The sequence below is a fragment of the Vibrio sp. JCM 18905 genome, from assembly GCF_055393305.1.
In genome coordinates this window covers 1614660-1672330 of sequence record NZ_AP043879.1, presented here as the reverse complement: position 1 = coordinate 1672330, position 57671 = coordinate 1614660, and the positions used below count along the sequence as shown (strand labels likewise).

Here is a 57671-nt window from a genome sequence, read left to right as displayed (position 1 = left end):
TTGTAGCTCAACAGGGCTTTGCGCTTCCTCGCCCGCATGTCTATATACCAATGATGGAGTTAACACACAGCTTTGGATTTAGTTTTCCAAGTTTGCCTATTGCCGTTTGGTTTTGTGTTTTAACCTTTTTATTTCAGAGAACGCATTATTTCGGTTTGAATGGTACGACCGCTGTCATGATGCTCGTCACGCTTACTATTATGTTATGTAAGTTTTTCCTTGGTAGCGCCTTTTTCTTAGATATGTTGTTTGGTGCGCTGTTAGGAAGCTTGGTGGCCTGGCATGTTCTGCGATTGGAAACAAATCAAGACGTGAATGTTGATCAAGTGCTGAGCTCAAAAGGCGTCTGGTTCATTATGACTGCGGTAACGGCGGTCATCTCTGTTATCTGGCCATTACCTGTGTTTGGCCGCTGGTTAGCTATTTTAATTACGGCATCAGCGTTGGTTATGACGTTTAGAGAGTCAAAAGTGCATTTGGATTCTCGTCAGATGATTTTTGTAACGCTTGCGTTGGTATTCGTTGAGCAACTTTATTTATACTCAAGCTCTGTTGTCTCGTTTAGTGGTTTGTGGTCATTGGTATTGTCGACGTTGCATTATCCATTGTTGATGTTGCTGTTTATCTTGCTTGCAAGAAAGCTGATTCATGAAAAACAACAGAGAGAAACAGTGCTAGATTGATGGTTGTATGCTTTCTTTCTCAGGCATACGAGTAAAAAAAAAGCCTTGCTTTACAGCAAGGCTTTTTTGTACGTTGAGTAGCTCAACAATGTGGCTTTGCGTATCTCTGACGCCATTGCGGCGGAGGAATTAAGCGTTAAGGACGAATTTTTCAATCGCTTTAGCTACACCGTGTTCATCATTACTTGCCGTAATGTAATCAGCGATTTGTTTGGTCTCTTCCATTGCATTTGCCATCGCGATACCAAGGCCAGCGTACTTCAGCATGTGGTGGTCATTTTCAGCATCACCCATACAGATCACTTCTTCCGGTTGAATACCTAGATACTCAGCAATTGCAGCAACACCAATACCTTTGTTGCTCGCTGGGTTAAGAAACTCCAGGAAGAACGGAGCGCTTTGAACCACCGTAAACTCTTCACGCATTTCAGACGGCAGCGCAGCGATGACCTCAGTTAACTTACTTGGCTCGGCAACCATCATTGCTTTGATGATTGGATGATCATCTTCTAGCGATTCAAAATTAATCTCTGTTACATTTAAGCCATTAATGTTGGCTTCGATGTCAGTGTATGGGTTTTTCTCATTGGTGATCAAGCCATGTACTTGGCTGAATGCGTGCACATAAGCGCCTAATTCTTTCGCTTTACGAGCGACTAATTTTGCTGCCTTACCATCAATGATTTGCTGGTGGATGATTTCATTTGTTCCTACGTTCTTAACCATAGAGCCATTGTAGAAAAGGACAAAATCTTTATCGGAATGGATATTCAGTTCGTCGAGCTTACCTTGCATTCCTTCTAATGGGCGACCAGAAGCGAGAACGACAGTAACGCCTGCTTCTCGAGCCTTTGCGATCGCTTGTTTGTTTTCTTCAGAGATTGCTTTATCACTATTGAGCAGTGTGCCATCCATATCTAATGCGATCAGTTTATACATCATTTCTTACCTTAAAGTTTTTGGGAACTGTAAGTGAATAAGGTTTGGTATAACGCTAACCAGAAACCTACGCTCACCGCGACTATGAAACTACAAAATGGTCTATTTTAACAATTAATTTTTGGTTTAAATTGACCTAGACACGTGTGTCCATTAAGGTCTTCGCCTCGAAGTATTATGAGTTGAGTGAGTTCTACGTTGTATAAGCTAAATGAGATGTTTGAAACCATCCAAGGGGAAGGGGTTTTCACTGGAGTACCTGCTGTTTTTGTTCGCCTTCAAGAGTGTCCGGTTGGTTGCTCATGGTGCGATACCAAACAAACGTGGTATGCAGATGAGAATGACCAACGTCAAATTGGTGATATTTTGGTGAAGACGGAAGATTCTCCCACATGGTGCGTCGCATCTGCCGAGAACATCGTAGAGCAATATCAACTGCAAGGCTTTAATGCTAAACATATCGTGATTACTGGTGGTGAGCCTTGTATTTATGATCTACGCCCTTTAACAGAGGCGTTTGAGGATATGGGTTGCCAATGCCAAATTGAAACGAGTGGCACATCAGAAGTCATCACGTCAGAAAATACATGGGTGACCGTGTCACCAAAAGTGGCGATGAAGGGTAAACTGCCAGTTCTCAATAGCGCGTTAGAGCGTGCGAATGAGATTAAGCACCCAGTTGGTACGCAAAAAGACATCGACCACCTTGATGAGCTATTGGCAAATGCGAATGTCGCGGTTGAGACTGTCATTGCATTGCAGCCTATTAGCCAAAAGCCTCGTGCAACGCAATTGTGTATTGAAACGTGCATTGCTCGCAATTGGCGCTTGTCTGTTCAAACTCATAAATACCTAAGTATTGCTTAAGAGCGGAGAGAGAAATGAAAAAAGCCGTTGTTGTTTTTAGTGGTGGTCAGGATTCCACGACTTGTCTGGTTCAAGCACTTAAAGAGTTTGATGAAGTTCATGCCATTACTTTTGATTATGGTCAGCGCCACAAGTTAGAGATAGAAGTGGCACAAAAGATCGCAAAGGATCTTGGCGTCAAAGCGCATAAAGTGATGGATGTTGGCCTTTTAAACGAACTTGCGATTAGCTCTCTCACGCGCGATGACATCCCTGTCTCACACGAATTGCAAGAAAACGGCCTACCAAACTCTTTTGTTCCTGGCCGTAACATTCTATTTTTAACGCTCGCAGGAATCTACGCCTACCAAATTGGGGCTGAAACCGTAATTACTGGCGTGTGCGAAACTGACTTTAGTGGTTATCCAGATTGTCGTGACGATTTTGTGAAAGCAATGAACACGGCTTTGGTGCAAGGGATGGACCGTAACCTGACGATCAAAACACCGTTAATGTGGCTAAATAAAGCAGAAACGTGGGCGTTAGCTGATCAATATGACGCGTTGCAACTGGTTCGTGAAAATACGTTGACCTGCTACAACGGGGTCATTGGTGATGGCTGCGGTGATTGCCCATCGTGCGATTTGCGCAAAGCTGGCTTAGATGATTACTTAAACAATAAAGAGACCGTAATGCAGTCTCTTGTGAACAAGCAGGCTGCTGACGTTTAGTCGTGCCTTGTTTTACTGGCTAACATAGTCAGAACTTAGGCTAATTGGCTCATCGTATGCGTCTATAATGATGTTTTTTCCCTGCTTTTTAGCCTGGTATAAAGCTTGGTCGAGTATCGAATAAAGTTCATCAAAGTTGGTAAGCGGCATTGATGTTGATAGATAGGCCAAGCTAGCAGTTACACTCAGATCACTATTATTTACCGTGCGTACGCGCTTCTCTGAAATCGTTTTGTGTAGGCTTTGTACGCGGAAAGGAACGTCAATTTCATCGACGTTTTTCAATAATAAGATAAACTCTTCTCCACCCAAACGGCCGATATACTCTCCCTTATTGAGCTTAGCTTTAAGCACTTGGCAAACTTGCTGTAACACCAAGTCGCCAGTCGGATGACCGTATTGATCATTTATCGTCTTAAAGTCATCAAGGTCGATTAATGCTAAAACATAGCGGAAGTCTTCGTCCGCTTTGGAGGTTTGACCTTTGATGGTCTCTATAATTGCCGCTCTATTCAACGCACATGTTAGACTATCTATTTTGGCTTTTTGTCGTGTTTGTCGCTGAAGTATCAATGCCAGAATGAGCAAGACCAACAAACAGGAAACCACAAAATTATAAGTGCGCTTTTGATCGGTAAGCTTCTCAAATTGATGCTGATTTAAGCTTTTTTCATTATTCAACCGAGCGACTTGAAGATCATATTCGTACTCTTTCTTTGTGAGGTCTAATGCCTCTAATGCTTTAATATTGCTAGCGTCTCGGTTGGCCAATTCAATGGTTGAATAGGCTTCGTGGTGCTCTAATGCCAGTTTATAATCACCTTGGGCTTGGTATGCTTCGGAAAGGAGTAATTGAGCTTGTGCCTGTAATAATGGTCTAGAGTTATTGATCGCTAGTGTTAACGCGACTTTGCCATGTGCAATCGATTTTTCAGTAGCATGGTTTTTCAAATACGCGAACCCAGCAGCTAAATGCCCTTCCGTTTCGAGGTGCGTATTTTCATACGTTTCAGCAATGTCTAAAGCTTTTCTAATGTAATCTACTGCGGTATCCAGTTGCCCACTTTCGGCTAAAACCGCAGACAGCCCTAAGTAGCTTAACCCTTGACCATATGGGTAGTGGAGCTGGTTGAGTATTGTTAATGCATTTTGATAATGATTGATGGCTTTATCGAATTCTTTGGATTTCTTATACATTGCCCCAAGGCTATGTTCGACTTGGGCGACTTTGAGTGGTGTCCCTTCATCTTGACGAGCGAGTAGGGCTTGGATGAGATATTGTTCTGATTGTTCAAACTGCCCAAGCTCTGCAAGTAAATTTCCGACGTCATTGTAAATGCCAGAAGGATCGCTTTGAGCAGACATGTTCGCCAGCAGCTTTCTATAAAGACTCAGCGCTTTTTCATAGTCGCCACGATAGTTATAATTGTTCGCTACCACACGTAACGCGAGATCAATAGGGAAGTTTTCTTGGTGTTGTTGACTTAGATGGCTTTCTAACGACGAGCAATAAAAGTTTGCTTTGTGATAACGACCTTGTTGATTCAAGGTATAACAGAGCTGATAGTTCATCAAAGCTTTGCCTTCAGAATCTGAAGTCTGCTTCATTTTTTGTCGCAATGAAGAAAAGCTATTTACTGAGGCGTCATAACTACCATGCTTACGTTCATTTAAGGCAAGAATGTACTCTGACTCTAACTGAGCAAAGTTATTGTTGAGAACTTGGCTGCTTCCATAGTACGGCTGTTTTATGTTCGACATGTATTCATAAATCAGCCCGCTGACGTAGAGTTTTTCGTTGTGCGATTTCGCGGTGTGGTATCGATCTTGAAGCATGCTTAATGCTGAGTCAGGATTACTTCTCAATGTGGTTTGATAAACGGCGTGCCACTGCGTGATATTTTGTTCTGGCTCAATATCTTGAGTGTCACTAGCATATACCGGGGCGAGTAAGAGTGACGCAAGCAAAGGATAGAGCGTGCGCATATTTAAACGTGCCTTATGTTCTTTTGTTGCTTTGGAATTGGAGAATCATAGCGCTATTAATTGATCAGCGTTGTGATTGAGTTGGGTGTACGAAGAAAAAGAATAGGAAAACTATGCACTTGGTCGACATATCAAAAAAGAGCATAAAAAGAAAGACCCCAACATAAAGTTGAGGCCTAGAAGTCGTTACGCAATGTAAAGCTTAGCTAGATCTTGAGGCTCCATTTCTTTGCCTTCTAGCTGATCGTTCCAGTTAGTACCAACAAGAACACCATCTTCTGCAAGAGTTAAAAGCCAATCTTCAACAAAGATATCTAGTGGGATTTCTAGTACAGTGAAGTCAGCCCATTCTTCAACATTGTGCGCTTCTGCATCTTCTTTAGAAGACCAGAAAGGCATGACTTCACTGTTTTCGAATTCAGTTGAATCGCAAGATAGCCAACCTTCTTCATTGCGTAAACCCCAAACCAGTTGGTTTTCTTTTGTTTCTGCAACAAAAAGGTCAAGGTTTGCTTGGATATCTGATGTAAGTTTGCTCATTTCAAAACTCTCGTTGTTATGACGCCGCTAGGGTAACACTAAAGTGCCGATTCCTAAAGCATAATACGGTTATTGCAATGAGTAAAAATAAAGGAGCCGAAGCTCCTTTTCTTATGTCGTTCTAGGTTTATTAATGCTTGTTTGAACAAACATTAATACAGATATTTTTACCTTTCAGGGAGGGTAGTGAATATTGTCCACTCTTTTTTAATCTCGCCTTTATAACCAACGACAGAAGCAGTTACTCGGCGGTTTAAAGCGTGACTGACTTCATCGGTACCTTGTTGCGCTAGGTGAGTATCACCAAAGCCAACAATACGAACTCTGCTCGGTTCGATGTTGTAGCTCAATAGCGCCTCACGGACATTGCGTGCTCGTCTCTCTGATAGATCTTGGTTGTGCTGAGAGCCACCAACTTTACTCGCGTAGCCGTGCAGTTCGATCGACGTAGTAGGGTATTCTTTTAAAAAATCGGACAGTTCACGTACTTGTCTTCTGAACACGGGATTGATTTCATCAGAATCATTGGCAAAAAGTATTCTTACTTGCATGTTATCTGATGCTTTAATGTATTCGCCGCAACCGTCATTATCGACTTCTGAGCCTTCCGGTGTGCCAGGGCACATATCTCGAGCGTTGATGACGCCATCGTTATCTTCATCTTGAAGATCAGCAATTTGCTCTGCACTTGGTACAGGTCGATAGTCATACTCGTCTTCAGCAACAACCTGTTGAGTAACGGCGAGAAGGCTTAATACAAATAGAATGTTCATTGGTTTCATGATCAGTACTCCACCTTTTCATTCCATTCCGTAGGCACATCGACTCGCAAGGCATTTAACAATTGGCCGGTCGCATTCATTACACGGTATTTCGCGTATTGCTCTGAATATCGAGCATCCAAGTAGTTTTTTCTCGCTTCAAATAACTCGTTTTCAGTATTTAACAAATCCAAAAGGGTTCGTTTACCGATGCGATACTGTTTCTCGTAGGCGATAACAGTTTCAGACGCCGAATCTACGTGATCCGCCAGAAACTCTTTTTGCTGAAGCGTTAAATCTAACGCGCTCCATGATAGACGAAGCCCTTCTTCAACGCTGCGGTATGCGCGTTCTCGTAAATCTTTGGCTTTGTTTAGTTGATAGGCAAAGTTTTCAGCATTGGCGACATCACTACCACCATTAAAGAGGTTATAACGCATACGCAGCATCGCTGTCGTTTCATCACTGCTTCCTTCGATACCGCTTGCATCATCACGCCACGTTTGAGCCGCTTCTACAGATATCGTTGGATAGTAAGTTCCCTTAGATTGCTTATATTGGAACTTAGCTGAGTCTACATCTGCCATCGAAATTTTGATTACTGGATGCGATTCAAATGCCAAGTCAATTGCTTCATCTATGGTGTAGGGAATAAAGTTCTGGTCCGCTCGCGGAAAAATCAATCCTTGTGGGGACTGTCCGACAAGGCGTGTAAACGTGGTGTGGCTGTCATATAAGTTGTTCTGAGCCGCCACCAAGTTACCGTGAGCTTTTGCTAAACGAGCTTCTACTTGAGTTAGGTCAGCGGTAGACCCAAGTCCTGAGTTAACTCGCTTTTTAATGTCTTCGTAGATCTTCTTATGAACCTTCAAGTTGTTTTCTGAAAGTGTAAGAATTTCATAAGCTTTTACTGAATCTAAGTAAACCTTTGCCACTTCGAGTGCCGTGTCTTGAGCATCAGCGAGCAGTTGATAACGAACTGATTCTGAGTCAGCTGCTGTTCGATCCATATCGTTAAGTGTCGCAGAACCGTCCCATATCAACTGGGTTAGTGTCACGGTCGCTTCTTTTCTTGTCAGATCCGTTGAATCTCGCCCTGCTTCTGCTGGGTTAATGCCTTCATAACCGATACCGGCGTCTAAATCTACGGATGGGAGGTAAGCACCGCCAGATGCTTCATTCACATACTGCTTGCTAACGAATTCATTGAACGCACTTTTGATGTCAGGATTGGTTTTTAATGTGTTTTCAACCGCTTGCTCTAGTGTTTGCCCAAAAGCATGACTAGCTGCGAACACACCAATGCAAAAGGCGTTGGCACGAGTCCACTTCACTGTGATTCTCCTAGATAATAATAAAATTTCTCGAGGTGAGAGGGCTTATAAGTGGGATACCTATAAGGGCGTCAATAATTTAGCGCACAATAACATTAATACACGATGAAGTAACCTGTTGATTCATTGTTCATTTGTTTCATTCTTGATAAATCAATTCATTTGGTGGGTCTAAATTTTGAATAAGGATCCCGATTTTAAAGTGAAATTGATGTTTAACAAGAGTTGAGTGGCTTTTATTAAAACAAGACAAATATGCGCATAGATTCCTATTGATGTATGACACATAATTACTTAATTGAGCATCAAATTGCTGTTATTGCACTATATAATCAGGCAATATATAGCAAATTAGTATTGTTAGTCAAAAACTTGACAGTTATTTAGGGTTAAGATTTATATGGATCGTACAGCGTTAGTGTCACTCGGTAATCAAGTCGTCGTAATAGGTTTAGATGGGGAGCTGAGAGTCCTAACAGAAGGACAACAGCCCCTACCAGGTGAAGTGGTAGTGGCAACGACAGATGCTGCACCTCTAAATTTGAACATTCAACTAACTGAAGAGCAAGGCTCAAAAGATATTTCTGATGATGTGGCACGAATTATTGGTGCTATTGAGCAAGGTCAAGACCCTTCTATAGTTGATGAAGAACTCGCGCCAGCTGCGGGTGAAAACAGTGGTTCAAGTTTACAAAATAGTGCCACGATTGCACGGGATGGCACTGAAGTACTGGCCTCAACAAATTTTGAAACTATTGGCTTGGAATCCCTCGGTTTATCTGAAACACAAGCGTTGACCTTAAATGACTTTTTCGCAACAAATATAGAAACCAGTGGAGATGGCTCAAATAAACCACTTACTAATTCTCCAGTGACATTAAGCGCTATCGAAGAAGATAGCGATCCCATCACGATAACTACCGAAGAATTACTATCGAATGTCGATATTGACGATGCTGATACTCTTATCGTTACAAACGTCACTATTGAGAGTGGGAATGGCACTTTAATTGATAACAACGATGGATCTTGGACTTATATCCCAGAAGCTGATGATGATACTGAAGTGTCATTCTCCTATGACATCATTGATGACGATGGGGGTGTTATTAATGGCACTGCTAATTTAGATATTAAGCCTGTTAATGACGCGCCAATAGCGACTAACGATGCGATTCAAACTGACGAAGATTCCCAGGTTGTAATTGATGTGCTCGCTAATGACAGTGATATTGAAGGTGACGATTTATCCATTACTTCTGCTTCTGTATCAGAAGAGCAAGGTATCGTTGAGATTGTCGATGGTAAGCTTGTTTTCACTCCGGCTGAAAACTTCAATGGTAATGCAACTATTAGGTACACTATCTCAGATGGTGAGCTAGAGGATGAAGCTCAAGTCTCGGTAACAGTAAACTCAGTTAACGATGCGCCTATTGCCCTTAATGACGCAACAATTACAGAGGAAGATACCTCAGTAACGATTGATGTGTTGCCAAACGACACTGACATCGATGGCGATGCGTTAAGCATCGAATCGGCGTCTGTGCCGAGTGACCAAGGTCAAGTCGAGATTATTGACGGTAAACTGGTGTTCACGCCAGCCGAGAACTTCAATGGCGACGCTGAGATCACTTACACCGTCACCGATGGTGCGCTGACTGACGAAGCGACGGTCAAAGTTACGGTGAATGCCGTGAACGATACGCCAGTGGTTGAGAGTAGCATTGCAGACCAAACCTTGGCAGAAGACTTCACGCCATACACGATCGATCTGAATGCGGCCTTCAGCGATGTGGATAATGCCGATGGCGAGTTAACGTTTAGCGTATCTGGCAACAGCAACATTCAAGTAGCGATAGTCAATGGTATTGCCACGATCACTCCAACTGCGGACTGGAACGGCTCAGAAACACTGACCTTTACCGCCACCGATCCAAGCGGCGAGAGTGTTAGTCAAACCGTGAACTTCACAGTTGCCCCTGTGGCGGACATCGTGGCAGACAGCGCGACGGTTGTGGAAGACACGGCGACCATCATCAAGGTCTTAGATAACGACACGTTCGAAGGCGACGACAAAGTGGTGTCGCTTGATACCAATAACGGTCCAGCTAACGGCACGGTCTCGGTCAACCCGGACGGCAGCGTAACCTACACGCCGAACGACAACTACTACGGCTTAGACAGCTTCACCTACATCGTTACGTCTGGGGGTGTCAGTGAGTCCACTACGGTGAACGTCGATGTGACGCCAGTGAATGATGCGCCAGTGGCAAAAGATGACACGGCAACAACACGAGAAGGTACCGCTGTCACGATTGATGTCCTGCCAAACGACACCGACGTGGATGGCGATGTGTTAAGCATCGACTCTGCGTCTGTGCCGAAAGAGCAGGGCACGGTTGAAGTGGTGGATGGAAAACTAGTCTTCACACCGGCAGAAAACTTCAATGGTGACGCTGAAATCACCTATATCGTAACGGACGGTCAATTGACCGATGAAGCGAAGGTGACCGTTACCGTTAATCCAGTGAACGATGCACCAACCATCAAGGTTGATGCCGTAGAAAGCATCACTGAAAACGCAGTGAGCACCGATACGGTAGTGGCGACGTTGGAAGTTGCTGATTCTGATACGCCAGAAGACCAATTAACCGTTTCTTTAGAAAACAACTCAAACGGTTACTTCGTGTTGGTTGGCAATGAAGTCAAGCTAACTCAAGCGGGTGTTGACGCGGTTAACAACGATGAACTCAACCTTAAAGACCTGACTATCAGCGCGTCAGTATCGGATGGTGTTAATCCAACGGCTAGCGACAGTGATAGCTTGGTTGTGAATCGTGTTAACGATGCGCCAACAGTTGATAATGCCATTACAGATCAAGTGTTATCGGAAGATTTCGCGACCTACACGATTGATTTAAACGACGCATTTAAAGACAGCGACTCCGTGCTTAGCTTCTCAGTAGCCGGTAACAGCAACGTGTTGGTTTCGATTGAAAATGGCATCGCGACCATCTCACCAACCGCAGACTGGAACGGCTCAGAAATCCTAACGTTTACTGCTACCGATCCAAACGGCGAGAGCGTCAGTCAAACGGTGAACTTCACGGTAGCGCCTGTGGCGGACATCGTGGCAGACAAAGCGACGGTTGTGGAAGACACGCCAACCATCATTAACGTCTTAGGTAACGACACGTTTGACGGCGACGATAAAGTGGTGTCGCTTGATACCAGTAAAGGCCCAGCTAACGGTACAGTCTCCGTCAACCCTGATGGCAGCGTAACCTACACGCCAAACGACAACTACCACGGTACAGACAGCTTCACCTACATCGTTACGTCCGGTGGGGTATCGGAGTCCACCACGGTGAACGTCGATGTCACACCAGTGAACGATGCGCCAGTGGCAAAAGATGACGCGGCAACAACACAAGAAGATACCGCTGTCACGATTGATGTTCTGCCAAACGACACCGATATTGATGGCGATAAGCTGTCGATTGACTCGGCATCTGTGCCGAGTGACCAAGGTACAGTTGAAATTGTTGACGGCAAGTTGGTCTTCACACCGGCCGAGAACTTCAATGGTGACGCCGAAATTACTTACACCGTCACCGATGGTGCACTGACTGACCAAGCGACGGTCAACGTCACCGTGAATGCCGTAAACGACACGCCTGTGGTTGAAAGCAGCCTCGCAGACCAAACCTTGGCGGAAGACTTTACGCCATACAGCATCGATCTAAATACTGCCTTCAGTGATGTGGATAACGTGGATGGCGAGCTGAGCTTTAGCGTCTCTGGCAATAGCAACATTCAAGTGGCGATCGTCAATGGGATTGCTACGTTCACTCCAACTGCGGACTGGAACGGCTCTGAAGCGTTGACCTTTACTGCCACCGATCCAAGCGGTGAAAGCGTCAGCCAAGCGGTGAACTTCACAGTAGCGCCTGTGGCGGACATTGAGGCTGATAAAGCGACGGTTGTGGAAGACACGCCAACCATCATCAAGGTCTTAGATAACGATACGTTTGAAGGCGACGATAAAGTGGTGTCGCTGGATACCAACAACGGTCCAGCCAACGGCACGGTCTCGGTCAACCCTGACGGCAGCGTGACTTACACGCCAAACGACAACTACCACGGTACAGACAGCTTCACCTACATCGTTACGTCTGGTGGGGTATCGGAGTCCACCACGGTGAACGTCGATGTCACACCAGTGAACGATACGCCAGTGGCAAAAGATGACGCGGCAACAACACAAGAAGATACCGCTGTCACGATTGATGTTCTGCCAAACGATACTGATGTGGATGGCGATAAGCTGAGTATTGAATCAGCCTCTGTACCTAAAGAGCAGGGTACGGTTGAAGTGGTGGATGGAAAACTCGTCTTCACACCGGCAGAAAACTTCAATGGTGACGCTGAAATCACCTATATCGTAACGGACGGTCAATTGGCCGACGAAGCGAAGGTGACCGTTACCGTTAATCCAGTGAACGATGCGCCAACCATCAAGGTTGATGCCGTAGAAAGCATCACTGAAGACGCAGTGAGCACTGATACGGTAGTCGCAACCTTAACGGTTCGTGATACTGACACGCCAGAAGACCAATTAACCGTTTCTTTAGAAAACAACTCAAACGGTTACTTCGTGTTGGTTGGCAATGAAGTCAAGCTGACTCAAGCGGGCGTCGATGCGATTAACAACGATGAACTTAACCTTAAAGACCTGACTATCAGCGCGTCAGTGTCGGATGGTGTTAATCCAACGGTTAGCGACAGTGACAGTTTGATTGTGAATCGTGTTAATGATGCACCGATTGTTGAAAATGCCATTGCAGATCAAGTGTTATCGGAAGATTTCGCGACCTACACGATTGATTTAAACAACGCATTTAAAGACAGCGACTCTGTGCTTAGCTTCTCAGTGTCCGGCAACAGCAACGTGTTGGTTTCGATTGAAAATGGCATCGCGACCATTTCACCAACCGCAGACTGGAACGGCTCAGAAACCCTAACGTTTACTGCTACTGATCCAAGTGGTGAAAGCATCAGCCAAACGGTGAACTTCACGGTTGCACCTGTGGCGGATATTGAATCTGACCGCGCGACAGTCGTGGAAGACACGCCAACCATCATTAAAGTCTTAGGTAACGACACGTTTGACGGCGACGATAAAGTAGTGTCGCTTGATACCAATAAAGGCCCAGCTAACGGTACTGTCTCGGTCAACCCTGATGGCACCGTGACCTACACGCCGAACGACAACTACCACGGGGTAGACAGTTTCACCTATATCGTCACCTCCGGTGGTGTCAGTGAATCCACCATTGTTAAAGTTGATGTCACGCCAGTAAACGACAAACCTGACAGTGAAGACTTTAAGCATGTGGCCGATGCTCAGCTTACGCACGTTGTGTTTGATACCGATACGAAGCCTCTGGGTAGCGGTGACTCTCAAGATCATATCGCGGATGTTGAAGACGACTTAAAAGGCAACGATCTACATGTCCGAATTACTGAACTGCCAACCTCAGGTACGTTGTTCTTTAAAGATAGTGATGGTGAGTTGCACGAAATTAAAGAAGTAAGCGATACGCTTTATGACAAAGACAGCCTTTACTATGAAGCTGATAATGTTGGCTTCTTATTAGGTATCAAAGATCGTCCTAATACGCCTAATAGCTCGGAATCTACAACAGATTTCAATAACTGGGGATTAAGTGAGGATGGTGGTTCATCACATTCCCGTACTGAGCATTTAGCAAATGGAGCTTCTATCACCATTTCTTCTGATAGCGGTGAGCTTGCGCAGTACAACCGCCAGGTGTCACACATCGGCAATGGTATCGCTGACAATGATGGGCAGGGTATTGAGAAAGGTGAAACGATTACGATCGATTTGTCTAATAACCCTGTGGGCAGCGTAAACCTTGGACTAGATGGACTAGGTGGATTGTTTGATTACGGTGATGACAACGCAGCGCTTATTACGGTTACATACTTAGATTCAAATAATGTCCAACAGACTCAAACGTTCGAGTTTTTGAAGCCTGAAGGCAACTTCATGCTATTCCAAGAAACAAGCGTTGGTTATGGGAAAGATCTAGCTCTTCCTGAAGGTTCGGTCATTACTCAGTTAGATTTTTCTACGAAAAATGAAGGTAACTGGGAGTTACGTTATGTAGAAGGTGTTCCTGCAGAGGACAGCTTTGGATATGTGGCCGTCGACTCTGAAAGTGGCGTTAGCGATCCATCTACAGTCAATATCGTTAATGAAATGCTAGATGGTAATGTTGCTGAAAATGGGCCAAGTCTGTCTGTGGTCGGTGATAGCGTGACTGAGGGTGACAATGTCACGTTTTCGGTTGTTCTAGATGAAGTCACCAGTACTGCTGTTAAGTACCAAGTTGATATGCTTGCTCAAGGTTCTTCAGTTGATAAGAATGACTTAAATCTATCAAATGCAACCTACACAAATGGTGTTGTTTTCTTAGGTGGTTACTTGATTGTTCCTGCAGGTATAAGTAGCTTCGAAATATCGATTCCGACTATTGATGACTTGGTTGTGGAAAGCAGCGAAACGATCGTTCTTGAGCTCGGCGGTGAAACGGGGACGGCAACAGTTCTTGATAATGATAGTTCAGAACTTAGCGTAGTAGATGCCGGCGATGTCATTGAAGGAACTGACGCAATATTTACCGTTTTACTCTCTAACCCTGTTCAAGAGGCCGTTGTCGTCAATCTGAAGTCAACAACAAATGATAGCTATACTGCGGAAGATGTTGATCTAGGCACTATGGTAGTGACCTATGTGGATACTCATGGTCAAACTCAAACATTAGATATAGCGCCTAATGGAGACGTTACTATACCTCCAGGTGTCGCTGAAATTAAAGTCGCAGTCTCGACCAAACTAGATAATGTCCATGAAGGTGATGAGAGCTTTGGTCTGACGGTTACGGAAATCGGTAGTGTCACCAGTAATGGTATTGCAACTGGTAACGCAAATATTGTGGATTCTGATCCTGCACCTTTAGTTAGTATTAGTGCCGATCAAAACAGCGTAAATGAAGGTGAAACGGCAGGCTTTACGCTGACACTTGATAAAGTTGCAGATGAGAGCGTTACGGTTCATGTCGAATATAGTGGCGTGGCCCAAGATGGAAAAGATTTTGTTGGCGTTCTTAGTGTTGAAGTTCCTGCGGGTCAATCTTCAGCTGCTCTTGACTTACTGACGCTCACCGATGGTATTTATGAGGGCGCAGAATCTTTCACAGTAACCATTAAAGAGGTGGATGGCGCTGATGCGAGCATTGCTTCAAATAACAGCGCAAGTGTTGTGATCGTTGATGCCCAAAGTGCACCGAAAGTGACTATTAGCTCAGATCAATCCTCAGTTGATGAAGGTAGTGATGCAAAATTTATCGTCAACATTGACCAAAAAGCAGATGAAGATGTACTGGTAACATTCACAATCGGCGGGAATGTTGATGACAAAGATTATATTGCTCCAAGTACGTACACAGTCGCGATTCCAGCGGGTAAAACGTCGGCGCCGATTGATATAAAAACTCTCGATGATGGTATTTACGAAGATCTTGAAAACCTAACTGTGACTCTAATTGATACGGTTGGTGCAGATTCGACGCTTGCAAGTGACTCGAACGAAGCAACAGTCTCTATTATAGATGCTCAGCACGCTCCAGAGTTTATTTCTGACGGCGATAGTGCTGGTGACAAACCAAATGATGATGTTTACGACTTCGGGTCAGTTAACGAAAACACGGTGAGTGGGTCAGTTATTGGTACGGTCGTTGCTGAAGATCACGATAATGACGTGCTTGTATACCGCTTTGCAGATGGCTCGACCACTAATGGTATTTTTGATATCGACCCGACAAGCGGAGAGATTTCATTGAACAAGACAATCGGTGATGTTGACTTGGGCGATTATACGCTTCAGGTTGAGGTTATCGATGGAACTGGCGGGATTGATACTGCCGAGGTCAATGTTTCTCTGGTAAATGTGAATGATGCACCTGAATCTTCGCCTTCCGCGGTTGAGATGAGTGAAGATACCCAAGTGATGCTTGATTGGTCATCATTTGGTATTAGCGATGTGGACTCTAACGTATCAGAGCTCTCCGTCCAAATCACAACGCTTCCTAGCGATGGGTCATTAGAGTATAAAGATTCGCAGGGCGATTGGCAGTCTGTCCAAATCGATCAAGTGCTTGATAAATCGCTCTTTGATGAAAACAGTGTTCGTTTTGTACCTGAATTAAATGAGTCTGGCAGTGACAGTTTCGGCGGAAATCAAGTCGGAGACCAGGAGTCTAGTTACGCTCAAGTTGGCTTTAAACCAACAGATGGACAGAGTACCGGTCAAGAGTCAACACTGACAATAGACGTAAACCCTATCGCTGATAAACCGAACTTAATCGCAGTGACGCACGAGAACTCATTACCCCAACAAGAGTTTAACGTTACAACATGGAGCAATGTTCAAGTTGGTTCTAGTAATGGCATGGGGGTCAACGGCGAGACTCTAATTGCAGCGATCAACGCTCTTGATGCAGCAGATGGAACTCAATTGAGTTGGTCAAATGTGGAAGATTTAGGGACTCATGCAACCTTGGCCAATGAGGCCGTTCTAGTCACATCTCTTGTTTATCTGGAAGCTGGAGCGAGTTACGACTTTGTCGGTCAAGCCGATGATAGCCTTGCAATCAAGTTGGGTGGTACGTTACTTGATCAAGCTCGTTGGGGTAGCGACAGTGGTGATATTAAGGGTGCTAGCTTTACCCCTTCGGTATCTGGCTTTTATCCAATTGAAATTTATCACCATAACCAAAGTGGTCCGGGTAACTTTAATGTGAATGTATCCATTAATGGACAAGCACCTGTCAATCTGAGCAACAGCAGTCTTTACGTAGTTAGTGATGAAAGTGCACTAGAAGCAACTGATATCAGAACGTCTGAACTACAAGAACTTAATGGTGTTGCGTTTTACGAAACATATCAGCTGAACGAAGGGTTACAAGATACAGCGATACCGCTCTCTGAAATTAAAGCAAGCTTAAACGATACAGATGGCTCTGAATCACTTAAAGTCACGCTAACTGGCTTACCTGTAGGTGCGATCCTTTCAGATGGAAACAGTTCTATTACTGTAGCAACCATTGATGAAGAACTGGACGTGACAAGTTGGGCATTAGATACACTTACTGTGACTCCACCAGCGGGCTCCCATGATGACTTCATAATCAATTTGACGGCAACGAGTACAGAACGCGCGAATGGTGATTCAGCAGAGTCTAACTTGGCGATCAATGTTGTAGTTCATGAGAACTTACCGACGGAAACAGAAAGTGATATTGGGAAGACCAACGAAGATAATTCGCTACAGGGTAACGTACTGCGTAATGACTCTGATGACGACAACCTTCTGATGGTTGATCACATTACTATTAATGGCACTGACTATGCGGTAGGTGAAAACGTATCTTTGACCAGTGGCACTTTATTAGTAAACCAAGATGGTAGTTACGTATTTGAACCTACCGAGCACTGGTCAGGTGATGTTCCATTAATTAATTACACCACAAATACTGGCGCAACAAATACGCTTGATATCAACGTTGTCGCAGTTGCAGATGCCCCTGCGATCACGATTAATGTTGGAGAGTTAGTAAAAAGAGATGCTGTTGATCCTAATCACAACTTAGCTACTTCTGCGATAGATAGGACACCTACAGAGAATGAACTCGTCGCTGCTGATCTTGGTTTGGATGATGTCGTGCAAAAAAATCACTCATACGCCGGAGTGATGCTAGGAGACAACAACGACAGAAGTGATACCGATAGTTTATTCGTTGGGACTGATTACAATGACACCTTCTACGGTGGCGGCGGTGATGACGTATTTATTGGCGGTGGTAATAACGACTCTTTCTATGGTGATGATGCGTCCACTATTACAGATTATGATGGCCAAGATACGGTTTACTTAACTGGAAACTTCAGTGACTACAAAATGACCTTCAAAGACGATCATGGAGGTCAAGTCCCATATTGGATTTTGCTAGATAATCGTTCTATCGATTCGGTAAACGACCACACAGGTAGTGATGATCGTGGTGATCACTTATATGAAATTGAACGAATTGTTTTTGCAGACAAAGTCGTTGAATTGAAGCCCGACGGCACCTATGAAGTGCTTCAAGAGCGTTGGATTCCCGTTGATATTAACGTTGATTTGGTTGATGTCGATGGAAGTGAAAGCTTGGCGCAAACTGTTTTTGTGGAAGGTTTGCCGGATGGTGTAGAGCTGTATATCGATGGACATGCCGTTAATCAGGACGCAAACGGTAATTATCTTGTCACCCTGGATGCTAACGGTAAGGTCTCTTTAGATATCAGAGTACCGTTTGATTATGAAGGTAGTCTAGAGTTCCCACTAAGCGTTACCGCGACGTCGGTTGAAGAAGCAAATAATGATGCTGCTTCAACAACAGAGTCTGTTGAGCTTACAGCTCGTGACTATGTTCTAGAGTCGGGTTCACATGGGAACGATCAGATAACGGGCAGTGACGATCACGATATTATTGTTGGCGATGTCCAAGGGTTGGAGATCATTGCCGGTCAGGACTACAACATCGCCTTTGTTTTGGATACTTCAGGGAGCATGGGTAACTGGGTAGGAACTGCGAAGCAAGAAGTACTAGATGTGTTTGATGAACTGTTAAGCGCTGCAAATCAGGGTGAGAAGCCTGGAACAGTGAATATTCACCTCAGTGAGTTTGCTTCAAGTGCGTCAGCAGTTATTTCCGTTGACTTGAGTTCTCCAACAGCAAGAGATGAGTTTGTAAAAGAACTGAATAGTGCTATAGGTGATGAGGGTGACGGCGGCACAAACTATGAGGCGGGTTTACAGTCAGCTGTTGAATGGTTTAGCAGTCAACCTAACCCTAATGGCCAAAATATCACGTACTTTGTTACTGATGGTCAACCAAATAGAGCAACGCATCTCTATCATTTAGCGCCGAATGAATTCTCGAAAGTGATTTTGGATGTCGATGATTCTGGCAAGCTTGTTACCCTGCAAGATATAGTTAGTAACAGTAGTTATTCATACGGACAGACGGTTACCTACAAAGGTGACGTCGTTATAGATAGTTACGGTCAAGTATATTCACCGCTAACAGGCAGAACCCTTGGTGATATCGACAGATATAATGGTTCTATCCGTTACTACGATGAAGGTGGCAGCTCAACACAAGCTCAACATATGTATCAAGTGTTAGCAGCATTGTCTTCAGTAGAGTCGATAGGTCTTGGTAGTGGTGTTGATGAACAGACACTTAAGCAGTATGACACTGATGGTGTGGTAGAGTCAGATATCGATGTTACTAAACTTGCTGAAACGATATTGGGTCAAGATGTGCCCCTGAAGCAAGGCTCAGACACTATTCAGGGTGGAGAAGGTGACGATATCTTGCTGGGTGATTTAATTGAATTTGGCGGTAATGAGCAAGGTTTGAGTGCAATTCAATCACATGTGGCACAGCAAACGGGTCAAGATGTTTCTACCATTGATGGTGAAGACATCCATGAATACGTTAAAAATAACTTAGAAGAATTCAACCAATCTCACCAAGGTGATAAGTCGGATAACTTATCTGGTGGTGCTGGCAACGATTTACTGTTTGGTCAGGGTGGTAACGACATACTCGTTGGTGGTGAAGGTGATGATATTCTGATTGGTGGTTTGGGTAATGATATCTTAACGGGAGATGAGGGCTCTGACATCTTTAAGTGGAGTGAAGTGACCAACGAGGTTGATACGGTTACTGATTTCAACAAAGATGAGGATACTTTAGACTTCTCCGATCTGTTTGATGACTTATCAAAAGATGAAGTTGGTGAGCTTCTTAATGATCTTCAGTCCGGTGATCATACTGGTGATGTCGGAGAGTATCACGTAGAAGTGGCACCAGATGGCGGCTCGGAAGCGAACTTGAGTATTACGAAAGGCGGCTCGACATTGGACATCCATTTTGATGGTGCAAGTGTCGATGATGTGACTCAAAGTCTGATTGCAAGTTTAGAAGCGCAATACAAAGACATGTAGTAGTCTAGTCACAGGGAAAATTGAAAATCAAAAAAGGTCTAGCATTTTGCCAGACCTTTTACTTTTAAACTCAGTTCATCGCGATGTTAGCTCTTAGGAAGTGTCGTGAAAACGGTCCACTCTTTCTTCACTTCACCTTTGTGGCCAATCACCGTTGCGGTGACTCGACGGTTCAACGCATGACTCACTTGGTCGGTGCCTTGTGTTGCAAGTACCGTGTCTCCATAGCCGACAATGGTGACTCTATCTCCACTAATACCATTCATCATGAGTTCTTTTCTAACGTTCTCAGCGCGGCGTTTAGATAAGTCAAGATTGTGTTCTGCAGTACCAGTACGACTGGCATAGCCCTGAATCTCTATCGATGTATTTGGATACTCCTTCAAGAAGTCGGATAGTTCTCGAATTTGCTCCGTAAAGATAGGATTGATCACATCGGAATCATTCGCGAACAGAACTCGAATTTGCATTTCTTGCGAGGAGTCGACATACGAACCGCAGCCATCGTTATCTATCTCTGCACCTAAAGGAGTACCCGGACATAAATCGCGCTCATTAATGACTCCATCAGAATCATCATCAAGATGATCTGCCCACTGATCGGCAATTGGCGTATCAATATAATCATATTCATCGCCTTTATCGGATGAACTGCATGCCGAAATCATCAATGAGAGTGCAATAAGAGTTATGTATTTCATAATTAATACTCCACTTCTTCTAGCCATTCTTTAGGCATTTCAACCCTTAATGCACTCAACAGTTGACCTGTTGCGTTCATCACTCGATATTTGGCGTACTGCTCTGCGTATTTAGAATCTAAGTAGTCTTTACGTGCCTCAAAGAGTTCGTTTTCAGTATTCAATAGATCAAGCAGCGTTCGCTTACCAATGCGATATTGTTTTTCATACGCAATAACGGTTTCAGATGCCGAGTCTACATGATCTGACAGGAACTCTTTTTGCTGTAGGGTCAAATCCAGTGCGCTCCATGAAAGCCTTAACCCTTCTTCAACATTGCGATAAGCACCTTCACGTAAGTCTTTCGCTTTGTTTAACTGATAGGCGAAGTTTTCTGAGTTTGCAGCGTCACTGCCGCCATTAAATAGGTTGTAGCGTAGACGCAGCATGGCAAGTGTTTCATCACTTCGACCTTTTAAGCCATCAGCGTCGTCACGCCATGTTTGTGAAGCTTCAATGGAAATGGTTGGGTAATTAACACCTTTAGATTGTTTGTATTGAAACTTAGCCGAGTCTACGTCTGCGAGCGCGACCTGAATGACAGGGTGCAGCTCAAATGCCAAACCTACCGCTTCATCAATGGTGTATGGAATGAAATTCTGATCCGCTCTTGGAAAGATCAACCCTTGCGGGGTTTGACCCACTAAACGAGTGAACATAGTGTGAGAGTCGTACAAATTATTTTGAGCAGCTGCCAAATTACCGTGTGCTTTTGCCAAACGTGCTTCTACCTGTGTTAAGTCAGCGGTAGAGCCGATACCTGAGTTGACTCGTTTTTTAATGTCTTCGTAAATATCTTTGTGAACCGCCAAGTTATTTTCAGAAAGCTTGAGTATTTCGTAAGCTTTTACTGCATCTAGATACACTTTGGTGACTTCAAGCGCTTTATCTGATGCATCGGCTAAAAGTTGAAATCTTACTGATTCAGCGTCAGCTGCGGTACGATCGATATCATTTAAGGTTGCACTGCCATCCCATATGAGCTGAGTTAGTGTTACCGAAGCTTCCTTTCGAGTGTAATCTGTATCCCCACGTCCCACCTCGTCAGAAGGGTCTAATCCTTCATACCCAATTCCCGCATCTAGATCAATAGAGGGCAAGTAAGCACCCGAAGAGGCTTCATTTACGTATTTTCTGCTCGTAAATTCATTAAATGCACTCTTAATGTCAGGATTGTTTTTTAACGTCAATGCCACGGCTTGCTCTAAAGTTTGACCGAAAACGGGTAAAGACACTATTAAACTACAGCAGCAAGCAATATTTAGTCGGTTCCATTTCACGGTATTTCTCCTAAAAATTCGTGTTGCTTTTTGCTATTTCATCTCATAACTGAGACGAAACATCATAAATAACAGTGCTTGAGTAAGGGATTTATCAACCTACTGTTAAAACAAAGCTTTTGTTTCAAAAACCCAAGATTTCGCCTTTTAAAACCTTAGCACATATGTCGAATGTTGCTTAGCAACATAGCAAGTTTAGCTCGGAGAAAAGCTTGAATTCTTAATATCATAGCGTTTCGCAGCTAGCGTAACTCTATACTTTTTGAATAACTCCGCCCCTTGAGTTACCAAGCATCCCACGAGCTGCGCATACAACGAAAAAATGATGATTTTGACTAAACTATAGACGTAAATGTAGGGGTGACAAACTTTTGACTTGGTTTGAAGTGGGGCGAGGTAGATATGGATCGAGTAACTTTGAGCTCATTGATGGGCAACATCGTGGTTATCGGGCTGGATGGGGAAATTAGGACCCTAGAAGAGGGACAACTACCTCAACCAGGAGAGTTAATAATTGATGAGGTATCAGATACTTCTGAGCTTGTGATCGAGCAGGTGACACCACAAGGAAGTTCGATAAACGTAACTGATGATATCACAGCGTTAATTGAAGCAATTGCTAGTGGGGAAGACCCGACTGAGCTGGGTGAAGAGTTTGAGCCTGCTGCAGGTGAAGGAAACGGGTCTAGCCCACAAAATACGGTGGCTATAGATCGCACAGGTGCTGAATTACTCGCCAGTACCAATTTTGAGACAGTGGGAACTGACGGAACAGGATTTTCAAGTACTCAGGTAGAGACGCTACTCGATATTTTCCAAATTCAACCACCAGAACCAACAGCAATATCAGTTCCTGCAACAGTAATTGTTCAAGAGATTTCTAGCCCAACTGTCAATGAGGGCGATCTGGTTTCCTTCGACGTCACACTTAACCAACCAACAGAAGACAATATCAATATCACTTTTTCTCTGTTCGATCAGACTGCGACTGGTGGATCTACTGACAAGAGCGGAAGTGACTACGTCAACGAGAGTGTTCTCATAACATTTTCCGATGGCACAACAGAAGAAATCTCAGTTGATGATAATGGTACTTTTACAGTCTCGGTCCCGTTAGGTGAAAATGGTTTTACGGTTTCTCTCGATTCTATAAATGACTCTATATTCGAAGGTCCAGAAACATTTACGCTTTCTGGCAACACAGAAGAACAAAGTACACCTGCAACTGGGATTGCAACCATTGTTGATGATGGTAGTGGGCCTGGTTTAAGTCCTGATGATGATCGTCCAACGGTAACGATGAGCGATGCAGGGACGATTAATGAAGGTGAGTTAGCCAGCTTTAAAGTGTCTTTATCGAATCCATCAGCTACAGATGTTGAGGTCGAACTAAGTCTCAACCTAGGTGATACAGAAGCCGGCGACTTAGGCACCTTGGAATACAACACGGGAAGTGGTTGGGTCACAGTACCAAACGATGGTGTGGTGACGGTGCCTGCCGGACAGACCGAATTTGATGTGCGTATCGCTTCCATTGATGACGCGGTGTACGAAGGTCCAGAAGATTTCAGCGTGACGGTGACGGGCATAGGGGCGGTGCAAGGCAGCGATACAGGTACGGCAACGATTGTGGATGACAGCAGTGGCCCAGGTCCCGCTCCAGACGATGACCGTCCGAGTGTGGCTATTACCGACGCTGGCACCATTAATGAGGGTGAGACTGCGAACTTCAAAGTCACCTTATCGAATGCCTCAGAGTCTACTGTTCAAGTTGAACTTGGCCTCAACTTAGGCGATACCGAAGCGGGTGACTTAGGCACCTTAGAATACAACACGGGCTCCGGTTGGGTTACGGTGCCAAACGACGGTGTGGTGACGGTGCCTGCCGGGCAAACTGAGTTTGATGTGCGCATTGCTTCTATTGACGATGCGGTGTACGAAGGTCCAGAAGATTTCAGTGTGACGGTAACTGGCATTGGCGCAGTACAAGGCAGTGATACGGGTACGGCGACGATAGTGGATGACGGCAGTGGTCCAGGACCTGATCCAGACGATGACCGTCCGAATGTAACCATTACCGATGCTGGCATTATTAATGAAGGTGAAACAGCTAACTTCAAAGTTACGTTATCGAATGCGTCTGAAGCCGAAACGCAGGTGGAGTTGGGTCTTAATCTCGGCGATACCGAAGTTGGAGATTTGGGCACCCTAGAATACAACACGGGAAGTGGCTGGGTCATAGTACCAAACGATGGTGTGGTGACGGTGCCTGCCGGACAGACCGAATTTGATGTGCGCATTGCTTCTATTGATGACGCCGTTTATGAAGGCCCAGAGGATTTCGGCGTTACGGTAACGGGCATTAGCGCAGTACAAGGCAGTGATACGGGGACGGCAACGATAGTGGATGACGGCAGTGGCCCGGGGCCTGATCCGGATGATGACCGTCCAAGTGTGACTATTACCGACGCTGGCACCATTAATGAAGGTGATACGGCTAACTTTAAAGTCACCTTATCGAACGCCTCAGAGTCAACTGTTCAAGTTGAACTCGGCCTCAACTTAGGCGATACCGAAGCCGGAGACTTAGGCTCCTTGGAATACAACACGGGAAGTGGCTGGGTCACAGTACCAAACGATGGCGTGGTGACGGTGCCTGCCGGGCAGACTGAGTTTGATGTGCGTATCGCTTCCATTGATGATGCGGTATACGAAGGTCCGGAAGATTTCAGTGTTACGGTAACGGGCATTGGCGCAGTACAAGGCAGTGATACGGGCACGGCGACGATTGTGGATGACGGCAGTGGTCCAGGTCCCGATCCAGATGATGACCGTCCAAGTGTCTATATTGTCGAAGATAGCGTTGGCGTGAATGAAGGTACTGAGGCTGTGTATACCGTTAGATTATCGGCGGCGGCCGATATCGATGTGACCGTCAGGTTGAACACCTCAACCGACGGCAGCAACACGGCGGAAGCGGACGATATAGGTAGCTTTGTGGTGACCCTTGCTGATGGTGTGACAGTGGTGAATGCCAACAGTGACGGTACGTATACCATTCCCGCCGGTGAGAACGAGCTGAAAGTCACTGTGCCAACCACAGATGATGGCGTCTACGAAGGGGATGAAACCTTCACTGTGGCGGTACAAGGTGACACGGGCGTCCTAGGCAGTGACAGTGCGCTGGGCATTATTTACGACGGTGGTAACGGCCCTGGTCCCGATCCAGACGATGACCGTCCAAGTGTCTATATTGTCGAAGATAGCGTGGGCGTGAATGAAGGTACTGAGGCTGTGTATACCGTCCGGTTGTCGGAGGCTGCCGATATTGACGTGACGGTAAGGTTGAGCACATCAACAGGAGGAACTAATACGGCAGAGCCTGGCGACATTGGTGCTATTAAGCTGACATTATCTGATGGAGTAACTGTCGTGACCGCCAACAGTGATGGCACGTATACTATCCCAGCAGGTGAAACCGATCTCAAACTGTTTGTCCCAACCACGGACGACGATGTGTATGAAGGAGATGAAACCTTCACGGTTGCAGTGCAAGGTGCAACTGGAGTACTTGGTACTGACACTGCGTTGGGCATTATTTACGACGGCGGTAACGGCCCTGGTCCTGACCCGGATGATGATCGCCCGACCGTATCTATCTCAGATGCGGGTATCGTAGATGAGGGTGATATCGCGACGTTTACCGTGTCATTGAGTAATGCTTCGGAAGGTACAGTCCAGGTGCAGTTGACCTTAAACCCAGACGAAACAGAAGTGGATGATCTTGGCTCGCTAGAATATAACACCGGAGCAGGTTGGGTTGCTGTGCCTGTCGATGGCATCGTAACAGTGCCAGCAATGCTTACCGAATTTGATGTGCGCATTGCGACCATTGATGATGAAGTTTATGAAGGTCCGGAAGACTTCAGCGTGACCGTGACGGGTTTGGGCGCAGTTCAGGGCACCGATACTGGTTTGGCGACCATTGTGGATGATGGCACTAAAACGGATGACGATCGACCAACTGTGTCTATCTCGGATGCGGGTACCATTGATGAAGGTAATTTCGCTACATTTACCGTGTCATTGAGTAATGCCTCAGAAGCAGCGCTCCAGGTTCAGTTAACGCTGAATCTGGATGAAACAGAAGTAGGTGACCTTGGCACTCTAGAGTACAACACCGGTTCAGGTTGGGTAAGTGTACCTGTAAGCGGCATTGTGACGGTGCCGGCAGGTATGACGGAATTTGATCTACGCATCAAGTCAATTGATGACGGTGTGTACGAAGGCCCTGAAGATTTCAGCGTTACAGTAACTGGCTTGGGAGCAGTGCAAGGCAGCGATACTGGTCTGGCGACCATCGTGGATAACTCACCACCTACAGCCCGTGATTTCATCATTTCGCTCGATGTTCAAAATGGTATTTTCCCGGTTCAGGATGTTGAATTTGATGGAATAACGACGTCTGGGGAACAGCGTGTTGAAGATCTCGAAGATGACGCAGTTACTGCAAATGATGATGATATTTTAATTCAGGTCGTTAGCCTTCCTGAACACGGTGAACTGTATTATGTGGATGGAAATGGACAGGAAGTCATTATAGACGAAACCACACAGTTCCCTGAAAACACAGAGGTTAAGTATCGTCTGACTGAAGATTTCTTTGAGGAGCAGAGCTTTGACTCAGCCGATCTTCTTGAAGATCAAGGGAAAGATATTTTGGTTGGTTCTTACACTCCTCCTAACTCGAACTTAACGTTCACTGGAGGCCAGATCATCACCATTGGCAACAGCATCATCTTTGATTCCGACGCTCAGATTTCAGTCGATTTTGCGAATCAACAGGTCGGATTGGTTGTCGTTTCGCCAAATGAAACGGGTCAGGGTGATGAAATCAGTACTGGTGAATATATTACGTTAGAACTGGATGAGGATTTATCAGCTAACGAAGCGAAACTGAACTTAGCCAGTCTGAATGACCGCTTCAACAGTGGTGGTGCATGGTTAACGGCATACATCTTCCTAAATGGTGCACTTGTTGATGTTCAGCAGTTTTACTCAACGGATATTACTTATACCAGCAACCACGAAGGTTCTATTACCGTTGCGTTAGCAAATGGCAGCTTTGATGAAATTCGACTTACTCCAGAAACCGATAGCGCGAGTGATAAAGCGGGCTTTACCTTGGTTGGAACTGAAATCACCAGTTTTACTGACGTGAACGATGACTTTACCTACCAAGCTATTGACACTGATGGTGCGGTAAGTAACGAAGCTACGGTAGCGGTTGATTTCGAGAACGTCACGGTAGACGCTGTCACGGCGCTTGGTTATCAAACCATGGCATTAAATTCGGATCTGAATCTGGTTATGGGGACAGATGGCGATGATATTCTGGTTGGTACTGAAGGCAATGACCTGATCATCGGTGGTTTAGGTAATGATATCTTGACTGGCGGTGAAGGTGATGACGTATTCAAATGGACAGAAATGCAATCCGCAACTGATACCGTGACAGATTTCAGTGACGGGGATCAGCTTGATTTTACCGATGTATTTGACGATATGAGTGGTACGGATATCTCCGCCTTGCTTGATGATCTTGGTTCGGGTGACTATCGCGGCAGTGTGGATGACATTTCCGTTGAAGTGACTGAAAGTGGAGGTAACTCGACGTTGACCATCAACAAAGATGGACAACAGCTAGAGGTTAACTTTGATGGTGCCTCTGCAGCCGATATTGCCAATAGTCTGATTTCTAATCTCGATCAATTACGAGAATAGATGGCCAAAGATAAAAAACGGAGCGTTTTTTCGCTCCGTTTTTTTATTTAATAATACGGTAAACTAACACTGTGATTACAGAACTTTACATGCAAAACCTTTCAGGTAGAAACCTTCCGGGTATGCTGCATCGGTTGGGTGGTCAGCAGCTTGTTCAAAGCGCTCCACAAACTTTACTTGGCGGTTAGCATCTAAGGCTGCGTCAGCAATGATTTTCTGGAACAAAACTTGATCCATTAAGCCAGAGCACGAATAGGTCAGTAGCGTACCGCCAGGTTTTAGGATTTGCATTGCTAGCATGTTGATGTCTTTGTAACCACGACATGCGCCGTTTAGTTGGGCTTTACTGTCTGCAAACTTAGGTGGATCCATGATAACCACATCGAACTGAGTTCCTTGGTCACGATACTCACGAAGTAGTTTAAACACGTCTGCGTTTAGGAACACGGCGCGCTTCTTCGAGATATCAAATTCATTCAGTTCTGCGTTGAACTTCGCAGTGTCTAGAGCAGGTTGTGATACGTCAGCGTTTATCACACGCTTTGCATCACCTTTCAGAGCGTAAAGTCCGAAGCCACCTGTGTAAGAGAAGCAGTTAAGAACTTCCTTGCCTTTCATATATTTCATCGCTTGCTGGCGACTATCACGTTGATCTAGGTAGAAACCTGTTTTATGACCGCCAACGATATCTACACTAATCTTTACGCCATTTTCTTCGATGACGACCGATTTAGGTGGCTCTTCGCCGTGCAAGACGCCCGTGGTTTCTTTCAAACCCTCTTTCTTACGTACCGCGACGTCAGAACGCTCGTACACATTACAATCAGGGAAGCACTCAACTAGAGCATCAACAATGGCCTGTTTATTGTGTTCTGCGCCAGCACTGAGAAGTTGACACACAAAAAAGTTTTGGTAACGGTCAATCGTAACGCCTGGCATACCATCAGACTCTGCCGCGATAAGGCGGTAACCCGTAAGGCCATCACGTTCGATAATGTCTTCACGAAGAAGTTGTGCGTCTTTTAATCGTTTTACGAAAAATGCGGTGTCGATCTCTTCTTTATCAAAACTCCAAATACGAGCACGAATTTGTGAAGCTGGCGAATATGCCGCTTTAGCTAGCCATTTACCGTCGTGAGTGAATACATCAACCGTTTCGCCAAGAGCGGGTTCGCCCTCAACTTTGTTGATGCCTCGAGAGAAGATCCAAGGGTGCTTGCGCTTGACCGATTTCTCACGACCTTTTACCAAATAGATAGCAGCTGTCATTTCTTTAGCTCTTGTTGAATTTTGAAAGGGGCGTATTGTCCGGGATGTGAATGGTAAAAGCAATATCCCTCGGCAATCCAGTACATTGTAGTGGCTTTTAAATACAAAAAAGGGTCACTAAAGTAACCCTTTTATTTGAACTGGTCGTAACAGATTACGTTGCTACGCTTTAAGTCCAGTAAGGAGCGACTCCATGGTGTCGCTTTGCTTACGCAGTTGATCCACGTTTTGTGAAGTCGTGCTGATCATATTGCACACGTTATCTGCTTGAACTCGAATCTCTTCAACGCTTGAGGCGATATTGTCCGCGACTACACCTTGCTCTTCAGCCGCTGTTGCAATTTGAATGCTACTGTCGGAGATAGTTTGATTTTTATCTGCCAAAGAGCCGATTTCGTGATTCACTTCCGTCATGAGGTTTTGTCCCTCATTTGCATTGTTGACAGTCACTTCCATCAGTTTAGTAAGTGATTGACTGTTACGCTGTAATGATTCGATCATCGTTTGGATTTCAACCGTCGCATGCTGAGTGCGTCCCGCAAGAGCGCGAACCTCATCCGCAACGACCGCAAATCCACGACCTTGCTCACCAGCGCGTGCTGCTTCAATGGCTGCGTTCAATGCAAGTAGGTTAGTTTGCTCGGAAATCCCATTAATGGTTGTCACGACTTCATCAATTTGTGCGGCATTGGCATCTAACTCCGCTACTGCCTGAGACGCAGATTGAATCTCATTAGAGAGGTTCGAAATCGAGTGAAGCGTATTCTCTACTTTTACTTGTCCAGACTGAGCCACGCTGCGCGCATCATCGGTTTGCGCGCTTGAATCGTGAGCTAATGTCGCGACTTCTCGAATCGTTGATGCCATCTGTTCCGTTGCACTCGCAAGAGAGTTGAGGTGCTCTTGTTGCGTCGCAGAAATATCTGAACTGTGATGAATTGATTGATTCAGGTCTGAGCTAATTTGTTGCATTAACGCCACAGACTCTTGAATCGACAGCACCATTTGTTGCTCTCGTTCTGCAACTTTGTCTATCGTAATAGCAATTTCACTAAACTCGTCGCGAACTGGGAAGAAGTTCATTCTCGCGGTTAGGTCACCATCCGCTAGGGTGTTTAATGCTTTATTCATTGTGAACATTGCGCCGCCGATAAACGTCATGATGTAGTAAACGCCAAGCGCGAGAATAAACAAGCTCACACAGATGATGCTCACTTGAGTCGTTGATAGGGCAGTCCATAGAGAAAGTTCATGGTTTGCAACCAAGCTGTACGCACCATTTAGAACAGACACGGATTGCGGACCAGAGCCAAGAGAAACGGTTTCTGAACCAGCTATGAGGTTTGCTACTTGCGATTGAGAAAGGTTGCCTGCCTCTATCAGACCTTTCATAAGCATGAGCTCTTCTTGGTACATACTTGAGATCAACGTATTAGCCGCGCTATTAAGGACGAGAGTGAGAATGACTAAAGCAAGAAGAGGGAGAACGAAGAGCAAATAGAACTTTTCTTGAATCTTTAAGTGAATGAGATACTTATCAATCCAGCGGAATGGAATTTCTTTCATAATTATAATAACCGTGCAAAAACCCACTATCCTTAGTGGGGTGAATAGACGAAAAGAATATATCACTCAGTAAAAAGAAGCGGTACAAAGATGAACGTAAAGTGTGAGAGATTTATAGTAAAAGGTCACGTTCAAGGCGTCGGCTTTCGTTACCATACTTCCCATCAAGGATTGAAACTGGGTTTGACGGGTTACGCGAAGAACCTAAACGATGGTGATGTTGAAGTTATGGCGTGTGGAACAGATGCACAAATAGGTGCGTTTTCCGAGTGGTTGAAAGAAGGCCCGCGAACGGCAACAGTAGAGAGTGTGATACAGGAGTCTGCGTCATATAAGCCGTTGCGCGGTTTTAAGATTTTGTAAATTCTACAAGCATTTAGCTGGCTTTGGTAGGCCGGCTAATTTAGTCGCTTGTTTGGCTGGCCCCTTTTTAAACAGCTTGAATAGATACTTACTGTTACCTTTTTCTGGGCCGTGCGCTTTTTCCATTGCTTTGACAAGCATACGCACAGCAGGGGAAGTATTAAACTCTTCATAAAAATCTCGCACAAAGTGCACAACTTCCAAATGAGCATCCGTAAGCTCGATGTCTTCTTCTTTTGCTAAAAGCTCAATCATACCTTCTTCCCATTGAGTATGATCCAGTAAGTAGCCTTGAGCATCAGTTTCAATTTCTTTGCCGTTGTAAACGAACATAACGTTTTATCCGTTAAGTGAACATGGATGTTTATAGATTAGCGACAGGTGAGGATGTTCTCAACAAAAGAATCTCGAAGTAGTGCCGAGCGAAGCAAAAGCGTACAAAATGGTGAGTGCTTTTTGACTGAGCCAGGTGCTTTGATATAAATGCTCTTTTATTCAAATAAATAGGAAACTATTCAGTTTGTTAGAAATTTTTCGGGGTGAGTACCAATAAAATTGCATGGATATCCAGGCTTATTCATTTTTGTTTTGGTTTTTTCTTGGCTACTTGTCTGAATATGGAATTTTATCGGTGAATGAATAGCTTACGACGTTGTGTTTGCTCTTATAGACCGATATTCTCTTGGTTGATAAGCAACCTACATTCTGGTTGTAAACAATAACGATGACAAGGAGTTAGTCATGTCGAAACAACGTTACATTGAAATAAATGACAACGTAAAATCCATTTGGTCTATTGAGCGTATTTGGGAGCTCGCGGAGTCCCTACCTGTAGAAGAAATTGCTATTGATGATATCAAAGGCCCTAATGAAGTGACCTGGTTTAGTGATGATGGACCACAGCCAACCTGTCGTGAGATCGCGAAGCATTGCCAACGCATCAACAATGCCGATTTGTCGTATCCCGTAATTTTAACCAATGATTACCGCGTTTTTGATGGTATGCATCGAATCGCCAAGCAAATTATATTGGGTGAAGATACGATTAAAGTGAGACGTTTTAGAGAAAACCCTGAGGCTGATGAAGTTATCGAGTTAGCAGTCGAACAGGCGTAATGTACTTAATCACTGACAAAGAAAAAGCCCGAAGGAAAATACCTTCGGGCTTTTTAAATTCATCTTGTGTTGAACGATTAATCGTCGTTCATAATACCTAGAATGCTTAGTAGGCTGATGAAGATGTTGTAGATTGATACATACAAAGTCACTGTCGCAGAGATGTAGTTTGTCTCACCGCCACGAATAATGCTTTGTGTTGTCATCAGGATCGCCATCGTAGAGAAAATGATAAACAAGCTACTCAACGCCAAGTGTAAAATGGTTGATTGAATAAAGAAACTTGCAATCATACCCACAACAAGCACAACAAACAGCGATAGCATCAAGCCGCCCATCATAGATAGGTCACGTTTTGTTGTTAGTGCATAAGCTGATGCCGCCATGAAAGATAGCGCCGTACCACCTAGAGCGGTTAATACGATATCGCCCATCCCAGCACCGATGTACATGTTTAAGATTGGACCAATCGTGTAGCCTAAGAAACCAGTGAATAAGAACGTAAACACAAGGCCAAGGCTGTTGTTACGGTTTTTCTCTGTTAAGAATAACAGGCCGTAGAAACCAACCAACATTAGGATGATTCCTGGATGTGGCAGGTTAAATGCCATTGCTACGCCAGCAACGACTGCCGACCATAAAAGCGTCATTGAAAGTAGTGCGTAAGTATTACGCAATACTTTGTTTGTTTGTAGAGCACTTTCTTGTGTTGAAGTGCGGGTAAACATTGGACTGTTCATAATCTTCCTCGATAAGAGACTTTCTTTTAAGTACATTTATGGGATTGAAAGTTCAAAAAATCAAGCCCTAACCATGCGTAACTTAGATAAAATAATAATAGAAATAAGATGTTATGTATTTGACAACTTGTAACACAATATTACTGCAGAGCAAAGTCATAGCAATTGTCACACAGAATTTTGAATTTAGTAACAAAAAGCACTGACTTCATTGAAATCAGTGCTTTTATTATGCCAATTGCAAAATATCTTAGTGATGTAAGATTTGTGCTAGGAAGTTTTGAGTTCGATCTGATTGAGGGTTTTCAAAGAAATCAACAGGGTTGTTCTCTTCGATGATCTCTCCTGCGTCCATAAATATCACACGATCGGCAACCTCTTTCGCAAACCCCATTTCATGTGTTACACAGAGCATGGTCATGCCTTCCTCGGCGAGCTCGACCATTACATCCAACACTTCGCGAACCATCTCCGGATCAAGCGCTGATGTTGGTTCATCAAAAAGCATAACTTTAGGGTTCATACACAATGAACGGGCAATCGCCACGCGTTGTTGCTGACCACCAGACAACTGGCCAGGATATTTCTCTGCTTGGTCCGGAATTTTAACGCGTTCCAGATATTTCATCGCGACCGCTTCTGCCTCGTCTTTTGGCATCTTTTTCACCCAAATAGGCGCAAGCGTGCAGTTCTCTAGCACGGTTAGATGAGGGAAGAGGTTAAAGTGCTGAAAGCACATGCCCACTTCACGGCGTACAGCTTCAATATTTTTTAAATCTTCAGTTAACTCCGTACCGGAAACATAGATGCTACCAGCTTGGTGCTCTTCGAGGCGGTTAATACAGCGAATCATCGTTGATTTTCCTGACCCTGATGGGCCACAGATTACGATTTTTTCCCCACGCTTAACATCGAGGTTAATATTCTTTAGTACGTGAAACTCACCATACCATTTATTCATGTCCTTCAATTGGATCATATAGTCTTGTTGTTGCGTCATAATACGTCCTTGAGCTTGATGAGTTATCGTTTGTGACCGGTATGAAGTTTGTTTTCAAGCCATATCGAATAACGCGACATGCCAAAACAAAATACCCAAAACACTAACGCGACAAATACATAACTTTCAGTAGCAAAGCCTAGCCAGTCAGGGTCGGTGTTTGCTGCTTGTCCTATACCTAGTACGTCAAACATACCAATGATAAGAACCAAACTGGTGTCTTTAAACAATCCGATAAACGTGTTCACGATAGAAGGGATCGTAATCTTCAGCGCTTGCGGCAAGATAATAAGCCCTGTTTTTTTCCAGTAACTTAACCCAAGTGCGTCGGCAGCCTCATATTGGCCTTTTGGAATCGCTTGCAAGCCGCCCCGTACCACTTCTGCCATATAAGCCGAGGCAAACATCACCACACCAATAAGAGCGCGAATAAGTTTGTCTGTCTCGGACCCTTCGGACATAAACAAAGGCAGCATAACGGAAGCCATGAACAGAACGGTAATCAGTGGCACACCACGCCAAACTTCAATATAGACGGTACAAATACTGCGAATGATGGGCATCTCTGAACGTCTACCGAGCGCGAGTACCACACCAATCGGTAATGAAACGACAATACCGACTAGCGCAATGATGAGCGTAACGAGTAATCCGCCCCACTTGTGTGTATCGACCACTTCTAGCCCAAATATCCCACCATATAACAGCCCAGCGATAATGAATGGGTAGATGTTTACGAAGAAAAGCCAAATCCAAATCCGTTTCGGTGTCTTTTCATACGCTAGCAACACAGTAAATATAGCCAATGTGATATAGAAAAGGCGAGGGCGCCACAGTTCAGACTCAGGATAGAAACCGTACATGAACTGCTCCCAGCGCACGCTGATAAATACCCAGCAAGCACCTTCTCGGCTGCAATCGTCACGCGTCGAACCAATCCAGTCCGCGTTGATAAACGCCCAATCAACGATATGCCAAATTGCACTAAAGACAAGATAAGCAAGAATTACGGTAACAATGGAATTGACAGGTCCATTAAATAGGTTTTTCCGCATCCAACCAACAAAGCCGACGGTATTGGCTGGTGGTGGGAGATCCGGTTGAAATTGATGAGTACTCATATTATCTCTCCACCAGTGCGACTTTACGGTTATACAAGTTCATTAATGCAGACGTAATCAGACTTAAGGTTAAGTACACGCCCATCGTCATCGCAATGATCTCAATCGCTTGCCCCGTTTGGTTCAGGGTAGTACCAGCAAAGACAGAGACAAGATCTGGGTAACCAATCGCCATCGCTAACGATGAGTTTTTGGTGAGGTTGAGATATTGACTGGTTAAAGGTGGAATAATAATTCGTAACGCTTGCGGAATGACAACAAGCTTTAAAGTTTTCGCGCGTGGTAAGCCCAGCGACATCGCCGCTTCCGTTTGACCATGGCTAACCGCATTAATACCAGAACGTACAATTTCGGCAATGAAGGAGGCGGTATAAACACTCAATGCCAAAAGTAGTGCAGCAAGTTCAGGAATAATGCTAATACCACCTTGGAAGTTAAACCCTTTCAGTTCAGGATAATTTAGTGAAATTGGCATACCAGCAAGGAAGTAGACAATCAGCGGAAGGCCAACGACTAAGCCTAAAGCTATTCTTCCCATTGGCGTTTGTTGCCCAGTTAGGCGTTGCTTGTTATTCGCCCATACATTAATCAGCAAGCTGGCGATTACCCCGAAGATTAATGCAGCAATAACAAAGCCACTGCCTGGCTCCATTTCTGGTGCTGGAAAATATAAACCACGAACATTCAAGAAGATGGCTTCGCCAAGGCTCAAGCTTTGACGAGGTGAGGGTAATGCTTGAAGAACAGCGAAATACCAGAAAAATATTTGTAGAAGAAGTGGGATATTTCGGAACGTTTCGATATAAACAGCAGCCAAGCGACTCACTAACCAGTTAGAAGAAAGGCGAGCGACCCCCATTGTAAAACCAATCACGGTAGCCAAAATAATACCTAATACGGAGACCAGCGCCGTATTTAGAAGGCCAATAATAAACGTTCTGCCGTAAGAGTACGTTTCATCGTATTCAATTAGCGTCAGCCCGATACCAAACCCGGCTTCTTGATTTAAAAAACCGAAACCCGTAGCGATCCCACGAGCATCTAAGTTATTCAGTGCGTTGTTAATAATCGTGTAAAAGAAAAATACCAGTGCAGCTATGGCAATGATCTGGAAAATAGCAGAACGAAAGGCGGGATTATAAATCAAGCTCTTGCTTCCGCTCGGTTTGGACATCGTACTTGGCGATGCATCTTTTGTCGGTTTCATACAGCGATAACCTCAAACCTTAGTTATAGATATCTGCCTGTATAAATAGTCACGTCCTTGCTGGTCGAAGCATGTTTTCACCAGAGCTACACGGCGATATTCGAGTTGAAATAGCCTATCTAAGCGAATACTTCTTGCCATTCAATGAGCGGTCCTTACTCATACAGATGGATAAAATCAAGAAAAAGGGCGGCATGAACCGCCCTGATTAACTCGTTCTATCGGATTGGTGGCGCGTACATAAAGCCGCCTGCATTCCATAGCGCATTAACGCCACGAGAAATTTCTAACGGCGAACCAGTACCGACTGTGCGTTCGAAGCTTTCACCATAGTTACCGACTTGCTTGATAACTTGGTAGCCCCAATCATCACGAATACCCAAACCTTTGCCTTTCGGACCGTCAACACCAAGAATACGTTTGATGTTTGGATCTTTCGATTTCAGCATTTCATCCGCATTTTTCGAACTAATACCATACTCTTCGGCGTTAATCATTGCTGATAATGTCCACTTCGCAATATTGAACCATTGGTCATCACCTTGACGAACGACGGGACCTAGTGGTTCTTTAGAAATGATTTCCGGAAGAACGGCTGCAGAAGAGGGATCTTTCAGGTTCAGGCGCAATGCATAAAGACCAGATTGGTCAGTCGTTAACACATCACAACGTCCTGCATCGAAACCTTTTGACGTTTGGGCTGCCGTATCAAATACGACCGGCTTGTATGACATACCGCTGTTACGGAAGTAGTCAGCAAGGTTCAGCTCAGTTGTTGTACCGGACTGTACGCAAACTGATGCACCATCAAGCTCTTTTGCGCTTGAGATGCCAAGATCTTTCTTCACCATGAAGCCTTGACCATCGTAGTAGTTTACCCCTACGAAGTTGAGGCCAAGTGCAGTATCACGATGCAGTGTCCAGGTGGTGTTACGAGAAAGCACATCAATCTCACCTGATTGAAGCGCAGTGAAACGTTCTTTCGCGGTTAGGGGTACATATTTAACTTTCGTTTTATCCCCAAGAACGGCTGCAGCCAGTGCTTGGCAATATTCTACGTCGATACCTTCCCATTCACCTTTTGAGTTAGGGTTAGAGAAACCAGGTAGACCGGTACTTACGCCACAAGTAAGAAAACCTTGTTTTGTGACTTTGTCCAGAGTAGTGTCTGCTGCTTGAGCTGATGTTGCCATCATCGCAGTAGAAGCCGCTACGACGGAAGCAAGAACTGTGAGTTTATTTGCCATTTGTATCCTTCCTGTATGATCCATGTTTAATCAGGAGTGACCTGAAATAACGTGTCCAATTCGTTAGAGTTATCGTCCTACGTGATTGATTTTCGAAGAAACGGTATTCGATAGATCAACCAGTTATAAGCGTAGGAAAGGATCTGTTAATTCTCAAATATATAATTTAAATGAAGTTTTGAGAGAACTTACAAAGCGCCTTGAGATTTAGAATGACGAAATGTTAATTGTTTGTAAATAGTGCAAATCATGGACAATTTGGTGCATCAGAACAATCAATAGAAGAGTGAACAATACAAGAGAATAAAAAGTTGTTATTAAAACTGTCATTAGCTGAGCTTGGTGAAGTTCAGTAAAAATTCGAACAAAAATTATTTGTGATACCGAAACAGGGTGATGAGCTTGCCCCATTTTTGGTAGCATGGTCTGCAACAGCTAATTAGAGTAATCATGGATTGAAATGCGATATTTTCCTCTGTTCTTAGATTTAATCAATAAACCCGTTCTTGTCGTAGGCGGCGGTGAAGTGGCAAGCAGAAAGGTGGAAGCTTTGCTAAAGGCAGGGGCGGATGTCACTATCGTTTCTCCAACGTTGGTCGATTTTCTCTCTAAGCTTGCTGCAGAGCATCAAGTGCGTTGGATACAACGTTTCTATTCAAGTGACATTGTCACTAAAGACTTTGTTCAAGTGTGGGCCACGACAGATAATCCTGAGCTAAATCACCAAGTGTATAAAGATGCGAAAGAATTAGGCATCCTAGTGAACGTTGTGGATGATAAGCCTTATTGTGACTTCATTACGCCCTCTATGATCAATCGTGGCCGCATACAAATTGCTATTTCTAGTGGCGGCGCCTCCCCAGTTTTAATTCGAAACATCCGTGAAAAGCTTGAATCGATACTGCCACAAAACATGGGGTTGATGGCGGACTTTGCTAACTCAAAGCGTAATTCGATTAAAGAAGCACTACCTAGCGTCGATTTACGTCGTAAGTTTTGGGAGCAATTCTTCTCGAATCCTGAGGTTGAAAACGCGCGAGATAATAGAGAGTTAGAAACGATTTACCAAGCGACCATGGCAACACCTTTGGATGAAAAAGGAAGTTGTACTTGGATACAGGTAGGGAAAGACGTTGAGATGTTGCCAATTAAGGCCGTGCGCTACATGCAACAAGCCGAGCTAGCACTTTACTCAACTCGATGCGAAGCGAACGTGTTAGAGCTAATACGAAGAGATGCAGAGCGAGAAGCTTTCTCCAGCGCAGCTGAACTCTCTGATATGTTGACCAAGGCTAAATCTGAAAAGCTTCGAGTTTGCGTGTTTATCCCTAAAGGGACGAGCGAGTTCTTATTGCTGCAAGGGCAGGACTTGGTGATATAACCACGTTAAAAAGTGGGCACTTGGCTTGCTCGATTAAAAGGCCAACAAAAACGCCAGCGAACTATGCGCTGGCGTTTTTAAACTAAGTTACTTCTCAGACAGATTAATCACGGAAGTTGTTAAACTGGAATGGTATGCCCATCTCTGCTTCACGAATCGCTGCCATTGTCGCTTGCAGGTCATCACGTTTCTTACCAGTAACACGTACCTTGTCGCCTTGAATAGAGGCTTGTACTTTTAACTTTGCGTCTTTGATAAGTTTCACTACTTTTTTGGCTGTTGGTGTATCGATACCTTGGCGGAAAAGCAGAGTTTGGTGCCAGTTCTTACCAGTTACATCTGGGTCCTGTGCATCCATTGCGTTTGCATCAATATTACGCTTTGCCAAGTGGCCACGTAAAATATCGCGCATTTGCTTAAGTTGGAAGTCACCTTCCGCAGACATTTTTACGTTTTCTTCTACTAGCTCAAAGCTCGCATTAACGTTGCGGAAATCGAAACGAGTAGACAATTCACGGTTAGCATTATCAACGGCGTTACGTAGTTCAACCGTATCGATTTCAGAAACAATATCAAACGATGGCATGAAGATTCCTTGATTATTTTGTTATAGGGACTTTCGGGATTTAACGGCGTTTGCCAGCATATCTAGCATTGTAGCAGTATCTTCCCAGCCTAGGCATGGGTCTGTAATAGATTGACCATACGTTAGGTTGTTGATGTCAGTCATTGGCTGATTGCCTTCAAGAATAAAGCTTTCAGCCATGATACCCGCAATACGAGTACTGCCTGACTTAATTTGGTTACAAATGTCTTGAGCAACGTCGATTTGTTTTCTGTGCTGCTTCTGACAGTTTGCGTGGCTGAAATCCACAACCAAACGTTGTGGCAAGCCAAACTCGGCTAGAGCATCACACGCTTGTTTTACTGACGCTTCATCAAAGTTAGGGCCTTTCTCTCCGCCGCGTAAAATAATATGACCATATGGGTTACCACTTGTACGATAAACCGTCATGCGGCCATTCTTATCTGGAGAGTAGAAGTAATGCGAGGCTTTCGATGCGCGAATTGCATCAATTGCAATTTTTACGTTGCCATTTGTGCCATTTTTGAAACCAACTGGGCAAGACAGCGCCGATGCCATTTCACGGTGAATTTGCGATTCTGTTGTACGAGCACCGATCGCGCCCCACGTGATCAAATCCGCTATGTATTGACCAGTAATCATATCAAGAAACTCAGTAGCAGTCGCAAGACCAAGCTTGTTGATATCCAGTAGTAGTTTACGTGCTTTATGGAGACCAGCTTCAAGCGCGTAAGAGCCATCTAGGTTAGGGTCAGTAATTAAACCTTTCCAACCAACTACTGTACGAGGCTTTTCAAAGTAAGTACGCATCACGATAAACAATTCGTCTTTGTACTTGTCTTGGATTTCACTCAGGCGAGTGGCGTAATCAATGGCAGCTTCAGTGTCGTGAACAGAACACGGACCTACAATCGCAAGAAGGCGATCGTCTTCACCCGATAAAATGTTTTCAATCTGACGACGAGATTGAGCGATACGGTCTGCAACGTCATCCGTAATAGGATGTACACTACCTAGCTCTGCTGGGGTAGGCATTGGACCCAAAGGTTGGGTTCTCAATTCATCTGTTTTTATAGGCATGTTATAGCTTTATTCTCTATTGCGAAGGGGTAAAGATAACGGAATTACAGGCAGGAATAAACCGTTTCACGGGAATCTTCGCCAGGAAATACCGAATTGTATACAAAGGTGTAGGTATTCATTTAAATGACTTATGTATAAATGACAAAACTTGATCATTAAATCAATATATATATACATTTGAATTTATAACCATTTCATCTAACTCACCGTTAGGCAATAAAGGTAACTGCGGCAAACCTCATGTTTATCTGTGTGACAATGTCACTAAATTAGTGGCTGAATAACTCGTGAGATCGAGCTTTTGTTAACATTTCTTTGACATCTATTTCTTTCGTTGATTAACTGGTCTGACTAGATTGGTAAGGAGACCAAAATGTTATCAGCTGTACGTCGTGCAAATTTGTACCTAAATCTATTTGGCTTTTCTAAAGTGCCTCTGATTTGGCTTTGTCACCCTAAGATCATTGCGATAGATAGCGAGCACGTTGAGGTTCGAATCCCTTTGCGAAGAAGAACAAAGAACCATTTGAATAGCATGTATTTCGGCGCTTTAGCTGTTGGGGCGGATGTAGCTGGTGGTTTTCTTGCTATGAGCAAGGCGCAAGAAAAAGGAGAAGCGATCTCTTTAGCATTTAAAGGCGTCAAAGCCGAGTTTTTAAAACGTCCGGAAGCGGATGTACACTTTGTGTGTAACGATGGTCATGTCATTGATGAGATGCTCGATCATACGTTGGCAACGGGTGAACGAGTGAATTGCGATGTAAAAATCGTCGCGTTGTGCCCTAGCTTACATGGTGACGAACCTATGGCTGAATTCTCGTTGACTCTTTCGATAAAAAAAGCAGCCCAACAAAGAAAAGAGGCTGCTTAGTGGTTTGCTGTTTTTAAAGAATATCGCTTTAATTGAGTTCAATCTGCTCAATCGAGACGATTTTGGAGCGGTTTAAGACCACTTTCCAACGATAATAAACAGGCTCATCGGTGTGGTTGTCCTCTTTGACAATCACATTGAGCAAATGACGTTTCTCTACCGACTCTTTGGTCACTTGCCCTTCATTTAAACGGTAAACTCGGTTTGAGCTTTTATCCATCAAGCGGATGATAGGGCGCAAACTGATGTTCAGTGTTTCTCTTGTTTGCTCATAACCACTCAAGAATAGAGAGGTCGCCATTTCGGTTTTCTCGTGATAATGAAGTATCTGCTCTTCGCGCTGCACGACGCGCTTCTTACGTATTCTTTGAATCTTATCTGGCAAGCTACTTAACGTACGATAATCGAGCCACTCTAATTTTCTGCCGACCACTTTTTTCGTTGTTGGATCAACATACTTCTTGCGCCACTTTGGCTTGCCTTTACGGATCCATCGCCACATCGCATCGCGCAAATCATCTTTAAAGATTTCTCGTAGAGCATAAATAAATGACATCGCGATAATGAAGGACGCGGAAATTTCCCCAAGATAATCGCGAGCGAGAATCACGGTTGAGGTCACGACAACCATCACCAAGCCAGTAGCAATACCTTTGATAGCACGCTTGATGTTGTTACCCATTGATATGGTTTCTTCACGAAGCACGATAGGGTGTTCAATCAAGCGTCTTAGCAAGCGCATTTTGTTAGATAGACGAGTAACGTCTTCAACGACTCTTGGAGAGTTGTACTTGTTGAGTTTTCGATGGGCTTGCTCTTTTTCACAGAGCGTGATCAAGCGTTTCTTAATCGTGCCATAATCGCCTTCACGTGGGAGATGAGCCACTAGAGATAAAAACTTTTGCTCGGTATACCAAGACAGATAGTTATCGATGTTAACGTAGTACCGTTTTAAGTTCTCTTCATAAGGAATAGAACGTCGCAAGCGCTTTAAGATCTCAAGCGTGAGCTCGATAACTTCGTCAACTTCATCTTCCGTTACGGAGTTGTTCTGATGCTTGTTTAAACTTGCCACCGCTTTGTCTAGCGCGATAACGTATTGGTAAGCGAACAAGCTCAAACTTACTCTGTATTGCTGATTCGACAGGCGTCCACGCTTGGCAAGTCGACTGTGTACTAGCGGTAGAAGGATTTCAGTACTGTAATAAGAGCGTTGCTGTGTGATTGAAGTGTAATAAAATTCGGATTCACTGATGATATCGGCGTTTAAACCAAGCTCACCAGGTATAAAAAAGTAAATATCTAGGTCGACACTTTTGCTCTTTGCGAGTGCATGACTGATTTTTAATGTTATTGAGTCTTGTTTATCGACGGTGACCAAAGAAAGCTCCTGACTTTGTTAAAGCATTCTTAACTTATGCGTACTGTTGAGCAGGTAAGCATAAAAGTGCTAAAAGAGTGACTGGGGCATATAGCTGAACGACAACAGCATAACAGAGCACTATGCTTTTCTCTCTGATTTTCTTGTTAGTTTAGGTATAATTCCACGTAAATTTAAAAAGAGACAAAATCAATGATTAAAATTGGTCAAATTAACAGCTTAGAAGTCATTAAAAAGGCTGATTTTGGCGTATTTCTGGATGGTGATGATTACGGTTCTGTTCTACTGCCTAATAAGTATGTACCAGAGGGTACTGAAATTGGTGATCATGTAGACGTATTTTTGTACTTCGATTCAGAAAGCCAGCTTGCTGCGACCATTGAAAGACCTATTGCCCAAGTGGGTGAATGGGGCTTAATGAAGATTGAGGGCGTCAACGCGACAGGTGCTTTTGTAAATTGGGGCATCAAAGAGAAGGATTTACTTATTCCTTTTAGTGAGCAACGCACTCGCTTCTCTGCGGGACAAACTATTCTTGTCTATGTTTATACTGACAAAGCGTCAGGCCGCATTGTTGGTACGACTAAGTTCAACAAATGGTTAGACAAAACTCCGGCGAATTATGAAGTTAACGAACAAGTTGATTTGATCATCGCAGAGCGCAGTCAACTTGGCTACAAAGCGATTGTTAACGGAAAGCATTGGGGCATGATTTTCCCATCAGATGTGTTTGGTAAGCTTTACATCGGTAAGAAACTGAAAGGCTTTATTAAGCAAATTCGTGAAGATGGCAAAATCGATCTCGCGCTACAAAAAGTCGGCGTGGCAAAAATGGACGATCTTTCTAGCAAGATTCTTGATCTGTTAGAGAAGAAAGGCGGCTTTTTACCTTTGAACGATAAGTCTTCTCCTGAAGCGATTTTTGACGCTTTCCGTACAAGTAAAGGTACTTACAAAAAGACCATTGGTGGATTGTACAAGCAGGGCAAGATTGTTATCGAGAAAGACGGCATTCGTCTGGCGTAGCCCAAACTCACGTATAGCGGATCGGCAGCCAAAAAAACGGCCCAAACTTTTCCTTTTTTTGGGCCTAGGGGAAACGGCTCCGCAGAGCCTGCGCTAAACTTTTTCCAACAATAATTTTGTTGGTGAACATAGAGAGAAATGCCATATCAAAGCATTACTTTGATACAACTAGTTTAGTACAGCGTATCCGGATCGCTAGCGAGCCCAGTTGCTTTCATACTTACGAATTAAAAAGCCATCGCAAATACGATGGCTTTTCATTTATTTATGATTTGCTACTTCTTTAAAATAAGTTCTTATCTCGTACTAATTCGCGAGGAAGACCATTCTTTATTCTGTTGCTTACCCATTTCCCAAGGCCAATGACTGCGCCTTGATAGGTGACAAGCACTTCGCCTTTACCTGTTTTCATTCCCTCAGGAATCGTTTGTGGGCGAACATCACGTCCCATGTACCATTCGCGCGCTTCTTCAATACTGAGTTCAATGGCGTTTGCCTCAGAGCCTGTCGCTAATGCCGTTGCCACCTGATGCTGCCAACGGTAGCCATTTTTATGGGCTTCCGCGATCTTGATACCCATACGGGAGAAGCGTAATTCGCCGATCATTGGCTCTAAAGAATTAGGGAACAACCAGACATCTTTATCGCGAAGCCATACAGAACTGTCATTCGGAAGTTCAATACCTAACGCACTTTGCAGCTGTTGGGCAATTTCAACCGATTCTTTTTTCGATGCTTTGGTAAACGGGAACTTGCCCATGCGCTTTTTGACCTTTGGTGGTTCAACAGCAGCCAGTTTACGAATTCTTGCAACAAAGAACCCTTCGCAGTCGTAGACCTGTGGAAAGATATGCAAAAAACCTTCTTCAGTTAGAGCAGCATTTGCGTTTTCAAACAAGGTCTCAAGGCTTTCAAACTCAACGGCATCACCAAAGGTTTCTTTCAAGTGATGACAAACTTGTTGGTTTTCTTCGGTACTGAGTGTGCACGTTGAGTAAACCATCACACCACCGGGCTTTAGTGCATGGAAGGCGCTTTCAATAAGATCTTTCTGTGTGTCAGCGATGTCGAGCACGGAAGCTTGCGTCCAGTTTTTCATTGCATCTTCGTCTTTGCGAACGGTGCCTTCGCCGGAGCAGGGCGCGTCGAGCAGAACCGCATCAAATTGTTCTGGTAGCCAACCGCCAAAAACGCGCCCATCGAAGTTACTTAGTGCGGAGTTACGTACACCACAACGTTCCACGTTGGCATGCAGCACTTTTACACGACTTGCGGCGTATTCATTGGCCACGAGAACGCCTTCATTGTTCATTAAAGCCGCGATTTGAGTGGTCTTTGATCCTGGTGCAGCTGCTGTATCTAACACGGCATCGTAAGATTCGTCATTCATAAACAGCGCAGATACTGGCATCATTGAACTGGCTTCTTGAATGTAGAATAAGCCTGACATGTGCTCTGCGGTGTTGCCTAATGGTACAACTGACTCGTCCGCTTCAATCCAAAAACCCGTGTCACACCAAGGCACAGGGGAAAGCTTCCAGCCTTTTGCGTCTGCACGTTCTAGAAACGCCTCAACGCTGATCTTCAACGTATTAACACGAATACTCTTGCGCAGTGGCTTTTGGCACGATGCGATAAAGTCTTCCATGTTGAGGTTAGCAGGAAGGATAGTTTGGATTTTTTCCAGAAACGCGTCTGGGATGTAAACATTAGGATGCAATGTGGAATCTCGTTTGCAGAATTTGTGGCAAATAATATACGAAAGCGAAGCAGAAACGAATAGTGACAAGGGCCGAGCAATAAAAAAGAGCAGCGATTGCTGCTCTTTTAAAGTGATCAAACTTCAATTGTATGTGAATTGAGCTTTATTCTACGGCTTAGGAATCGCAGTACGCCATTGAGTCCAACCTTCTTCAGCTTGTGGATACAAAAAGAAAGATTGCCCACTTTTTGCCGCTGGTGGAATAGTCGATTGCTCTGGCGTTGAAAACGCAATTCCTCCGCGAACTAAACTATCAAATGTGCCCGCTTTGATGTTCGCACCAGTAATTCCGATGGAGACATCTACTCCTGAAACATTCCAAAACACACTGTTTTGACGAACGAGGTAAGCATATTCAGGCTGTATCTTGATGGTCGTGACGACGCGATCTGCAAACTCTCCTAGGCTCACGTCGGTTACTTGGCCGACTTCCATCTGGCGGTAAAGAATAGGCGTTCCGACTTGTACTGAGCCTCGTTGTTCACTTTGTAAAGTAAACATTATGCCCCTAACACGTTCTGAACCGTTTTCCAACTGAAAATCAAATTTAGCTTTACCTTTACCTGGCTCAACACTGATGGATTTCGACACCAATGCGCCAAGGTTTTTCACGCCACCTAAGCCAATCTCTGGCTCAGTTAGCCAAAAATGTGAGCCTTCAACCGCAATGTTTTCTACGTATTCAGGTAGGATTCTTGCGGTAATTTCAACCATATTGCGACGAAAATTTGGTACAACCAGTGTGACTTCACCAACTTTGACGCCTTGATACTCTATCGGCATTCCTTTGGCAATTTCTTGTGAGCCGTCTGTTTCTAACGCAATAACGCGTCCAAATTTGCGTGCGGTTTTTTGATCTGTATATAACTTCCAGTTGTCTCCAATTTTGTTTTCAACGCCAGGAACAGAGTCAAAAGCGATGCCACCTTCGATTAACGATTTTAAAGGGTGAGCTTTCACACTCACACCGGCTAGCGATGCATCTATCTCTATCCCTGAACGGTTCCAAAAGACGGTTTGCGGTGTTACGAGGTAAGCAAAGCGGTTTTCGATGGTTGCTTTAATTAACACACCGCCATCAACCAATTGGAAATCGGAGACGTTACCAACAGGAAGATTACGATAGAGTAGAGGGCTGCCTTTGGAAATCGGCGGCAATTCAGAAGCAAACAGTGTGAGTGCTCTAGAGCCACTTTGGTTGTACTGTGCTAGTTCTGCCAATGATTCGTTTTGGAACAGTTGATACTCTTTTTGAATATCTTGCTTGCCTTCGCTTACAAAGCTAATGGACCCAGTTAACAACTGTTTTGCCGGAGGAACGGTAACGCTGAGGCCCGATTCCGTTAACTCTGCAGAGGCACTTCCGGTTACATAAAAACGGTTGTTTGATTTGATCAGATGTTTGTATTCATGATCAATCAATACGTCCATAAATACTTCATGTTGCGATTTTTTACCTTCTTCAACTAAGCCTACGTTGATAATTGAACCGACAACGATGCCTTTGTAAAGCACGTTGGCACCGCTATCTAGGCCAAACGAGTTGTCAGACACTAAACGAATAGCGATGGACTTTTCTTGCTGTTGGTTAAAAACGTTTTTACGAATGGCAGTAAAGCGGCGAGAGCGATCACCGGCACCTGGCACAATGGTTAAGAAGTTTCCTCTCACGAGATTGGCAATGTTTTCAACACCAGAGAGGGACACTTTTGCTTCTTCTAAGACGAATCGGGTACCTGTCGTCAGCATGTCACTGAAAGCAGGTTGAATTGCCGCTGACGCTAATATCACTTCTCGCCCTTCGGATAGGTTTAAGTCTGTAACTTGGCCAATCTCGATTCCGCGATACATAATGGGTGCGCCTTCGCCACTGATTTTACTGTCATCAGGGAGGACGATTTTAACAGCGATACCTCGACCTGCAGTTTTCAAATCTTTATACAGACGGAATTCAGTATTCTCTTCTACAGGCTCACCGTCATCCGGAGAATCGACGGCGATCGCGCCTCCGAGTAGAGCACTCATGCTTTCTAGCCTTACATCGACGCCTTCAAAACCGATGCTGGCACCGATTCCACTTACGTTCCAGAACCGACTGCGGTTGTTAATGATATGTCGGTATTGATCCTGAATGTTGGCTTGAATCGTGATAGATTTTGCGTCTTCATCCAGCTGGTAGCTGTAGACTTCACCGATTGGAATTTTCTTATAAACAATTTGAGATCCAATCGACACACCACCTAAATCGCGGCTTTTGAGTTTAATGTTCAAACCTTGTGAAACGCGCAAATCTGTTGGTGCAGAGTCTAACGCATGGAACGTTGTTTCAAACTCTTGACCATCTCCAGGTTGAATCGAAATGTAATTACCCGACACGAGCGCATCGAGCCCAGAAACTCCTGTTAGGCTTGCTGTTGGTTTTACCAGCCAAAAGCGAGTTTTATCGTTCAGCAATTTTGCCGCTTCAGGGTAGATATCGGCATCAACATAAATACTGCTGAGATCTTCAGTGAGGTTAATGTCTCTCACCATACCGACTTCTAGCCCTTGGTAACGGATAGTGGTTCGCCCGGCAACCAAGCCAGCAGCGTCAGAAAAATAGATTTGCACCCGTTGTCCTGCATCGTGTATCGACTTCACCACAAGCCAGCCAGCTAAGACCATGGTCAAAATTGGCAAAAGCCAAAGAGGAGATATGCCTTTGCTCCGCTTTACATCTGGTACGTATGACGTTTGAGAACTGTTCTGATCACTCATTCATTGACTCTTTTTCTGATTGTGTTGGGCCTGTTTGGTCCCAGATTAGCCTTGGATCAATACTTTCCGCTGCAAGCATGGTCAATACCACGACAACACCAAAGGCTACGGCGCCATAACCTGGTGTGAAATCAAGTATCTGACCACGATCGACTAAGGTCATCATGATAGAAATAACAAACAAGTCCATCACAGACCATTTACCGATCCATTTAACAACAAAGTAAACCATCATTCGTTGTCTCTTAAACACCGAACGTTTGAATTGAATGCAAAGCATGATGTAGGCAAGGCCTAGTATTTTTACAACTGGCACAACAATACTGGCCACAAAAATGATCACTGCGATGCCATACATACCGCTTTTTACCAACCCAGCTACGCCTGAGAAAATGGTATCTTCCAAACGTTTGCCATTGGTCAGCAAGATGGAAATAGGAATTAAGTTGGCTGGGAAAATCGCTATCGTTGCCGCAATGAGGTAAGCCCACGTCTTCTGAATGGAGTTGGGCTTGCGATGATATAACTCGTGGTGACAACGCCGACAATGGTCACCTTCAGGTTGAGACAAGTGGCACTCATGGCAATGCACGTCTTTGTGTTCAAAGGAGTAAAGACGTTCTGGTTTCCAGGCTTCCCAGTAACGACGCACACTGATTCGAGAAACTAACAAAACGGTAAATATCTGCAAAAGAACCAAACCAATTAACCCTGGGCCTACAAAAATGTCGGAATAATCTTGGAGTTTGAAGCAGGAAATGGCGATGCTAACTAAGAACACATCCAGCATTACCCAATGTTTCAAATGTTGAATTAGCCACAGTGAAACACGAAGCCCTCGAAACCACCGTTGATGCAGCGAGATATGCGCCGTAACCACTGAAACACAAACCGTCAGCGGCGCTAGAGAGCTACAAAATAGAATAAGCAGTGAAAGAAGAACAAAGCCTTCTTCCATCAATGTGATCATCCCTGAAGGTAGGGTTGCCGGAATCATCACACCAAAGAGTCGGATACTAATAAAGTTAAAAAAGTGTGATGGAATAAATAGCAGGATACAGGTTATCGCGACGGCTAAATTACCTGAGAGGCTAGGGCTACCGCCTCGATACAACTGTGTGCCACAACGAGGACAGTGTGCATTTTTTCCATTGGGTAAGTCGACGATATCGACAGGCAATTCGCAACCTTGGCACAAGCGCACATTATTTGGCTGCATGGCGTGCTTAGACAGAGAGGTCATAACGACCTCTCTAACTTGAACGATTTAAGCGTGGGACTGTATGCCCCCATATAAGGTTTGATATAAGCCTTCTTGCTCAACTAACTCACCATGAGTACCTGTTTGCGTCACTTTTCCATCTTCAAGCACGTAGATCAAATCGGCTTGTTTTACGGCTGATAGACGGTGCGCAACGATTAATGTTGTTCTGCCACGTAAGAATTCAGTCAATGCTTTGTGCAATGCCGCTTCAGTAGCGGTATCAAGCGCAGACGTGGCTTCGTCTAAAATAACAAATTGAGGATTACTCAGCACCATTCTTGCGATGGCAAGGCGTTGTCGTTGACCACCTGACAAACGAATGCCGTTACGGCCGACTTGAGTATCCAAACCGTGATTCAGTTGAGAAATAACATCTTGCAGCTGAGCTACTTCAAGAGCTCGCCAAAGTGACATTTCGTCAAAATTCCCACCGAGTGTTAGATTATGCCTCAAGGTGTCGTTAAATAGTATAGGTTGCTGTAATACCACGGCAATTTTGTCACGAATTACTTCAAAACCAATATCTTCTGTTAATTCATCATTAAAGCGAATGCTACCGGAGTTTTGACGATAAACCCCAATAAGTAGTTGTATTAAGGTCGACTTACCGCCTCCGCTCGCACCAACTAGCGCCACTTTCTTTCCTGCCGGTATATGTAAAGAAAGGTTATCTAGAACTTTGTTTTCATTATTATAAGAGAAGTCTACGTTTTCTACTTTAACATCGACTTCTCTGTCTTCTTTGAAAGGATTTACCTTAGGTACCGGTCTTTGTTCTTCTTCTAATACTAATAAGTCGTTGATGCGTTTTAACGCAGCTTTCGCGCTGTACCAAGAAAACTGAATGCCGAGCAGCTCTTGAACAGGAGACAACATAAACCATAGGTAACCAAAAACAGCAAAGATTTGACCAATAGTGAGGTCACTAAACATGACCATCAGCATGGCGACGGCTCTGAATAACTCAAAACCGATTAAGAAGAGTAGGAAAGAGACGCGACCTGCCGCCTCTGATTGCCACGCATACTTGTCTGCATCCACGCGAACTTGGTTCGCACTGTCTTTGAGTTGCTGGAGAAATTCTCGCTCTTTATTGGCTGCGCGCAGCTGGTAAATGCCATCTAATGTTTCAACTAAACGATTTTGGAAAATTTCAAAAGAATGATTTTCCTTCCGTTTCAGATGTTTAACCATACTTCCTAGTTTACGTGAGAAGTAAATGACAATAGGGTTAACTAGCAGAATAAATAGACCAAGTCGCCAGTCGAGCCAAAGCAGAACGATGGCAGTACCAATGACCGTTAAAAAACTGATAACGAATTTTGCTAACGTAGAACCAATAAATTTATCAATGGTCTCAATGTCAGTGATAAGGTGGGCGTTGATGCCTCCGCTGCCTTTGGTTTCGTATTGGCGGATGCTGATACGACCAAGCTTGTCGATCATTTTACTGCGCATCTCAAACGTGATCGTTTTAGAAACAAGTGTAAATTGTCGGCTTTGAAGGATATTTAACCCCTGACTTGCAGCTCGCATCAGGACGACCAAGAAAAGGGTGAAAAATATATAACCCGTCGGAGTGTGCCACGCTTCAGGGAGAATGGCATTCATAGCAGCTAAGCCTTTTGCTGGTTGGTCCAATAAAACCTCATCAACCATCAACGGCATGAGAAGGGGGATTGGAACACTAATCAAGGTTGCAAGCACCGCTATCAAGTTCGCTATGATCAGCTTGGACTTGTGCTTTTTTACTTGTGTTATCAACCAAGAACGGCTAATAGTGTCATTTTTCAGAAGCATTGTAATTGAGAATAAGTCCTATTATAAAGTAGGGCTGCATTTTAGCGCCATACAATGAGAATGGAAGCTTTTATAGTAAGTAGGAAGTTAATATGAACATAGAACAATACCATAGACTAACCAAACAAGCCGTTGCTCTAATTGAGTCTGAGCCAGACTTTATTGCTAACCTAGCAAACTTGAGCTCACTGCTTTTCATGGAATTGGACGATCTTAACTGGGCTGGCTTTTACCTAGCAAAAGGTGAAGAGCTCGTTCTTGGTCCGTTCCAAGGAAAACCAGCTTGTGTCCGCATTCCTATGGGTCGCGGTGTCTGTGGTACTGCTGCAAAAACTAACACCATACAAAGAGTATACGACGTTCATGAATTTGAGGGACATATAGCGTGCGATGCAGCGAGCAATTCAGAAATTGTGATTCCATTTTCTATTAATGGAAAGGTGGTTGGTGTCCTTGATATTGACAGCCCAAGTATTGGTCGATTCAATGAAACAGACGAAGAAGGTCTCACTCATTTCATGGCTGAAGTAGAAAAGCTGCTTAATTCACACGCGAACGACGCATAAATTAGCCTTCGAGTGTGGTTTTTCCTTGGCATGTCACTATAATACGAGAATATTTTTTCTTAATGCTCGCGGAAATCCGCTCAAATCAGGACCCCTCATGACTGAAAAGTTAAAAAACAGCAAAGAAGTTATTGCATATATTGCTGAATGTTTCCCTAAGTGCTTTACTTTAGAAGGTGAAGCAAAACCTCTGAAAATTGGTATTTTTCAAGATCTTGCGGAACGTCTAAGTGAAGACGAAAAAGTAAGCAAAACACAGCTTCGTGCAGCGTTAAGACAGTACACTTCATCATGGCGTTACCTACATGGTGTAAAACCAGGTGCAGTACGTGTAGACCTAGACGGCAACCCTTGTGGTGAGCTAGAAGAAGAGCACGTTGAACACGCGAAAGCGACACTTGCAGAAAGCAAGGCAAAAGTTCAAGCTCGTCGTAAAGAACAAGCACAAAAAGCTCGTGAAGAGGGTAAGGCGAAAGCGAAACCAGCGGCTAAAAAGCCTCAACAGCCTCGTCGTACTAACAAACCAAAAGTACAAAAAACAACTAAGCCTGTAGAAACGCGCGCTCTAAATGCTGACGAAATCACAGTAGGTAACGCAGTTAACGTGAACATGGGCAAAGGAAACATGGCAGCGACCATTGTTGAGATCAATAAGGATGATGTACGTGTTCAACTTGCTAACGGCCTACAAATGGTTGTGAAAGCGGAGCACTTGCGCGCATAAAGGAGATACTCCTACGCATGAATTGCCGTTCAAAAGTGACACTGATTGCTGCTAGCTTATGGCTAGCAGCATCAGCTCAGGCTCTCGAAGCCAAACTACATAAAGATGACTTGCCGGTTCTCGCTCCTGAAGTTCAGCACGAAACAGCTAGCAAACGAGTCACCTCTCGATTTACCCGCTCTCATTATAAGCATTTCAGCCTCAATGATGATTTCTCCAAAGCGATCTTTGAACGCTATGTAGAATTGCTTGATTATAATAGAAATATTTTTACTCAAGCGGACATCGACTCTTTTAAAGACTGGTCAATTGAGCTTGATGATCAGCTAAAAGCTGGTAACAACCAAATTGCTTTTGATGTTTATAACCTCTCAATGCAAAAGCGTTTCGAGCGTTTTGCTTATGCGTTAACGCTACTCGACGAAGAGATCAAGTTTGATACTGATGACGAGATAGAGTTAGACCGTTCTGAAGCTGCATGGCCAAAAGACGAAGCGGAGCTCAACGAGTTATGGCGTAAGCGCGTGAAATATGACGCGTTAAATCTGAAGCTGACTGGCAAAGAATGGCCAGAGATTAAAGAGGTTTTAGAGAAGCGTTATAACAACGCGATGAAGCGGATCACACAGACTAATAACGAAGATGCGTTCCAGTTATATATGAATGCCTTCGCCCGACAAGTCGACCCTCATACTAGCTACCTTTCTCCACGTAATGCTGAGCAATTCCAATCGGAAATGAACCTTTCTCTGGAAGGCATTGGTGCCGTTCTGCAAATGACTGACGATTACACAGTAATTCGTTCACTTGTTGTTGGTGGCCCAGCGTCGAAGAGCAAGCAACTTGGCGAAGGGGATCGAATCATCGGTGTTGGACAAGATGGTGAAGAGATTGTCGACGTGATCGGTTGGCGTCTGGATGATGTAGTTCAATTAATCAAAGGCCCAAAAGGCACAAAGGTTAATCTACAGATCTTGCCAGAAGGTAACGATGCGAAGAGTTACATTGTCACAATTGTTCGTGACAAAGTTCGCCTAGAAGATCGCGCAGTGAAGTCGGAGATCATCGAAAAAGATGGTAAGAAGATTGGTATTTTAGAAGTGCCAAGTTTCTACGTCGGTTTGTCGAAAGATACCGATAAACTGCTTGCTGAGTTAAAAACCAAAAACGTTGACGGCGTAATCGTTGATCTACGTAACAACGGTGGTGGTGCATTAACGGAAGCGACAGCATTAACAGGGTTATTCATTAAAGAAGGTCCTGTTGTTCAAGTTCGTGACAGTTATGGTCGTATTAAGGTGAACGCCGATACTGACGGAAAAGTGAGCTACGATGGTCCGCTGACGGTGTTGATTAACCGCTACAGTGCTTCAGCGTCTGAAATTTTTGCAGCAGCAATGCAAGATTATAATCGTGCAATTATTTTAGGTGAAAATTCTTTTGGTAAAGGTACGGTTCAACAGCATCGTTCACTGAATCATATCTACGATCTTTTCGATAAAGAGCTAGGCTACGTTCAGTACACGATTCAGAAGTTCTACCGTATTGACGGTGGAAGTACGCAAAATCGTGGTGTTGCACCCGATATTTCGTACCCAACACCAATTGAAGCTTCTGAAACGGGTGAAAGTGTAGAAGACAATGCACTACCTTGGGATCAGATTGATAAAGCAAAATATCAAACCTTCCCAAGCAACGAAGCACTAGTTGAAAAACTCACCGCTCTTCATAACAAGCGTATTTCTGATGAGATGGAATTCCGTTTCATCAATGAAGACATAGAGAAGTATCGTAAAGAAAAAGACGATAATATGTTGTCTTTGAACGAGAAAGTTCGTAAGGCTGAATCGGATAAAGCGGAAGCACTTCGTTTGCAACGCATCAATGAGCGTCAAGCTGCTTTAGGTAAGGAAGCATTCAAAACATTGGATGATATACCTAAAGATTATGAAGCGCCTGATGTTTATTTAGATGAGTCTGTCGCGATTATGGTTGATCTACTCAAGCAGAAAAATCAGTCATAATAACTGGCAATTCAAAGTAAAAAGAAGTGAGTCTTTCAGGCTCACTCTTTTTTTATGTCTTTTCATCTTTGTTTGTATTGAGTATCAAGTAAGATATTCGCTTATTTTTTCCCAATAATTTACGTGATCTACATCTAAAATTTCGCGAAAGTGAGGACTACTGCCTAAGCTAAAAGAAAACGATAAGGATGCCGATATGAAATGGTTCTTTATTTTACTTAGCTTTTGCTGCTTTAGTGTGTTTAGCGGAGAAAACACCAGAGAAGATGAATTAAGTCACTTTGACACGCCGTTTCTCATCGGAGACTGGTATTTAATGAACCCAAACCCCGAAGAGTCGGCTGAAAATTTTCGTGCGATAAAACTGTCACTGGGTTCCGACTACAGCTTTTCTATTGATATTCAAAAGAAAGATTATTCTGTCGATCATTGGGAAGGATTGTATAACGCCAATGAAGACACCATCGTTCTTGGCTTAAACACAGATGAGCCTCAAATTTATGCCTATCGCAATAATCACAATACGCTTGATCTTAATGGTGTGACTTTTACTAAAGGGTTGTCTAACTCGCTAGCGGGCATATGGTCTAGCTCTTATGTATCCGGAGATGGCCTTGTGGCAAACAACATCAACCATATGGATCTGATACTTCAACCTGACTTCGTGTTTATGTTTCGGGTATCCAACGAAGAAGGGGATGAGTCAATCAAGCAAGGTGTTTTCTACACAGAAGATGAATATTTAGTCTTGCTCTATGAAAATGGCGAGCACGGGACCACCTATAAGCTCAACAAAAATGAATTAACGATTGAAGATTCAAATGGCGATATGTACGCGGTACTTAATCGGGTAACGCCTTGATAGCTTATCTTGCTACGACATATTACGCGAGCGTACGGTAAATTGTTAATGTTGTTTAAATGTTAATCAAAAAACGGAGCTAGAGCACTAAAAGCTCCGTTTTTTGATGGAAAGACTTGTATTCTGATACCACAACCCCTACAAATAGCTTATATAGTGATACCAGAACTGCATTTTTGATCATGCAGTCTGGTATTTTTGTTGTTCGACATACAAGGATTTATGCTCATGTCCCAAGCTCCCCAGGCCAAATATCGTAAAGATTATCAAGAGCCATCTCACGCGATTACCGATATCGATCTTACGTTTGATCTTTATGACGATGACACCATCGTTACGGCGATATCAAAGGTTGTTCAAAAAGGCAATACAACAACGCTAGAACTTGATGGCGAGGGGCTTGAGCTGCGCGCTGTAAAAGTAAACGGTGAGGATTGGGCTCATCACGAAGTGAAAGAATCATCGCTTGTACTGACCGATCTTCCATCCGAGTTTGAACTTGAAATCGTCACCAAAATTGATCCTGAAGCGAATACAGCACTCGAAGGTTTGTACAAATCAGGCGGCGCATTTTGTACTCAGTGTGAAGCCGAGGGCTTCCGTCGTATTACTTATTACTTAGATCGTCCTGATGTTCTGGCAAAATACACGACAAAAGTGATCGCAGATAAAGCCGCTTATCCATATTTGCTGAGCAATGGTAACCGAATTGCAGAAGGCGATGCAGAGAACGGTCGTCATTGGGTTCAATGGCAGGACCCGCATCCAAAGCCAGCTTACTTGTTTGCTCTTGTCGCAGGGGACTTTGACGTACTGCGTGACAAATACACCACGATGTCAGGTCGCAGTGTTGATTTAGAAATCTTTGTTGATAAAGGTAACTTAGATCGTGCAGGCCATGCGATGACATCGCTGATCAACTCGATGAAGTGGGATGAAGAACGCTTTGGCCTTGAATACGATCTGGATATTTACATGATCGTTGCCGTTGATTTCTTCAATATGGGCGCAATGGAAAACAAAGGCCTAAACATCTTTAACTCAAAGTATGTTCTGGCGAATGACCAAACGGCGACCGATCGTGACTACTTAGGTATCGAAGCTGTGATCGGTCATGAGTACTTCCACAACTGGACTGGCAACCGTGTCACTTGTCGTGACTGGTTCCAACTAAGTCTAAAAGAAGGCTTAACCGTATTCCGTGACCAAGAATTCTCTTCTGACTTAGGCTCTCGTGCAGATAACCGCATCGATAACGTACGTATCATCCGTGGCCCTCAGTTTGCAGAAGATGCAAGCCCAATGTCTCACCCGATTCGTCCTGACAAAGTCATTGAGATGAATAACTTCTACACGCTAACAGTGTATGAAAAGGGCAGCGAAGTTATTCGCATGTACCATACGCTCCTTGGCGAAGAGGGCTTCCAAAAAGGGATGAAACTTTACTTTGAACGTCACGATGGTACTGCTGCCACATGTGAAGACTGTGTTTCTGCAATGGAAGATGCCACCGGTGTCGATTTAAAACAATTCCGTCTATGGTACAGCCAGTCTGGTACACCGACGCTGCGCGTAAATAGCGAATACAATGCCAATGCAAAAACTTACGCACTAACGGTAGAGCAATTTACGGAGCCAACGCAAGACCAGTCAGAGAAGCAAGCGCTGCACATTCCGTTTGATATCGAGCTGTACGATTCGAAAGGTCACGTTATCCCGTTGATGATTAACGGTGAATCGGTTCATAACGTGCTAGATATTAAACAAGATAAGCAAACGTTCGTATTCGAAAATGTCGAAGAACAACCAGTGCCATCTTTGTTGCGTGAATTTTCGGCACCAGTAAAACTAGAATACGACTACAGTGATGATGAATTAGTCTTCTTGATGAAACACGCGACGAATGACTTTGCTCGTTGGGATGCAAGCCAAATGCTATTGGCTAAGTACATTCGTCAGAACGTGAAAAACGTTCAAGCCGGACAAGAAGTATCGCTTTCTGAAGGCGTGATAGATGCGTTCCGTGGTGTGCTATTGGATGAGACGCTTGAGCCAGCTTTTATTGCTCAAGTTTTCTCTTTGCCTTCAATTAATGAGATTACTGGCTGGTACCAGCAAATTGACATCGATGCCGTAGACAAAGTGCTAAACAGTATTACAGTGTCACTTTCTCAAGAGTTAGAAGATGA

Annotated in this window: 38 protein-coding genes (2 of these 38 cut by a window edge); 16 read left to right on the top strand and 22 right to left on the bottom strand. The window is 44.2% G+C overall.

The genetic code is table 11. The features are described from left to right. Window positions 1-683, top strand: the 3' end of a protein-coding gene (locus ACZ5ZC_RS15780) for a bifunctional NUDIX hydrolase/phosphatase PAP2 family protein (RefSeq protein WP_085343811.1). The gene continues 763 nt to the left of window position 1, outside the view; 683 of the gene's 1446 nt are visible here — the last part of the coding sequence; its start codon lies off the left edge, out of view; the stop codon is at window positions 681-683. A gap of 129 nt (window positions 684-812) precedes the next feature. Here the strand turns inward: ACZ5ZC_RS15780 and ACZ5ZC_RS15775 are convergent, their stop codons facing one another. Then, the gene (locus ACZ5ZC_RS15775; protein WP_046874945.1) at window positions 813-1622 is read right to left on the bottom strand and encodes a Cof-type HAD-IIB family hydrolase; all 810 of its coding nucleotides are present in this window, start codon (window positions 1620-1622) and stop codon (window positions 813-815) included. A gap of 216 nt (window positions 1623-1838) precedes the next feature. On the opposite strand from ACZ5ZC_RS15775, the gene queE reads away from it, so the two are divergent. Together queE and queC are read left to right on the top strand one after the other, a co-directional pair. Continuing rightward, window positions 1839-2489: a 7-carboxy-7-deazaguanine synthase QueE gene (gene queE / locus ACZ5ZC_RS15770; RefSeq protein ID WP_031780442.1), complete on the top strand. Its 651-nt coding sequence runs from the start codon at window positions 1839-1841 to the stop codon at window positions 2487-2489. 14 nt (window positions 2490-2503) lie between these two features. Further along, complete coding sequence (gene queC / locus ACZ5ZC_RS15765) at window positions 2504-3199, top strand: 7-cyano-7-deazaguanine synthase QueC (RefSeq protein ID WP_104969424.1); 696 nt, start codon at window positions 2504-2506, stop codon at window positions 3197-3199. 12 nt (window positions 3200-3211) lie between these two features. Here the strand turns inward: queC and ACZ5ZC_RS15760 are convergent, their stop codons facing one another. From ACZ5ZC_RS15760 to ACZ5ZC_RS15745, 4 genes are all read right to left on the bottom strand, one after another. After that, window positions 3212-5185 (bottom strand): tetratricopeptide repeat-containing diguanylate cyclase, encoded by a 1974-nt coding sequence (locus ACZ5ZC_RS15760; protein ID WP_054867041.1) that lies wholly within the window; start codon window positions 5183-5185, stop codon window positions 3212-3214. A 186-nt stretch (window positions 5186-5371) separates the two neighbouring features. Further along, a complete protein-coding gene (locus ACZ5ZC_RS15755) occupies window positions 5372-5725 on the bottom strand; it encodes a DUF2750 domain-containing protein (protein WP_005395049.1) in 354 nt (117 codons plus the stop codon). Between the two features lie 167 nt (window positions 5726-5892). Continuing rightward, window positions 5893-6507, bottom strand: coding sequence for an OmpA family protein (locus tag ACZ5ZC_RS15750; RefSeq protein ID WP_047009789.1), 615 nt, complete (start codon window positions 6505-6507; stop codon window positions 5893-5895). 2 nt (window positions 6508-6509) lie between these two features. Continuing rightward, window positions 6510-7820: a TolC family outer membrane protein gene (locus ACZ5ZC_RS15745; RefSeq protein WP_464932090.1), complete on the bottom strand. Its 1311-nt coding sequence runs from the start codon at window positions 7818-7820 to the stop codon at window positions 6510-6512. Window positions 7821-8220: 400 nt separating this feature from the next. Here ACZ5ZC_RS15745 and ACZ5ZC_RS15740 point away from each other — a divergent pair, with 400 nt between their 5' ends. Beyond that, window positions 8221-19962, top strand: coding sequence for a tandem-95 repeat protein (locus ACZ5ZC_RS15740; protein WP_464932089.1), 11742 nt, complete (start codon window positions 8221-8223; stop codon window positions 19960-19962). Window positions 19963-20048: 86 nt separating this feature from the next. Here ACZ5ZC_RS15740 and ACZ5ZC_RS15735 read toward each other — a convergent pair whose 3' ends face one another. Together ACZ5ZC_RS15735 and ACZ5ZC_RS15730 are read right to left on the bottom strand one after the other, a co-directional pair. Beyond that, a complete protein-coding gene (locus ACZ5ZC_RS15735; RefSeq protein ID WP_006741557.1) occupies window positions 20049-20663 on the bottom strand; it encodes an OmpA family protein in 615 nt (204 codons plus the stop codon). 2 nt (window positions 20664-20665) lie between these two features. Then, window positions 20666-21982, bottom strand: a complete 1317-nt coding sequence (locus ACZ5ZC_RS15730; RefSeq protein WP_048626423.1) for a TolC family outer membrane protein — start codon at window positions 21980-21982, stop codon at window positions 20666-20668. Between the two features lie 402 nt (window positions 21983-22384). On the opposite strand from ACZ5ZC_RS15730, the gene ACZ5ZC_RS15725 reads away from it, so the two are divergent. After that, complete coding sequence (locus tag ACZ5ZC_RS15725) at window positions 22385-27766, top strand: Calx-beta domain-containing protein (RefSeq protein ID WP_464932088.1); 5382 nt, start codon at window positions 22385-22387, stop codon at window positions 27764-27766. A gap of 75 nt (window positions 27767-27841) precedes the next feature. On the opposite strand, the gene ACZ5ZC_RS15720 is transcribed toward ACZ5ZC_RS15725, so the two are convergent. Together ACZ5ZC_RS15720 and ACZ5ZC_RS15715 are read right to left on the bottom strand one after the other, a co-directional pair. Further along, entirely contained in the window at window positions 27842-29035 is a 1194-nt protein-coding gene (locus ACZ5ZC_RS15720; protein WP_048626421.1) for a class I SAM-dependent methyltransferase, read from the bottom strand. 162 nt (window positions 29036-29197) lie between these two features. Beyond that, a complete protein-coding gene (locus tag ACZ5ZC_RS15715) occupies window positions 29198-30601 on the bottom strand; it encodes a methyl-accepting chemotaxis protein (RefSeq protein WP_048626420.1) in 1404 nt (467 codons plus the stop codon). A 90-nt stretch (window positions 30602-30691) separates the two neighbouring features. On the opposite strand from ACZ5ZC_RS15715, the gene yccX reads away from it, so the two are divergent. Further along, window positions 30692-30964, top strand: coding sequence for an acylphosphatase (yccX, locus tag ACZ5ZC_RS15710; protein ID WP_054867047.1), 273 nt, complete (start codon window positions 30692-30694; stop codon window positions 30962-30964). A gap of 3 nt (window positions 30965-30967) precedes the next feature. Here the strand turns inward: yccX and ACZ5ZC_RS15705 are convergent, their stop codons facing one another. Then, the gene (locus ACZ5ZC_RS15705; RefSeq protein WP_005377396.1) at window positions 30968-31297 is read right to left on the bottom strand and encodes a TusE/DsrC/DsvC family sulfur relay protein; all 330 of its coding nucleotides are present in this window, start codon (window positions 31295-31297) and stop codon (window positions 30968-30970) included. A gap of 408 nt (window positions 31298-31705) precedes the next feature. Between ACZ5ZC_RS15705 and ACZ5ZC_RS15700 the strand changes: the two genes are divergently transcribed. Further along, the gene (locus ACZ5ZC_RS15700; RefSeq protein WP_054867049.1) at window positions 31706-32080 is read left to right on the top strand and encodes a chromosome partitioning protein ParB; all 375 of its coding nucleotides are present in this window, start codon (window positions 31706-31708) and stop codon (window positions 32078-32080) included. Between the two features lie 77 nt (window positions 32081-32157). On the opposite strand, the gene ACZ5ZC_RS15695 is transcribed toward ACZ5ZC_RS15700, so the two are convergent. The 4 genes from ACZ5ZC_RS15695 to ACZ5ZC_RS15680 form a co-directional block, all read right to left on the bottom strand. Further along, a complete protein-coding gene (locus tag ACZ5ZC_RS15695) occupies window positions 32158-32820 on the bottom strand; it encodes a Bax inhibitor-1/YccA family protein (RefSeq protein ID WP_005396571.1) in 663 nt (220 codons plus the stop codon). Window positions 32821-33070: 250 nt separating this feature from the next. Then, complete coding sequence (locus ACZ5ZC_RS15690) at window positions 33071-33820, bottom strand: amino acid ABC transporter ATP-binding protein (protein ID WP_005377400.1); 750 nt, start codon at window positions 33818-33820, stop codon at window positions 33071-33073. A 23-nt stretch (window positions 33821-33843) separates the two neighbouring features. After that, window positions 33844-34941 (bottom strand): amino acid ABC transporter permease, encoded by a 1098-nt coding sequence (locus ACZ5ZC_RS15685; RefSeq protein WP_012841798.1) that lies wholly within the window; start codon window positions 34939-34941, stop codon window positions 33844-33846. Between the two features lies 1 nt (window position 34942). Beyond that, window positions 34943-36148, bottom strand: coding sequence for an amino acid ABC transporter permease (locus ACZ5ZC_RS15680; RefSeq protein WP_006743259.1), 1206 nt, complete (start codon window positions 36146-36148; stop codon window positions 34943-34945). A gap of 71 nt (window positions 36149-36219) precedes the next feature. Here ACZ5ZC_RS15680 and ACZ5ZC_RS15675 point away from each other — a divergent pair, with 71 nt between their 5' ends. Beyond that, window positions 36220-36360 (top strand): hypothetical protein, encoded by a 141-nt coding sequence (locus ACZ5ZC_RS15675; RefSeq protein ID WP_464932086.1) that lies wholly within the window; start codon window positions 36220-36222, stop codon window positions 36358-36360. Window positions 36361-36366: 6 nt separating this feature from the next. On the opposite strand, the gene ACZ5ZC_RS15670 is transcribed toward ACZ5ZC_RS15675, so the two are convergent. Beyond that, entirely contained in the window at window positions 36367-37395 is a 1029-nt protein-coding gene (locus tag ACZ5ZC_RS15670; RefSeq protein WP_005396567.1) for an amino acid ABC transporter substrate-binding protein, read from the bottom strand. Window positions 37396-37855: 460 nt separating this feature from the next. Here ACZ5ZC_RS15670 and ACZ5ZC_RS15665 point away from each other — a divergent pair, with 460 nt between their 5' ends. Further along, the gene (locus ACZ5ZC_RS15665; RefSeq protein ID WP_464932085.1) at window positions 37856-38776 is read left to right on the top strand and encodes a precorrin-2 dehydrogenase/sirohydrochlorin ferrochelatase family protein; all 921 of its coding nucleotides are present in this window, start codon (window positions 37856-37858) and stop codon (window positions 38774-38776) included. Between the two features lie 103 nt (window positions 38777-38879). Here the strand turns inward: ACZ5ZC_RS15665 and ACZ5ZC_RS15660 are convergent, their stop codons facing one another. Both ACZ5ZC_RS15660 and ACZ5ZC_RS15655 read right to left on the bottom strand, forming a co-directional pair. Further along, window positions 38880-39362: a YajQ family cyclic di-GMP-binding protein gene (locus tag ACZ5ZC_RS15660; RefSeq protein ID WP_005377415.1), complete on the bottom strand. Its 483-nt coding sequence runs from the start codon at window positions 39360-39362 to the stop codon at window positions 38880-38882. 21 nt (window positions 39363-39383) lie between these two features. After that, the gene (locus ACZ5ZC_RS15655) at window positions 39384-40442 is read right to left on the bottom strand and encodes a 3-deoxy-7-phosphoheptulonate synthase (RefSeq protein ID WP_006743262.1); all 1059 of its coding nucleotides are present in this window, start codon (window positions 40440-40442) and stop codon (window positions 39384-39386) included. Window positions 40443-40818: 376 nt separating this feature from the next. Here ACZ5ZC_RS15655 and ACZ5ZC_RS15650 point away from each other — a divergent pair, with 376 nt between their 5' ends. Beyond that, window positions 40819-41316, top strand: coding sequence for a PaaI family thioesterase (locus tag ACZ5ZC_RS15650; RefSeq protein WP_395200452.1), 498 nt, complete (start codon window positions 40819-40821; stop codon window positions 41314-41316). Between the two features lie 28 nt (window positions 41317-41344). Here the strand turns inward: ACZ5ZC_RS15650 and ACZ5ZC_RS15645 are convergent, their stop codons facing one another. Then, window positions 41345-42697, bottom strand: a complete 1353-nt coding sequence (locus ACZ5ZC_RS15645) for a hypothetical protein (RefSeq protein WP_006743263.1) — start codon at window positions 42695-42697, stop codon at window positions 41345-41347. A 192-nt stretch (window positions 42698-42889) separates the two neighbouring features. Here ACZ5ZC_RS15645 and ACZ5ZC_RS15640 point away from each other — a divergent pair, with 192 nt between their 5' ends. Further along, window positions 42890-43723, top strand: coding sequence for a CvfB family protein (locus ACZ5ZC_RS15640; RefSeq protein WP_005396561.1), 834 nt, complete (start codon window positions 42890-42892; stop codon window positions 43721-43723). A gap of 283 nt (window positions 43724-44006) precedes the next feature. Here the strand turns inward: ACZ5ZC_RS15640 and rsmF are convergent, their stop codons facing one another. The 4 genes from rsmF to ACZ5ZC_RS15620 form a co-directional block, all read right to left on the bottom strand. Next, window positions 44007-45443: a 16S rRNA (cytosine(1407)-C(5))-methyltransferase RsmF gene (gene rsmF, locus ACZ5ZC_RS15635; protein ID WP_053807443.1), complete on the bottom strand. Its 1437-nt coding sequence runs from the start codon at window positions 45441-45443 to the stop codon at window positions 44007-44009. Window positions 45444-45593: 150 nt separating this feature from the next. Continuing rightward, window positions 45594-48242: a PqiB family protein gene (locus ACZ5ZC_RS15630; protein ID WP_464932084.1), complete on the bottom strand. Its 2649-nt coding sequence runs from the start codon at window positions 48240-48242 to the stop codon at window positions 45594-45596. Next, window positions 48235-49485 carry a paraquat-inducible protein A gene (locus ACZ5ZC_RS15625; RefSeq protein WP_006743266.1) on the bottom strand — a complete coding sequence of 417 codons (1251 nt, stop codon included), beginning with the start codon at window positions 49483-49485 and terminating at the stop codon, window positions 48235-48237. The genes ACZ5ZC_RS15630 and ACZ5ZC_RS15625 overlap by 8 nt, the downstream gene beginning before the upstream one ends. A gap of 24 nt (window positions 49486-49509) precedes the next feature. Further along, entirely contained in the window at window positions 49510-51306 is a 1797-nt protein-coding gene (locus ACZ5ZC_RS15620) for an ABC transporter ATP-binding protein (protein ID WP_006743267.1), read from the bottom strand. 92 nt (window positions 51307-51398) lie between these two features. Between ACZ5ZC_RS15620 and ACZ5ZC_RS15615 the strand changes: the two genes are divergently transcribed. The 5 genes from ACZ5ZC_RS15615 to pepN all read left to right on the top strand — a co-directional run. Continuing rightward, the gene (locus ACZ5ZC_RS15615) at window positions 51399-51872 is read left to right on the top strand and encodes a GAF domain-containing protein (protein WP_046876215.1); all 474 of its coding nucleotides are present in this window, start codon (window positions 51399-51401) and stop codon (window positions 51870-51872) included. Window positions 51873-51969: 97 nt separating this feature from the next. Continuing rightward, window positions 51970-52596, top strand: coding sequence for an RNA chaperone ProQ (gene proQ, locus ACZ5ZC_RS15610; protein WP_046876216.1), 627 nt, complete (start codon window positions 51970-51972; stop codon window positions 52594-52596). 17 nt (window positions 52597-52613) lie between these two features. Next, window positions 52614-54620, top strand: coding sequence for a carboxy terminal-processing peptidase (gene prc, locus ACZ5ZC_RS15605; protein WP_005396554.1), 2007 nt, complete (start codon window positions 52614-52616; stop codon window positions 54618-54620). A 196-nt stretch (window positions 54621-54816) separates the two neighbouring features. Continuing rightward, window positions 54817-55482, top strand: a complete 666-nt coding sequence (locus ACZ5ZC_RS15600; protein WP_005396553.1) for a hypothetical protein — start codon at window positions 54817-54819, stop codon at window positions 55480-55482. A gap of 228 nt (window positions 55483-55710) precedes the next feature. Then, window positions 55711-57671 carry the 5' portion of an aminopeptidase N gene (gene pepN / locus ACZ5ZC_RS15595; protein WP_464932083.1) on the top strand. 646 nt of this gene lie beyond the right edge of the window, so only the first 1961 of its 2607 coding nucleotides appear in the window; the start codon lies at window positions 55711-55713; its stop codon lies beyond the right edge, outside the window.

Bases quoted from the DNA above. Each gene is read 5' to 3' on its own strand.
- ACZ5ZC_RS15775 (WP_046874945.1), bottom strand. From the start codon at position 1,622: ATGTATAAACTGATCGCATTAGATATGGATGGCACACTGCTCAATAGT.
- queE (WP_031780442.1), top strand. From the start codon at position 1,839: ATGTTTGAAACCATCCAAGGGGAAGGGGTTTTCACTGGAGTACCTGCT.
- queC (WP_104969424.1), top strand. From the start codon at position 2,504: ATGAAAAAAGCCGTTGTTGTTTTTAGTGGTGGTCAGGATTCCACGACT.
- ACZ5ZC_RS15760 (WP_054867041.1), bottom strand. From the start codon at position 5,185: ATGCGCACGCTCTATCCTTTGCTTGCGTCACTCTTACTCGCCCCGGTA.
- ACZ5ZC_RS15755 (WP_005395049.1), bottom strand. From the start codon at position 5,725: ATGAGCAAACTTACATCAGATATCCAAGCAAACCTTGACCTTTTTGTT.
- ACZ5ZC_RS15750 (WP_047009789.1), bottom strand. From the start codon at position 6,507: ATGAAACCAATGAACATTCTATTTGTATTAAGCCTTCTCGCCGTTACT.
- ACZ5ZC_RS15740 (WP_464932089.1), top strand. From the start codon at position 8,221: ATGGATCGTACAGCGTTAGTGTCACTCGGTAATCAAGTCGTCGTAATA.
- ACZ5ZC_RS15735 (WP_006741557.1), bottom strand. From the start codon at position 20,663: ATGAAATACATAACTCTTATTGCACTCTCATTGATGATTTCGGCATGC.
- ACZ5ZC_RS15725 (WP_464932088.1), top strand. From the start codon at position 22,385: ATGGATCGAGTAACTTTGAGCTCATTGATGGGCAACATCGTGGTTATC.
- ACZ5ZC_RS15720 (WP_048626421.1), bottom strand. From the start codon at position 29,035: ATGACAGCTGCTATCTATTTGGTAAAAGGTCGTGAGAAATCGGTCAAG.
- ACZ5ZC_RS15715 (WP_048626420.1), bottom strand. From the start codon at position 30,601: ATGAAAGAAATTCCATTCCGCTGGATTGATAAGTATCTCATTCACTTA.
- yccX (WP_054867047.1), top strand. From the start codon at position 30,692: ATGAACGTAAAGTGTGAGAGATTTATAGTAAAAGGTCACGTTCAAGGC.
- ACZ5ZC_RS15705 (WP_005377396.1), bottom strand. From the start codon at position 31,297: ATGTTCGTTTACAACGGCAAAGAAATTGAAACTGATGCTCAAGGCTAC.
- ACZ5ZC_RS15700 (WP_054867049.1), top strand. From the start codon at position 31,706: ATGTCGAAACAACGTTACATTGAAATAAATGACAACGTAAAATCCATT.
- ACZ5ZC_RS15695 (WP_005396571.1), bottom strand. From the start codon at position 32,820: ATGAACAGTCCAATGTTTACCCGCACTTCAACACAAGAAAGTGCTCTA.
- ACZ5ZC_RS15690 (WP_005377400.1), bottom strand. From the start codon at position 33,820: ATGACGCAACAACAAGACTATATGATCCAATTGAAGGACATGAATAAA.
- ACZ5ZC_RS15685 (WP_012841798.1), bottom strand. From the start codon at position 34,941: ATGAGTACTCATCAATTTCAACCGGATCTCCCACCACCAGCCAATACC.
- ACZ5ZC_RS15680 (WP_006743259.1), bottom strand. From the start codon at position 36,148: ATGAAACCGACAAAAGATGCATCGCCAAGTACGATGTCCAAACCGAGC.
- ACZ5ZC_RS15675 (WP_464932086.1), top strand. From the start codon at position 36,220: ATGTTTTCACCAGAGCTACACGGCGATATTCGAGTTGAAATAGCCTAT.
- ACZ5ZC_RS15670 (WP_005396567.1), bottom strand. From the start codon at position 37,395: ATGGCAAATAAACTCACAGTTCTTGCTTCCGTCGTAGCGGCTTCTACT.
- ACZ5ZC_RS15665 (WP_464932085.1), top strand. From the start codon at position 37,856: ATGCGATATTTTCCTCTGTTCTTAGATTTAATCAATAAACCCGTTCTT.
- ACZ5ZC_RS15660 (WP_005377415.1), bottom strand. From the start codon at position 39,362: ATGCCATCGTTTGATATTGTTTCTGAAATCGATACGGTTGAACTACGT.
- ACZ5ZC_RS15655 (WP_006743262.1), bottom strand. From the start codon at position 40,442: ATGCCTATAAAAACAGATGAATTGAGAACCCAACCTTTGGGTCCAATG.
- ACZ5ZC_RS15650 (WP_395200452.1), top strand. From the start codon at position 40,819: ATGTTATCAGCTGTACGTCGTGCAAATTTGTACCTAAATCTATTTGGC.
- ACZ5ZC_RS15640 (WP_005396561.1), top strand. From the start codon at position 42,890: ATGATTAAAATTGGTCAAATTAACAGCTTAGAAGTCATTAAAAAGGCT.
- ACZ5ZC_RS15630 (WP_464932084.1), bottom strand. From the start codon at position 48,242: ATGAGTGATCAGAACAGTTCTCAAACGTCATACGTACCAGATGTAAAG.
- ACZ5ZC_RS15625 (WP_006743266.1), bottom strand. From the start codon at position 49,485: ATGACCTCTCTGTCTAAGCACGCCATGCAGCCAAATAATGTGCGCTTG.
- ACZ5ZC_RS15620 (WP_006743267.1), bottom strand. From the start codon at position 51,306: ATGCTTCTGAAAAATGACACTATTAGCCGTTCTTGGTTGATAACACAA.
- ACZ5ZC_RS15615 (WP_046876215.1), top strand. From the start codon at position 51,399: ATGAACATAGAACAATACCATAGACTAACCAAACAAGCCGTTGCTCTA.
- proQ (WP_046876216.1), top strand. From the start codon at position 51,970: ATGACTGAAAAGTTAAAAAACAGCAAAGAAGTTATTGCATATATTGCT.
- prc (WP_005396554.1), top strand. From the start codon at position 52,614: ATGAATTGCCGTTCAAAAGTGACACTGATTGCTGCTAGCTTATGGCTA.
- ACZ5ZC_RS15600 (WP_005396553.1), top strand. From the start codon at position 54,817: ATGAAATGGTTCTTTATTTTACTTAGCTTTTGCTGCTTTAGTGTGTTT.